58 protein-coding genes, 1 tRNA gene and 1 riboswitch (2 of these 60 cut by a window edge) are annotated in these 55,917 nt (G+C 67.8%); of the genes, 26 read left to right on the top strand and 33 right to left on the bottom strand.

Annotated features, from left to right (window positions below):
- The 8 genes from PX554_RS01565 to PX554_RS01600 all read right to left on the bottom strand — a co-directional run.
- A protein-coding gene (locus PX554_RS01565) for an SPFH domain-containing protein (protein ID WP_275498378.1) crosses the window boundary here: on the bottom strand, positions 1–445 show its 5' end (the start). 458 nt of this gene lie to the left of the window's left edge; 445 of the gene's 903 nt are visible here — the first part of the coding sequence; it begins with the start codon at positions 443–445; its stop codon lies beyond the left edge, outside the window.
- Positions 446–586: 141 nt separating this feature from the next.
- Entirely contained in the window at positions 587–1,087 is a 501-nt protein-coding gene (gene pal / locus PX554_RS01570) for a peptidoglycan-associated lipoprotein Pal (protein ID WP_093225275.1), read from the bottom strand.
- Positions 1,088–1,166: 79 nt separating this feature from the next.
- Positions 1,167–2,597, bottom strand: a complete 1,431-nt coding sequence (gene tolB / locus PX554_RS01575) for a Tol-Pal system beta propeller repeat protein TolB (RefSeq protein WP_275498381.1) — start codon at positions 2,595–2,597, stop codon at positions 1,167–1,169.
- Positions 2,597–3,592, bottom strand: a complete 996-nt coding sequence (locus PX554_RS01580; RefSeq protein ID WP_275498383.1) for a cell envelope biogenesis protein TolA — start codon at positions 3,590–3,592, stop codon at positions 2,597–2,599. The genes tolB and PX554_RS01580 overlap by 1 nt, the downstream gene beginning before the upstream one ends.
- A 31-nt stretch (positions 3,593–3,623) precedes the next feature.
- The gene (gene tolR / locus PX554_RS01585) at positions 3,624–4,061 is read right to left on the bottom strand and encodes a protein TolR (RefSeq protein ID WP_093225272.1); all 438 of its coding nucleotides are present in this window, start codon (positions 4,059–4,061) and stop codon (positions 3,624–3,626) included.
- A 3-nt stretch (positions 4,062–4,064) separates the two neighbouring features.
- Positions 4,065–4,763: a protein TolQ gene (gene tolQ / locus PX554_RS01590; RefSeq protein WP_093225271.1), complete on the bottom strand. Its 699-nt coding sequence runs from the start codon at positions 4,761–4,763 to the stop codon at positions 4,065–4,067.
- Positions 4,760–5,254: a YbgC/FadM family acyl-CoA thioesterase gene (locus tag PX554_RS01595; protein ID WP_093225269.1), complete on the bottom strand. Its 495-nt coding sequence runs from the start codon at positions 5,252–5,254 to the stop codon at positions 4,760–4,762. The genes tolQ and PX554_RS01595 overlap by 4 nt, the downstream gene beginning before the upstream one ends.
- Positions 5,255–5,411: 157 nt before the next feature.
- On the bottom strand, positions 5,412–6,428 hold the full coding sequence (locus tag PX554_RS01600) for an NAD(P)H-dependent flavin oxidoreductase (RefSeq protein ID WP_093225490.1): 1,017 nt from the start codon (positions 6,426–6,428) through the stop codon (positions 5,412–5,414).
- A 101-nt stretch (positions 6,429–6,529) separates the two neighbouring features.
- Here PX554_RS01600 and PX554_RS01605 point away from each other — a divergent pair, with 101 nt between their 5' ends.
- Positions 6,530–6,955, top strand: coding sequence for a secondary thiamine-phosphate synthase enzyme YjbQ (locus PX554_RS01605; RefSeq protein WP_093225268.1), 426 nt, complete (start codon positions 6,530–6,532; stop codon positions 6,953–6,955).
- Positions 6,952–7,353, top strand: coding sequence for a hypothetical protein (locus tag PX554_RS01610; RefSeq protein ID WP_218123138.1), 402 nt, complete (start codon positions 6,952–6,954; stop codon positions 7,351–7,353). The genes PX554_RS01605 and PX554_RS01610 overlap by 4 nt, the downstream gene beginning before the upstream one ends.
- A gap of 173 nt (positions 7,354–7,526) precedes the next feature.
- Here the strand turns inward: PX554_RS01610 and PX554_RS01615 are convergent, their stop codons facing one another.
- Positions 7,527–8,789 (bottom strand): aspartate kinase, encoded by a 1,263-nt coding sequence (locus PX554_RS01615; protein WP_093225266.1) that lies wholly within the window; start codon positions 8,787–8,789, stop codon positions 7,527–7,529.
- A 180-nt stretch (positions 8,790–8,969) separates the two neighbouring features.
- Here PX554_RS01615 and ubiG point away from each other — a divergent pair, with 180 nt between their 5' ends.
- Positions 8,970–9,689 carry a bifunctional 2-polyprenyl-6-hydroxyphenol methylase/3-demethylubiquinol 3-O-methyltransferase UbiG gene (gene ubiG / locus PX554_RS01620; RefSeq protein ID WP_275498393.1) on the top strand — a complete coding sequence of 240 codons (720 nt, stop codon included), beginning with the start codon at positions 8,970–8,972 and terminating at the stop codon, positions 9,687–9,689.
- Between the two features lie 124 nt (positions 9,690–9,813).
- Here ubiG and PX554_RS01625 read toward each other — a convergent pair whose 3' ends face one another.
- Positions 9,814–11,346 (bottom strand): ABC transporter permease/substrate-binding protein, encoded by a 1,533-nt coding sequence (locus tag PX554_RS01625; RefSeq protein ID WP_275498395.1) that lies wholly within the window; start codon positions 11,344–11,346, stop codon positions 9,814–9,816.
- Between the two features lie 121 nt (positions 11,347–11,467).
- A complete protein-coding gene (locus PX554_RS01630; protein ID WP_275498397.1) occupies positions 11,468–12,250 on the bottom strand; it encodes an ATP-binding cassette domain-containing protein in 783 nt (260 codons plus the stop codon).
- A 105-nt stretch (positions 12,251–12,355) separates the two neighbouring features.
- Between PX554_RS01630 and PX554_RS01635 the strand changes: the two genes are divergently transcribed.
- From PX554_RS01635 to thiC, 5 genes are all read left to right on the top strand, one after another.
- Positions 12,356–13,132, top strand: coding sequence for an SDR family oxidoreductase (locus tag PX554_RS01635; RefSeq protein WP_275498399.1), 777 nt, complete (start codon positions 12,356–12,358; stop codon positions 13,130–13,132).
- 161 nt (positions 13,133–13,293) lie between these two features.
- Entirely contained in the window at positions 13,294–14,178 is an 885-nt protein-coding gene (locus tag PX554_RS01640; protein WP_093225258.1) for a MipA/OmpV family protein, read from the top strand.
- Between the two features lie 138 nt (positions 14,179–14,316).
- Entirely contained in the window at positions 14,317–15,270 is a 954-nt protein-coding gene (locus PX554_RS01645) for a ferritin-like domain-containing protein (RefSeq protein WP_275498402.1), read from the top strand.
- A gap of 41 nt (positions 15,271–15,311) precedes the next feature.
- The gene (locus PX554_RS01650; protein WP_256326285.1) at positions 15,312–16,385 is read left to right on the top strand and encodes a ferritin-like domain-containing protein; all 1,074 of its coding nucleotides are present in this window, start codon (positions 15,312–15,314) and stop codon (positions 16,383–16,385) included.
- 53 nt (positions 16,386–16,438) lie between these two features.
- Positions 16,439–16,555, top strand: a riboswitch (TPP riboswitch).
- 41 nt (positions 16,556–16,596) lie between these two features.
- Positions 16,597–18,474, top strand: coding sequence for a phosphomethylpyrimidine synthase ThiC (gene thiC / locus PX554_RS01655; RefSeq protein WP_275498405.1), 1,878 nt, complete (start codon positions 16,597–16,599; stop codon positions 18,472–18,474).
- A gap of 54 nt (positions 18,475–18,528) precedes the next feature.
- Here the strand turns inward: thiC and PX554_RS01660 are convergent, their stop codons facing one another.
- The 6 genes from PX554_RS01660 to PX554_RS01685 form a co-directional block, all read right to left on the bottom strand.
- Positions 18,529–18,825 (bottom strand): type II toxin-antitoxin system RelE/ParE family toxin, encoded by a 297-nt coding sequence (locus PX554_RS01660; RefSeq protein WP_275498407.1) that lies wholly within the window; start codon positions 18,823–18,825, stop codon positions 18,529–18,531.
- A complete protein-coding gene (locus tag PX554_RS01665; protein WP_338061556.1) occupies positions 18,822–19,055 on the bottom strand; it encodes a type II toxin-antitoxin system ParD family antitoxin in 234 nt (77 codons plus the stop codon). The genes PX554_RS01660 and PX554_RS01665 overlap by 4 nt, the downstream gene beginning before the upstream one ends.
- Before the next feature lie 100 nt (positions 19,056–19,155).
- Positions 19,156–19,791, bottom strand: coding sequence for a 2-dehydro-3-deoxy-6-phosphogalactonate aldolase (locus PX554_RS01670; protein WP_275498410.1), 636 nt, complete (start codon positions 19,789–19,791; stop codon positions 19,156–19,158).
- 9 nt (positions 19,792–19,800) lie between these two features.
- Complete coding sequence (locus PX554_RS01675) at positions 19,801–20,682, bottom strand: 2-dehydro-3-deoxygalactonokinase (protein WP_275498411.1); 882 nt, start codon at positions 20,680–20,682, stop codon at positions 19,801–19,803.
- Entirely contained in the window at positions 20,679–21,554 is an 876-nt protein-coding gene (locus PX554_RS01680; RefSeq protein ID WP_275498413.1) for an SMP-30/gluconolactonase/LRE family protein, read from the bottom strand. Before PX554_RS01680 ends, PX554_RS01675 begins: the two co-directional genes overlap by 4 nt.
- Positions 21,551–22,852, bottom strand: coding sequence for a sugar MFS transporter (locus PX554_RS01685; RefSeq protein WP_420833409.1), 1,302 nt, complete (start codon positions 22,850–22,852; stop codon positions 21,551–21,553). Before PX554_RS01685 ends, PX554_RS01680 begins: the two co-directional genes overlap by 4 nt.
- Before the next feature lie 94 nt (positions 22,853–22,946).
- Between PX554_RS01685 and PX554_RS01690 the strand changes: the two genes are divergently transcribed.
- From PX554_RS01690 to PX554_RS01715, 6 genes are all read left to right on the top strand, one after another.
- Positions 22,947–24,740: an IlvD/Edd family dehydratase gene (locus PX554_RS01690; protein ID WP_275498418.1), complete on the top strand. Its 1,794-nt coding sequence runs from the start codon at positions 22,947–22,949 to the stop codon at positions 24,738–24,740.
- Between the two features lie 163 nt (positions 24,741–24,903).
- Entirely contained in the window at positions 24,904–26,481 is a 1,578-nt protein-coding gene (locus PX554_RS01695) for an aldehyde dehydrogenase (NADP(+)) (protein ID WP_275498420.1), read from the top strand.
- Positions 26,478–27,452, top strand: coding sequence for an AraD1 family protein (gene araD1, locus PX554_RS01700; protein ID WP_275498422.1), 975 nt, complete (start codon positions 26,478–26,480; stop codon positions 27,450–27,452). The genes PX554_RS01695 and araD1 overlap by 4 nt, the downstream gene beginning before the upstream one ends.
- Positions 27,449–28,375, top strand: a complete 927-nt coding sequence (locus tag PX554_RS01705) for a Gfo/Idh/MocA family protein (protein ID WP_275498424.1) — start codon at positions 27,449–27,451, stop codon at positions 28,373–28,375. The genes araD1 and PX554_RS01705 overlap by 4 nt, the downstream gene beginning before the upstream one ends.
- Positions 28,376–28,397: 22 nt before the next feature.
- Complete coding sequence (locus PX554_RS01710) at positions 28,398–29,129, top strand: FadR/GntR family transcriptional regulator (protein ID WP_275498427.1); 732 nt, start codon at positions 28,398–28,400, stop codon at positions 29,127–29,129.
- Between the two features lie 181 nt (positions 29,130–29,310).
- Positions 29,311–29,520: a hypothetical protein gene (locus PX554_RS01715; RefSeq protein WP_093225240.1), complete on the top strand. Its 210-nt coding sequence runs from the start codon at positions 29,311–29,313 to the stop codon at positions 29,518–29,520.
- Positions 29,521–29,570: 50 nt separating this feature from the next.
- Here PX554_RS01715 and PX554_RS01720 read toward each other — a convergent pair.
- Positions 29,571–29,646, bottom strand: a tRNA-Ala gene (locus tag PX554_RS01720).
- A 257-nt stretch (positions 29,647–29,903) separates the two neighbouring features.
- Here PX554_RS01720 and PX554_RS01725 point away from each other — a divergent pair.
- On the top strand, positions 29,904–30,929 hold the full coding sequence (locus tag PX554_RS01725; protein ID WP_093225239.1) for a DUF2171 domain-containing protein: 1,026 nt from the start codon (positions 29,904–29,906) through the stop codon (positions 30,927–30,929).
- Positions 30,930–31,070: 141 nt separating this feature from the next.
- Here PX554_RS01725 and PX554_RS01730 read toward each other — a convergent pair whose 3' ends face one another.
- The gene (locus PX554_RS01730; protein ID WP_275498430.1) at positions 31,071–31,853 is read right to left on the bottom strand and encodes an SDR family NAD(P)-dependent oxidoreductase; all 783 of its coding nucleotides are present in this window, start codon (positions 31,851–31,853) and stop codon (positions 31,071–31,073) included.
- Positions 31,854–31,970: 117 nt separating this feature from the next.
- Between PX554_RS01730 and PX554_RS01735 the strand changes: the two genes are divergently transcribed.
- Positions 31,971–34,061, top strand: a complete 2,091-nt coding sequence (locus tag PX554_RS01735) for a RelA/SpoT family protein (protein ID WP_093225236.1) — start codon at positions 31,971–31,973, stop codon at positions 34,059–34,061.
- 17 nt (positions 34,062–34,078) lie between these two features.
- Here PX554_RS01735 and PX554_RS01740 read toward each other — a convergent pair whose 3' ends face one another.
- The 3 genes from PX554_RS01740 to pgi all read right to left on the bottom strand — a co-directional run bounded on the left by PX554_RS01740 (position 34,079) and on the right by pgi (position 36,261).
- On the bottom strand, positions 34,079–34,447 hold the full coding sequence (locus tag PX554_RS01740; RefSeq protein ID WP_275498432.1) for a type II toxin-antitoxin system VapC family toxin: 369 nt from the start codon (positions 34,445–34,447) through the stop codon (positions 34,079–34,081).
- Complete coding sequence (locus PX554_RS01745; RefSeq protein ID WP_093225483.1) at positions 34,444–34,635, bottom strand: type II toxin-antitoxin system VapB family antitoxin; 192 nt, start codon at positions 34,633–34,635, stop codon at positions 34,444–34,446. The genes PX554_RS01740 and PX554_RS01745 overlap by 4 nt, the downstream gene beginning before the upstream one ends.
- A 135-nt stretch (positions 34,636–34,770) precedes the next feature.
- Positions 34,771–36,261: a glucose-6-phosphate isomerase gene (gene pgi / locus PX554_RS01750; protein WP_093225233.1), complete on the bottom strand. Its 1,491-nt coding sequence runs from the start codon at positions 36,259–36,261 to the stop codon at positions 34,771–34,773.
- Positions 36,262–36,368: 107 nt separating this feature from the next.
- On the opposite strand from pgi, the gene lepB reads away from it, so the two are divergent.
- Together lepB and rnc are read left to right on the top strand one after the other, a co-directional pair.
- Positions 36,369–37,229: a signal peptidase I gene (lepB, locus tag PX554_RS01755; RefSeq protein WP_275498437.1), complete on the top strand. Its 861-nt coding sequence runs from the start codon at positions 36,369–36,371 to the stop codon at positions 37,227–37,229.
- Positions 37,226–37,897, top strand: coding sequence for a ribonuclease III (gene rnc, locus PX554_RS01760; RefSeq protein ID WP_275498439.1), 672 nt, complete (start codon positions 37,226–37,228; stop codon positions 37,895–37,897). Before lepB ends, rnc begins: the two co-directional genes overlap by 4 nt.
- 94 nt (positions 37,898–37,991) lie before the next feature.
- Here rnc and PX554_RS01765 read toward each other — a convergent pair whose 3' ends face one another.
- Positions 37,992–39,002 (bottom strand): glycosyltransferase family 2 protein, encoded by a 1,011-nt coding sequence (locus tag PX554_RS01765; RefSeq protein WP_275498441.1) that lies wholly within the window; start codon positions 39,000–39,002, stop codon positions 37,992–37,994.
- Between the two features lie 149 nt (positions 39,003–39,151).
- Between PX554_RS01765 and PX554_RS01770 the strand changes: the two genes are divergently transcribed.
- On the top strand, positions 39,152–39,568 hold the full coding sequence (locus PX554_RS01770) for a Rieske (2Fe-2S) protein (protein ID WP_275498443.1): 417 nt from the start codon (positions 39,152–39,154) through the stop codon (positions 39,566–39,568).
- Between the two features lie 10 nt (positions 39,569–39,578).
- Here PX554_RS01770 and PX554_RS01775 read toward each other — a convergent pair whose 3' ends face one another.
- The gene (locus PX554_RS01775; protein ID WP_143023372.1) at positions 39,579–40,016 is read right to left on the bottom strand and encodes a hypothetical protein; all 438 of its coding nucleotides are present in this window, start codon (positions 40,014–40,016) and stop codon (positions 39,579–39,581) included.
- Between the two features lie 144 nt (positions 40,017–40,160).
- Between PX554_RS01775 and gor the strand changes: the two genes are divergently transcribed.
- The 3 genes from gor to PX554_RS01790 all read left to right on the top strand — a co-directional run bounded on the left by gor (position 40,161) and on the right by PX554_RS01790 (position 44,515).
- The gene (gor, locus tag PX554_RS01780) at positions 40,161–41,510 is read left to right on the top strand and encodes a glutathione-disulfide reductase (RefSeq protein WP_275498446.1); all 1,350 of its coding nucleotides are present in this window, start codon (positions 40,161–40,163) and stop codon (positions 41,508–41,510) included.
- Between the two features lie 77 nt (positions 41,511–41,587).
- Complete coding sequence (locus PX554_RS01785; RefSeq protein ID WP_275498448.1) at positions 41,588–43,621, top strand: M13 family metallopeptidase; 2,034 nt, start codon at positions 41,588–41,590, stop codon at positions 43,619–43,621.
- An 84-nt stretch (positions 43,622–43,705) separates the two neighbouring features.
- Positions 43,706–44,515: a hypothetical protein gene (locus PX554_RS01790; RefSeq protein WP_275498450.1), complete on the top strand. Its 810-nt coding sequence runs from the start codon at positions 43,706–43,708 to the stop codon at positions 44,513–44,515.
- A 389-nt stretch (positions 44,516–44,904) separates the two neighbouring features.
- On the opposite strand, the gene dprA is transcribed toward PX554_RS01790, so the two are convergent.
- Together dprA and plsY are read right to left on the bottom strand one after the other, a co-directional pair.
- Complete coding sequence (gene dprA / locus PX554_RS01795) at positions 44,905–45,990, bottom strand: DNA-processing protein DprA (RefSeq protein WP_275498452.1); 1,086 nt, start codon at positions 45,988–45,990, stop codon at positions 44,905–44,907.
- The gene (plsY, locus tag PX554_RS01800; RefSeq protein ID WP_093225219.1) at positions 45,983–46,591 is read right to left on the bottom strand and encodes a glycerol-3-phosphate 1-O-acyltransferase PlsY; all 609 of its coding nucleotides are present in this window, start codon (positions 46,589–46,591) and stop codon (positions 45,983–45,985) included. The genes dprA and plsY overlap by 8 nt, the downstream gene beginning before the upstream one ends.
- 118 nt (positions 46,592–46,709) lie before the next feature.
- Between plsY and murI the strand changes: the two genes are divergently transcribed.
- On the top strand, positions 46,710–47,507 hold the full coding sequence (gene murI / locus PX554_RS01805; protein ID WP_093225480.1) for a glutamate racemase: 798 nt from the start codon (positions 46,710–46,712) through the stop codon (positions 47,505–47,507).
- Here murI and PX554_RS01810 read toward each other — a convergent pair.
- Positions 47,504–47,653, bottom strand: a complete 150-nt coding sequence (locus PX554_RS01810; protein WP_176787195.1) for a hypothetical protein — start codon at positions 47,651–47,653, stop codon at positions 47,504–47,506. The two genes, murI and PX554_RS01810, sit on opposite strands and share 4 nt — an antisense overlap.
- Before the next feature lie 236 nt (positions 47,654–47,889).
- Here PX554_RS01810 and hemA point away from each other — a divergent pair, with 236 nt between their 5' ends.
- Entirely contained in the window at positions 47,890–49,131 is a 1,242-nt protein-coding gene (gene hemA, locus PX554_RS01815; RefSeq protein WP_093225218.1) for a 5-aminolevulinate synthase, read from the top strand.
- 387 nt (positions 49,132–49,518) lie between these two features.
- On the opposite strand, the gene PX554_RS01820 is transcribed toward hemA, so the two are convergent.
- The 6 genes from PX554_RS01820 to PX554_RS01845 form a co-directional block, all read right to left on the bottom strand.
- Positions 49,519–50,055, bottom strand: coding sequence for a Uma2 family endonuclease (locus PX554_RS01820; RefSeq protein ID WP_275498458.1), 537 nt, complete (start codon positions 50,053–50,055; stop codon positions 49,519–49,521).
- A gap of 31 nt (positions 50,056–50,086) precedes the next feature.
- A complete protein-coding gene (locus PX554_RS01825) occupies positions 50,087–50,746 on the bottom strand; it encodes a class I SAM-dependent methyltransferase (protein WP_275498460.1) in 660 nt (219 codons plus the stop codon).
- Positions 50,746–51,972: a BtaA family protein gene (locus PX554_RS01830; RefSeq protein WP_275498462.1), complete on the bottom strand. Its 1,227-nt coding sequence runs from the start codon at positions 51,970–51,972 to the stop codon at positions 50,746–50,748. Before PX554_RS01830 ends, PX554_RS01825 begins: the two co-directional genes overlap by 1 nt.
- A gap of 269 nt (positions 51,973–52,241) precedes the next feature.
- Entirely contained in the window at positions 52,242–52,805 is a 564-nt protein-coding gene (locus PX554_RS01835) for a fasciclin domain-containing protein (RefSeq protein WP_093225214.1), read from the bottom strand.
- 85 nt (positions 52,806–52,890) lie between these two features.
- Complete coding sequence (locus tag PX554_RS01840; protein ID WP_275498465.1) at positions 52,891–53,625, bottom strand: anti-sigma factor; 735 nt, start codon at positions 53,623–53,625, stop codon at positions 52,891–52,893.
- The gene (locus tag PX554_RS01845; protein ID WP_093225211.1) at positions 53,622–54,206 is read right to left on the bottom strand and encodes a sigma-70 family RNA polymerase sigma factor; all 585 of its coding nucleotides are present in this window, start codon (positions 54,204–54,206) and stop codon (positions 53,622–53,624) included. The genes PX554_RS01840 and PX554_RS01845 overlap by 4 nt, the downstream gene beginning before the upstream one ends.
- 109 nt (positions 54,207–54,315) lie before the next feature.
- Between PX554_RS01845 and PX554_RS01850 the strand changes: the two genes are divergently transcribed.
- Positions 54,316–54,765: an RpiB/LacA/LacB family sugar-phosphate isomerase gene (locus tag PX554_RS01850; RefSeq protein WP_093225209.1), complete on the top strand. Its 450-nt coding sequence runs from the start codon at positions 54,316–54,318 to the stop codon at positions 54,763–54,765.
- Positions 54,762–55,917: the 5' portion of a serine hydroxymethyltransferase gene (glyA, locus tag PX554_RS01855; protein WP_093225208.1), read on the top strand. It continues 170 nt past the right edge of the window; the window shows 1,156 of its 1,326 coding nt (coding positions 1–1,156); the start codon lies at positions 54,762–54,764; its stop codon lies off the right edge, out of view. Before PX554_RS01850 ends, glyA begins: the two co-directional genes overlap by 4 nt.

Genomic DNA, 55,917 nt, shown 5'->3' on the forward strand with positions numbered 1-55,917 from the left:
CGAACAGCGCCTGCGCGGTATCGGTCACGCGCCACACCACCTGCGCGGCGATCTCGATCGGGTTGCCGCGCAGATCGTTCACCTTGAGCCGCTCGGAAATCATGTTGTTGGATCGCAGCGAGATCTTGCGCTGCGCATACCACGGCCACATCCAGCGCAGACCGGTCGTCCGGTCGGTTCCCTTGTAGCTGCCGAACAGCAGCAGCGCCGCCGCCCGATTGGGCTGGAGCATGTAGAAGCCGCAGGCGACGAACAGCTCCACCACACACGCCGCCGCGATCAGCATGCCGCCCAGCCCGGGCGCGTCCTCCAGTTGCGACGCGCCGTAGATCCCGACGACGAGTGCCACGAGCATCACCAGCAGCATGGCATACCCGCTCGACGTCGCCGCCGCGCGTTCGCGCGACAGCGTCAGCGCGGTGTTCTCCGGTCCCGACTCGGACATCACTTCCTCCTGTAAAGTGATATCACATTTATATCGTTCGGGCCGATGCGGCAAACCTCCTCGTCTCCGCTCCCAGCGCACACACAAAAACGGCACGGGGATCGCTCCCCGCGCCGTTCCGCGTTCCCGGGTGGGATCGTATCAGTTCAGGACGATCGTCACCGCGCGGCGGTTCTGCGCCCAGGCCGCCTCGTCCGAGCCGAGCGCGATCGGGCGTTCCTTACCGTAGCTGATCGTCGAGATGCGCGCCGGGTTCACTCCGCGCGAGGCGAGATAGTTCTTCGCCGAATTGGCGCGCCGGTCGCCGAGCGCGAGGTTGTATTCGCGCGTGCCGCGCTCGTCGCAATGCCCTTCCAGGCTGATCGGCACGTTCGGATATTTGGTAAGCCACGCCGCCTGGCTGTCCAGGACCGCGCGTGCCTCGCTGTTGATGTCGTATTTGTCGAGATCGAAGTGGATCGTGTTGCTCGTCACCGAACGCTCGAAATCGGCGCGCGAGCCGGGAACGATCGAGGAGTCGCCCTGCGAAACCGGGCCGCTGTTGCCCGGCGGCGGCGGAATTTCCGCCGGCGGCTTCTTCGCGCAGCCAGCCATCGCGACGATTGAGGCGGCGATGAGGAACGTCGTGGTCAATCTTGCCATGTGGCTTCTCCTATTGTTCGGATATGGTCACTCGGGACATGCGCGCATCGCCTCCCGCCGGACGAGAGTCAATGTCGAGTCAGGGGCGTAACGGTCCCCAGGCTGGATCGGATCCATCGAGCGGCGTCGACAGCCGGCGTTCGTTGACACCGGTGAGATCGACCGACCACAGATCGGCGGTTCCGCCGCCGCCGCGCCCGGACCGGAAGAACATCAGCACGCGCCCGTTGGGCGACCAGGTCGGGCCTTCGTCCTGCCAGTCGTCGGTGAGCAGCTTCTCGTCGCCGCCCGCCGGGCTCATCACGCCGATGCGGAAATTGCCCGCCATCCGCGTGAATGCGATCAGGTTGCCGCGCGGGCTCCACACCGGCGTCGCGTAGCGGCCGCCGCCGAAGCTGATCCGGCGCGGGTTCGATCCGTCGGCGTTCATCACGTAGAGCTGCTGCGATCCCGAACGGTCGCTCTCGAACACGATCCGGCTGCCATCGGGCGAATAGCTGCCGCCGGTGTCGATGCCGGGCGTGTCGGTCAGCCGCTGCGGCTGCCCGCCGCTAAGCGGCACGCGGTAGATGTTGGTGCTGCCCGCCACCGCCTTCGAGAACAGCACCCATTTGCCGTCGGGCGAAATGCGCGGCGCGAAGCTGAGGTTGCTCGCCGGCACCAGCAGCCGCTGGGTCGCGCGGGCGATGTCATAGACGTAGATCGCCGGCTTGTCGCCGATATAGCTCATGTACACGATCGAGCGCTGGTCGGGCGTGAAGCGCGGCGTCAGCACGATCGACTGGCCGTTGGTGAGGAAGCGGTGGTTCGCACCGTCCTGGTCCATGATCGCCAGCCGCTTGATGCGCCGCCCCTTGGGCCCGCTCTCCGCGACATAGACGACCCGGCTGTCGAAATACGGCCCCTCGCCTGTCAGCTTGGTGTAGATCGTGTCGGCGCATTTATGGCCCGCGCGGCGCCACTCGCCCGGCGACACGACGAAGCCCGCCCGCGCCAGTTCGGTGCGTGCGAACACGTCGTAGAGATAGCAGCCGACCGTCAGCGTGCCGTCGCCGTTGGCGCGCACGAAGCCCTGGACCAGCGCCGACACGCCCGCCCCGCCCCAATAATCGAACGCGGGCGCGGTCACCTCGGGGTAGCTGACGCCTTTCAGCGCATTGGCGCCCGCCGGCTTGAACAGGCCCGAACTCTTCAGGTCGTTGGTGACGATCTGCGACAATTGCTGGCCGAGCACATCGGTGCGCCCGGCCGGCGTATCGACCGCCTGCGCGGTCGGCATCACCGGAATCGCGATGCCGAGCGGTGCCGCGATTCCGCCCGTCACCGACACTTCGAGCGGCGGCGGCGTCTGCCCGGCGGCGGCTCCCGCAGGCGGCTGGCCCGCCGGCTGTCCGGGTTGCTGGAGCGGCGCCGAAGGTGTGGCCGGCGCGATCTGCGCATCGGCCGGAACCGCGACGGCGACGCCGAGCGCCAGCACCCCGCGCAACATATCGATTGAGAGAGCACGCATCAGCGAGAGCCTCCGAGCTTCCAGATATAGTTGAGGTTGTTCCAGCCGCCGCTTGGCGTCGAATAATATTCCGGCGGCAGTTTGAGCGGCGAACAACCCTTGAACGCGGCAACGCCCAGATCGACGACACGTTGCGCGTAGCGCTCGTTCTGGTCGTCGGTGCCCGACTGGCGCACCATCTTCGGCGTCGCCGAGAGCGTGCCGTCCTTGTTGAGCCGCAGGTTGAGCACGGTCACGATATCGGTCGCGCCCGGCCCCGGGATCACCTGCTTGTCCGCGCAGGGCTGGATCTGCCGCTGGATCGCCTGCTGGATGCTGGCGAGCGACTTCGCGTCGATCTTGGCGGCAATCGGCGCGACCGACTTCGACGGCGACGGCGTCTGCACCAGCCCCTTGCGGAAATCGTCGTCGAGCAGCGATCCGCGCGGGCGCTTGAGCGTCGATTTGGCGTCGCTGCTGGTTGCCTTCGCCTTCGACGGAGGAGTCTCGGCCTTGGCCGGCGCGGCGGCGGCCTTCTTCGGTTCGGCCTTGGACGGCGTCGGCTTGGCGGCCGCCTTCTTCGGCTCGGCCTTCGATTCGGCTGCCTTGACCGGCGGCTTCTCGGGCTTGGGCTTGGCCTTGACCGGCGCGGGCTTGGGCTTCGGCGCGGGCGCTGGCTCCGGCTTGGGGGGAGCCTTGGCGGGCGGCTCGGGCTTGGGCTGCGGCTTGGGCGGCGCCGGCGCCTTCTCCGGTTCCGGCTCGGGCTCGGGCTGCGGCGCCGGCGGCGCGGCATCCTCGGGCGATCCCTGGTCGGGCGCCTTGGATTGCGCGGGCGGCTCGACCGCCTTGGGCGCCTGCGCCTCGAGCGCGACGTCCTCGGCGAGCGAGACCTCGATCGGCTTGGGCTTGTACAGCGCGGGGTCGATCGGCCGGCTGAAGCTGATCGACAGCAATGTGAACAGCAGGACGTGCCCGGCGAGCGCGACGCCGAGGCCGATCTTCTCCGCGCGCCGCATCAGCGCGCGCCTCCCGGCTGCGGCAGCGTTATCACTGGTCGTCCTTGCCGACCGTCAGCAGCGCGACGCGGTTCAGCCCGGCGCGGTTGAGCTCGCCCATCACGCGCATCACCTTGCCATAATCGAGCCCCTTGTCGGCGCGCAGGAAGATCTGCGGCGGCTTGCCGTTCTCGCCCTTCTTCGCGATCTGCGAGAGCACGTCGGGCAACATATCTTCACTGACCTCGTCCTTGCCGACGTGCAGCGTGCCATCGCGCTCGATCGAGATTTCGACCGGCTGCTGCTCCTGGTCGAGCGGCTTGGCGCGGCTGTCGGGCAGATCGACGGGCACGCCCGCCGTCATCAGCGGCGCCGTCACCATGAAGATGATGAGCAGCACCAGCATCACGTCGACCAGCGGCGTGACGTTGATCTCCGCCATCGGCGCGCGCCGGCCGCGGCCGCGCTGCGAGGGAAGGTTCATCGACACGGCTCAGCGCTTCCCCTCGGCTTCGAGCTGGCGGCTGAGCGTCGCGTGGAAACCGTCGGCGAAGCGGTTGAGCCGCGCCTCGATCCGGTTGATGCCGTGGCTGAAACGGTTGTACGCGATCACGGCGGGGATCGCCGCGAACAGGCCGATCGCGGTGGCGAACAGCGCCTCGGCGATGCCGGGGCCGACGGCGGCGAGCGACGAATTCTGCTTGGCGGCGATCTCGGTGAAGCTGTGCATGATGCCCCAGACGGTGCCGAACAGCCCGACGAACGGCGCGACCGAGCCGACCGTCGCCAGCACGTTCAGGCCATCCGAAAGCTCGTCGATCTCCCCCGCGACCGCCGCGCCCATCGCCGTCGCCAGCCGCTCGCGCGTGCCGTCGCGGTCGATCGTGCCGCCCACCGTCGATCGGCGCCATTCCTTGACGCCGGCCGCGAACACGCGCGCGGTCGGCAAGGGGTTTTCGCCCTCGATCCGGTAGAAGGCGTCGATATCCTCGGCCTTCCAGAAATCCCGTTCGAAACGCTGGACGCCTTTGCGGATCTTGCCGAGCCGCATCAGGAAACCGATGATGATCGCCCACGTCCAGATGCTCGCGAGCAGCAGCCCGAGCATCACGATCTTCACGATCCAGTCGGCCTGCAGGAAGAGCGCGATCGGCGACAGGCTGGTCGCGTCGGTGTTGAAGAACAGGTTCACGCGGGCATTTCCCCCTGGTTCGAATCTATTGCCGCTGCGCGTGCGGGCAGGAATCGCCCGAACGCCTCGATCCACGCCGCCGGTTGGCGCCGCGCCCGGCCCGAAGGCGCGACGAACGCGACGGTCACGTCCGCCTCGGCCAGTAAAACCGTGCCGCGCATGACTCGTTGCTGAATGAAAAGCGACGCCGGGCGCAGCCGTTCGAGCCCGGTCGCGACGATCAGCGCGTCGCCGAGCCGCGCCGGCGCACGGTACCGAATCGCGAGCGCCGTCACCGCATACGTGCCCTCGCCCGCCGCATGCGCGCCGTACTGGTCGATCCCGAGCACGCGCAGCATGTCCGAACGGCCCCGCTCCAGGAACTTCAGGTAATTGGCGTGATAGACCATGCCCGACAGATCGGTGTCCTCGAAATACACGCGCACCGGCAGATGATGCTCGTGCCCGAGGATGCGCCCTTCAGCCGGCAAGTCTGTTTCGCAGCGCGACATGGCCCGGCTGTACCGAAGCGGAACGGTCTCGCAAACCCGTCATGTCGGGGTTTCTAGAGCAACAGCCCGTCGCGGCGGCGCAGGCCGCGGCCGCTGCGTGTGGTGCGAACGGCTTGCCCGGTCACCTGGCGGCCCCGACCGGCGCCGGGCAACGAGGTCACCCCCGCTTCGCCAGCGCCGTTTCCGCCTCGCTCACCAACGCGGCGATGATCTCGGCGACCGGTTCTTCCTTGGTCACCATCCCGACCGACTGGCCCGCCATCACGCTGCCATGCTCGACATCGCCGTCGATCACCGCGCGGCGCAAAGCGCCCGCCCAATAATGTTCGATCTGCAACTGCGCCTCGGCCATCGCCACCTTGCCCTCGTCGAGCAGCCCGGCGACCTCGCGCTGTTTCGCCGTGAACAGCTCGCCGCCGGCGTTCTTCAAGGCACGCACCGGGATCACCGGCAGCCGCGGGTCGATCTGCACGCTCGCCACCGCGTCCCGTGCCGAGGCGCGTAGGAACGCCTTTTTGAAATTGGGATGCGCGATCGATTCAGTCGCGCAGACGAAGCGCGTGCCGAGCTGCACGCCCGCCGCGCCCATCTCCAGATACGCCGCGATCGCCTCGCCGCGGCCGATCCCGCCCGCCACGAACACCGGCACCTTGTCGGCGACCTCGGGCAGGATTTCCTGCGCGAGCACGCTGGTCGAGACCGGGCCGATATGCCCGCCCGCTTCCATTCCCTCGACGACGAGCGCATCGACGCCGCTGCGGATCAGCTTCTTGGCGAGGCTCAGCGCGGGCGCGAAGCAGATCAGCTTGGCACCGCCTGCCTTGATCGCCTCCAGGCTCCCCGCCGGCGGCAGCCCGCCCGCGAGCACGACATGCGTGACGTTGTGGCGCGTGCAGACTTCGATCAGGTCCATCAGTTGCGGGTGCATGGTGATGAGGTTGACGCCGAACGGCTTGTCCGTGAGCGCCTTGGTGCCGGCGATCTCGGCGTCGAGCAGTTCGGGCGTCATCGCGCCGCACGCGATCAGCCCGAAGCCGCCGGCGTTGGACATCGCCGCGACGAGGTTGCGCTCCGACACCCACGACATCGCGCCGCACAGGATCGCGACCTCGCTGCCGAGGAATTCGGCGCCGCGCGCCATGAGGCTGGTAAGGCGCGCCGCGCCGCTGGTCATGCTGGTCATCGCAGCGGCCCTTAGAGGATTTCGAGTGTGAAAAGAAAGCCGTGCTTCGGTATCGGGTTGGGGCCCGCGCCAATGTCCTCTATCCTCGCGCCATGCTCCGCCAGTCCGCTGCCGAACTCGTCGTTTCCACGCCCGGCCAGGGCTTGCATGAGTGCACCGCCGCCGTCGCCCGCTGGGTCGCGGGCACGGGCATCGAAACCGGGCTGCTGACGCTGCTGCTGCGCCATACCTCCGCGTCGCTGCTGATCCAGGAAAACGCCGCCCCCGCCGCCGCGCGCGACATCGAACGCTATTTCGCACGGATCGCGCCGGAGAGTGCCGCCTACGAGCATGACGACGAAGGCCCCGACGACATGCCCGCGCACCTGCGCGCCGCGCTCACCGCGACCAGCCTGTCGATCCCGGTGATGGCGGGGCGGATGGCGCTCGGGACATGGCAGGGCATCTATGTGTTCGAGCACCGCCGCGCCCCGCACCGCCGTCGCATCGCCGCGCATCTGATCGGAGACGACACATGATCCTTGCGCTGGCCCTGATGACCGTCGCGCCACTCGCCGCCCCCGCGCCTCCGCCAGCCAAGAGAGCCGCCATGAAACCCGATTTCAGCGCCGTCACCAGCCGCGCCGCCGCCGAGGCGCTCGCCCGCCAGGGCAAGCTCGTCCGCATCCTGCTCTTCCCGGCCGAATTCGGCGGCGAGGACGTCCCCGAGAACGCCGTCTACATCACCCCCGAAGCGGCGGCAGCGCGGGAGCTGATCCTCGGCACGCTGCAGCGCTTCGCGAAGGAGGGCCTGATCGACAAGCTCGACGTCACGCCCGACTATAAAGGCGACAGCTTCGTGCCGAGCCGGATCGTGATGCACGCCACCCACAGCAAGAAGAAGGGCAGCTTCGAGCCGACGATCGAGGTCTGGTAGGGGCTGCCGACGGCTACATGGTCAGCCGGCCCCTGACTCATGTCTCATGAAGACCAGACGAGAAACGCCCGGCGCCCCCGTTCGCCCTGAGCGAAGTCGAAGGGCGTGCCCCAAGCGGCAAGCACTGAAGGCACGCGCTTCGACAGGCTCAGCACGAACGGAAGCGGTCGCGATCAGGCCGCGACATCCTCCGCGTCGAGCCCGTAGGCGGTGTGCAGCACGCGCACCGCCAGTTCGGTCTCGTCCTCGTGGATCAGCACGCTGACCTTGATCTCGCTCGTCGAGATCGCCTGAATGTTGATCCCGCGCGCGCCCAGCGTGGTGAACATCGTGCTCGCCACGCCGGCATGGCTGCGCATCCCCACGCCGACCACCGAGATCTTGGCGACGCGCGTGTCATGCACCAGCTCGGCGAAACCGATCTTGGCGCGCGCCTGGTTGAGCGCCTCGATCGAGCGCGCAAGATCGGCCTGCGGCACCGTGAAGGTCACGTCGGTGGAACCGGCATTATGCGCGATGTTCTGGATAATCATGTCGACGTTGATGTTCGCGCTCGCGAGCGGCTCGAAGATCGCGGCGACCGCGCCGGGCGTGTCGGGCACCGCCGTCAGCGTGATCTTGGCTTCGTTCTTGTCATGCGCGATGCCGGTGATGAGCTGGCGTTCCACGTCGTCTATCTCCTCTTCCCCGACGATCATCGTGCCGGGCAGTGTATCGGCCATCGGTGCGTCCGCGCCGGTGAACGACGACAGCACCTGCACACGGACCTGTTCCTTCATCGCCAAACCCACCGAGCGCGTCTGCAACACCTTGGCGCCGACGCTCGCGAGTTCGAGCATTTCCTCATAGGTCACGCGCTTGAGCTTCCGCGCGCGCGGCACGATGCGCGGATCGGTCGTATAGACCCCGTCCACATCGGTGTAGATATCGCAGCGATCCGCCTTCATCGCCGCCGCCACCGCGACCGCCGAGGTGTCCGATCCGCCGCGCCCGAGCGTGGTGATGCGCTGGTCGTCGGTCACGCCCTGGAAGCCGGGGATCACCGCCACCTCGCCGCGCGCGAGGCTCGCGTCGAGCGCTTCGGTGTCGATCGTGCCGATCCGTGCCGAGGCGTGCGCGTCGGACGTGTGGATCGGCAATTGCCAGCCGAGCCAGCTCCGCGCCGGTACGCCCGCCGCCTGCAGCGCGATCGCGAGCAGCCCGCTGGTCACCTGCTCGCCCGACGAGACGACGACGTCATATTCCTTGGGATCGTACAGCGAGGAGGCTTCGCGGCAGAAACCGACCAGCCGGTCGGTCTCGCCCGCCATCGCCGACACCACCACCGCGACCTGATTGCCCGCCTCGACCTCGCGTTTCACCCGTGCCGCGACGCTCCGGATGCGTTCCATGCCGGCCATCGAGGTGCCGCCGAATTTCATCACGATGCGCGCCATTGGGGTGTCGCAAAATCCTTGGGTTGGAAGGGGCGCCCTGATAGGAACCGCGCTTGACGATGGCAAGCCGTTCGCGCAGCCGTGTCACCTACCGCCCGTTCGTGTCGAGCGCAGTCGAGACACATGGGGGAGCGCAGGTGCCTCGACTTCGCTCGGCACGAACGGCTTTAGGGTAGCGGCATGACAATCACGATCGATCCGCAGGAAGCGGCGCATTTCGGCACGCTCGCCGCCGACTGGTGGGATCCGAAGGGCAGCTCCGCGATGCTGCACCGCCTCAACCCGCCGCGGCTGCGCTACCTGCGCGAGCGGATCGACGCGCACTGGGACATCGATCCCGCCACCTTCACCCCGCTCGCGGGCAAGCGCGCGCTCGATGTCGGCTGCGGCGCCGGGCTGCTGTGCGAACCGCTCGCCCGGCTCGGCGCGGCGGTGACGGGGCTCGACGCGGCGCCGGAGAATATCGGCGTCGCCCGCACGCATGCCGCGGCGTCGGGGCTCGTCATCGATTATCGCGCCGGCAGCGTCGAAGACCTTGCCGGAGAGCGGTTCGATCTCGTCACCAGCATGGAGGTGATCGAACACGTCACCGATCCCGCCGCGTTCATCGCCGGGCTCGCGGGCGCGCTGGCCGAGGGCGGGCTGATGGTCCTCTCCACCCCCAACCGCACGCTCGCCTCGCGCCTCGCGCTCATCACGCTCGGCGAAGGCTCGGGGCGGATACCCAAGGGCACGCACGACTGGGACAAGTTCCTGAAGCCCGACACGCTCGAAGCGCTGCTCGCCGACGCCGGCATGCGCGTGATCGACACGCGCGGCCTGGGCTTCTCCCCCGCCAAGGGTTTCGTCCTCTCGGACGATCTGAGCCTCGACTATTTCATGACGGCGGTGCGCGCCTGAACCGTCGCCCCGGCGCAGGCCGGGGCCGACGCGTTTCGCGCGGTGGGCTCGCCAAATCATGCGACGGCCCCGGCCTGCGCCGGGGCGACGGAATAGCCGGTTCCCCGCTCTCGCGAGGGCACAGCTATAGCCCGACGCGCTTCTCCAGCCACCGCGCCGCCTGATCGGGCGATTTCTTGTCGGTGTCGCGGTCGACCAGATAATTCGCCTCGCGCATCGCCTCGACCGGAATCCGCCCGATCAGCGGCTTCAGCACCGCCCGAAACCGCGCGTCCCGCGCATGTCCGGGCGAGAGCAGCAGGATCGCGTCATATCCCGGTATCGCGCCCTTGGGGTCGCCGAGCACGGTCAGCCTGTCCGCCGCGATCCGGCCGTCGGAGGAAAACGCCGGGATCACGTCAGCGGCGCCGCTTTCCAGCGCGCGGTACATGAAGGTCGGCTGGTACGGGCGCGCCGATCCGAACGCCAGGCCATAAGCACGCTTCACCGCCGCCCATTCGGGCCGGTCGAGGAACTCGATGTCGGTCGCGAGCCGCAGCTTGGGCGCGATCGGCACGAGATCGGCAATCGTCTTCACCCCGCGCCGCGCGGCATCGTCGCCGCGCATCGCAAACGCATAAGCGTTCTCGAACCCCAGGCCGCCGAGCAAGGTCACCCCGCGCGTCCGCGCCGCCCAGTCCCGCACGCCCGCGAAGATCGCGCCGCGCGGCGGCACATCGGTGCGCTTCATCGTGTCGGCCCAGATCGTGCCGGTATAATCGACATATACGTCGATATCGCCGCTCGACACCGCGCCCAGCGCGATGCCCGATCCCAGCCCCTCGCGATACGCCACGCGGTAACCCGCCGCCTCCAGCCGATGCCCGATCACGCGCGCGAGGATATATTGCTCGGAAAACCCCTTGGCGCCGACCACGACGCGGGCCTCCCCGCCCGGCCACATCGGCGCGAGCGCGATCGCCGCCCCGATCGCCAGCGCCGCGAGCGCGCCCCACACCCGCCCACGACGCCGCGCGGCGATGCCGTGCTCGACCACGCCGAGCAGCGCGTCGACCGCCAGCGCCAGCGCCGCCGCGCTGAAACACCCGGCGAGCACCAGCGCCCAGTTCTGCGTCTGGAGACCCGCGAAGATCATGTCGCCGAGGCTCGCCTGCCCGACCGTGGTGGAGAGCGTCGCCGCGCCGATCGTCCAGACGGCCGCGGTGCGGATGCCCGCCATCACCACCGGCGCGACCAGCGGCGCCTCGACCAGCCGCAGCTTCTGCCACGCAGTCATCCCCACCCCGTCCGCAGCCTCGATCACCGCCGGATCGAGGCCGGTAAGCCCGGTCACCGCGTTTCGCAGGATCGGCAGCAGCCCGTACAGCGTCAGCGCGAGCAGCGATGGCAGGAAGCCGAGCGCCGGAATCCCGCCGCCGACCAGCGCGGACAGCGACAGCAGCAGCGGATAGAACAAGGCGAGCAGCGCCAGCGTCGGGATCGTCTGGATCAGGCTCGCGAGGCCGAGCGCGAACCGCGCCACCCCCGGCCGCCGCGCCGAGACGATCGCGAGCGGCAGGCTGATGACGATCCCCAGCAGCAGCGCCGACATCGCCAGCACCAGATGCTGCGCGAGGAGCGGCGGCACGCGCCCCATCGCGTCGAGGAAGGCGGTCATGCCAAAATTTCCGTTCGTCCCGAGCGAAGTCGAGGGACATGCCCGGAGCGCAGGTGTCTCGACTTCGCTCGACACGAACGGGTGGCGAATGGCCGTATCTGCAACGGTTGGGAGAAAGCGCTCACGCCGCACCCCCGATCTCGCGCAGCCGCCGCGCCTGCTCGCGCGGCACCGCGACGAGCGCGTCGGCCTCCGCCCCGCCCGCGCCGGCGAGCAGCGCAGCCGGAGGCGCGTCCGCGACGATCCGCCCGCCCGCCATCACCAGCACGCGATCGGCGAGGATCAGCGCCTCGGCCATGTCGTGCGTCACCATGATCGTGGTGAGGCCGAGCCGATCGTGCAACGCGCGGATCGCGGACCCAAGCTGATCGCGCGTGACGGGATCGAGCGCGCCGAACGGCTCGTCCATCAGCATCAGCCCCGGTTCGAGCGCGAGCGCCCGCGCCACCCCGACGCGCTGGCGCTGCCCACCCGAGAGCGCATCGGGCATCCGATCGGCGAAGGCGCGCGGCAGGTCGACCAGGTCGAGCAGCTCCGCGACCCGCCCGGCGCGGTCCTCGCGGCCGGTCAGCCGCAGCCCGATCGCAATATTCTCGGCCACGTTCAGGTGCGGGAACAGGCCGACGTTCTGGAACACATAGCCGATCCGCCGCCGCAACAGATGCGCGTCACCCGCTGTCACATCGGCATCGCCGATGCGGATCGCGCCCGCGCTCGGCTCGATCAGCCGGTTGACCATCTTGAGCAGGGTCGATTTGCCCGATCCCGACGCTCCGACCAGGGCGATGAAGCTGCCCCCGGCGATCGCGACCGAAATCGCGTCGATCGCGATCACGCCGCCGGCATAGCGCTTCGACACATGATCGAACGCCACCGATGGGCCGGGAACGCGGGACGCTGGCATCGCGCAGTGTGTGAGCGAGCCGTCCGACAACGTCAAACCCCAAGTCCCCCCGCGAAAGCGGGAGACGAGATTTCAGGAAAGTCGCGACGGCGATATGGGCGATACATGACCAAATCCATCTTCATCACCGGCGGCGCATCGGGCATCGGGCGCGCGACCGCGATCCTGTTCGCGCGGCACGGCTGGAGGGTCGGGCTGGCGGATATCGACGCCGACGGCCTCACCGCGACCCGCTCGCTGCTGCCGCCCGGCATGGCGGAAACCCATGTCATGGACGTACGTGACCGCGCCGGCTGGGTCGCCGCGCTCGACGCCTTCACCGCGCCCGCCGCGGGCAGGCTCGACGTGCTGTTCAACAACGCCGGCATCGCCACCGGCGGCCCGCTCACCGCCACCGGCTTCGACGCGATCGACCGCACCGTCGCGATCAACTTCGTCGGCGTGCTCAACGGCGCGAAGATCGGCCACGCCTATCTCGCGCGCACGCCCGGCGCCTGCCTGCTCAACACCGCATCGGCATCGGCGATCTACGGCAGCGCCGGCCTCGCCACCTATTCGGCGACCAAATTCGCGGTACGCGGGCTGACCGAGGCGCTCGATGGCGAATGGGCGCGCGACGGCATCCGCGTGCGGGCGATCGTTCCCGCCTTCGTCGAGACCCCGCTGCTCGACGGCAGGGTCGATGGCGGCGAGCGGACCATCCGCGAGACGGTGCGCGCCGCCGGCCTGGAACGCACGCCCGTCGAAACCGTCGCACGCGCGGCGTGGGACGCGGTTCACGGCGCGCGCGTCCACACCTATGTCGGCCGTACCGCGCATATCATGGCGCTCGCCGCGCGCTTCGCGCCGATGGTGCTGCGCAATCGGATGCGGCGCGCCTGATCGCGGGCGATCTTTACGGATGCGCAACGATCCCGATCGTTGTACTTTGGCAACGCACGTGCAGCAAAATGCGCCCTCGTCGAAAGTTGAGGAGCGATTCCAACAAGCACGGCGTTACGCCGCCGTAATATGCCCGCCCCCAACATGACAGGGAGTCCTCAGTGCCGAATCTCATCCGCAGTGGCCTAGCCGCCGTTCTTCCGATCGCAGCGGCGCTGTGCGCCGCGCCCGCTGTCGCGCAGAGCGCCGCGCCGGCCGCGCAGGACAATGCCGATCTCGCCTCCAAGTTCGGCGGCGACAATGTGACGGTCGGCGTCGCCGCCGCCTATGTGCCGGATTACGAAGGCTCGGACTCCTATCGCTTCGTGCCGGCGCCGGTCGTGATCGGCCAGCTCAAGGGCTTCGCCTTCACCGTGATCGGCAACCGCGCCAGCCTCGATCTCATCCCGAACCGCCCGGGCGACAAGATCGACTTCCAGCTCGGGCCGATCGCGGTGCTCAACTTCGATCGCACCAAATTGAAGGACATCGACGATCGCTCGGTCCGCCGGCTCGGCAAGATCGACACCGCGATCGAGATCGGCGGCTATGTCGGCATCGGCAAGACCGGCATCATCACCAGCCCGTACGACAAGCTCTCGGTCTCGGTCAGCTATCGCCACGATGTCAACAACGCGCACGACAGCGAGATCTGGCAGCCGGCGATCAACTATCTGACCCCGCTCAGCCGCAAGGCGGCGGTCGGCCTCACCGCCTCGGCCACCCGCGTCGGCACCGGCTATGCGCACACCTATTACAGCATCACGCCGCAGCAGAGCCTGGCGAGCGGGCTGCCGGTGTACAACGCCAAGTCCGGCTGGAAGAACTATCAGCTCGGCGGCTATGTCACCTACGCGCTGACCGGCGACCTGCTGCACGGCTTTAAGCTGATCGCGGGCGGCGCCTATTCGCGGCTGCTCGGCGATTATTCGTACAGCCCGATCGTGCGGCTGCAGGGCAAGCCGAACCAGTGGATCGGCGCGCTCGGGGTTGCGTACACCTTCTAAACCGTCTCTACGGGGGCGCATGTGTGCGTGCCTCCGCGACTCCGGCCGTTCCCGCCCGCCATGGGCGCGAGCGGCCGTGGCGTATCCGGTTCCGGGCGGGGCGCGCACCCTGGCTCAAGGTGACATGCCGGAAGGACGATGATGACTGCCCTGCCCGAGGAAACCCTCGATGCGCGTAACGAGCGCCGTGAATTTTTCCGTACCGCGATCGGCGCCGCCGCGATCACCGCCACCGGCGCCGCCGCCCTCACGATCACCTCGATCGCGCGCGCCGATACCGTCGCCGATTCGTCGCTGGTCAATTTCGCGCTCAACCTCGAATATCTGCTCGGGCAATTCTACGGCCTCGCCGCCACCGGCACCGGCCTTCCCGCCGCGCAATTGACCGGCGCGGGCACCGCCGGCGCCGTCACCGGCGGCCGCCAGGTGACCTTCACCGATCCGGTCGTCGCGCAGATCGCCAGCGAGTTCGCGAGCGAAGCCGCCGCGCGCGTCGCCTTCCTGCGCACCACCGCCGGCGCCGACGTGATCGCCCAGCCCAAGATCGACCTCGACGTCACCGCCACCAGCGCGTTCAGCACCGCGATGCGCGCCGCCGGCCTCGTCGCCTCGGGCACCGGCTTCGACGTTTACGCGAACGACAGCAATTTCCTGCTCGCCGCCTTCTTCCTCGAAGACCTCGTCGCCGCCGCCTATCGCGGCCTCGTCACCAGCGCGACCAACGCCACCAACCGCGAATCGGTCGTCGGCCTGCTCGGCGCGGCGGCATATCGCGCGGGCACGATCCGCACGCTGCTCTATGCGAAGGGCGCCGCGAGCGGCTCGACGCTGCGCGCCAACGCCGATGCGATCTCGAACGTGCGCGACGCGCTCGATGGCTCCTCGGACGACGATCAGGGCATCTCGCCGACCACCGACGCGAACGGCAACCCCGTGTCGAACATCACCCCGGCCGGCGCCGATGGCATCGCCTTCGGCCGCGCGGCGACGTCGGTGCTCAACATCGTCTATCTCAACAGCCTGTCGTCCTCGTCCGGGGGCTTCTTCCCCGCTGGCGTCAACGGCACGACCGTCGCCAGCGGCGCGAACTGATCCTCGCCGCACGCTTACGAATTCCGCCCGGAGACTCCCCCGTGACCGATACCGCGACCGACCTTCTTTCGACTTCGCCGAGCACCGCCGAAGACCGTCGCCGCCTGGCGCGCCGCCACTTCCTGCGCACCACTGGCCGGATGACCGCCGCCGCCGGCGGCCTCGCGCTGCTCAGCGCGTGCGGCGGCAGCGGTGACGGCTCGACCGACACGTCGACGCCCACGCCGACCCCGACCTCGACCGACACCAGCGCGATCATCAACGCCGACGCGCTCAATCTCGCGCTCAACTTCGCCTATCTCCAGGCGCAGTTCTTCACTTTCGCGACCACCGGCGCGGGCGTCGCCGCCGTGCCGGACTCCAACACTCCGGCCGGGCAAACCGACGGCAAGCCCAAGAAGGGCGCCTATCCCGGCGGCGGCGCGGCGCTGCTCACCGGCACGGGACAGCAAGGCACCGTGACCGGCGGCCGCGCGGTGAGCTTCGCCGACCCGCTGATCGCGCAATACGCGCGCGAGATCGCCGCCGACGATCTCGCCCATCTCGCCTTCCTGCGCTCGGCGCTGGGTTCCTCGGCGGTGGCGATGCCGTCGCTCAACATCGACGGCGGCGCGAGCGGCGCGTTCAGCACCTTCGCGCGCGCCGCCGGCTATGTCGCGAGCGGCGTGGCGTTCGATCCCTATGCGAGCGATCTCAACTTCCTGCTCGCCGCCTTCATCTTCAAGGATGTCGCCGTCACGGCCTACAAGGGCGTGGCGACGCTGCTGACGAGCACGCTCACGCTCGATGCCGCCGCCGGCCTGCTCACCACCCAGGCGTATCACGCGGCGCTGATCCGCACGACGCTCTACACTTTGGGCCAGGGCACGGCCGCCGGCCAGTTCAGCAACGCGCGCGACGCATTCGATGGCTCGGTCGATATCGACCAGGGCATCACCGGCACCGCGACCACGGCCAACATCGTGCCCGCCGATGCGCAGGGCCGGGTCTACACCCGCACCGCCGGCCAGGTGCTCAACGTCGCCTATCAGAACAGCGCGGCGGTGACCTCGGGAGGCTTCTTCCCCGCTGGCGCCAACGGCAACATCAAGACCAGCGCGGCGAGCAACGCCTGAACCTGCGTTAGCGCGGCGGGACTTCCCATCCCGCCGCAAAGCCGCTACGCGTACCACATTCCCCGGGGAGCCATGAGGCTGAGAGGGGCGGTGCGAATCCGTCCGACCCGTAGAACCTGATCCGGCCCCTTGATGGGCTTACCGGCGTAGGGAGGGAGCGGCCTTTTCCCCATCGGAAAGTCCGTTTTCTCTCATTTGAGGAGACGACGAGATGGCCGACCTTCCCACCCGCACCGAAATCGGCGTGACCACCGGCCCGATCCGCGGATCGCGCAAGATTTACGTCCCTTCGCCCAACATTCCCGGCGCGGGCGTGGCGATGCGCGAGATTCATCTCGAACCCGGCTCGGGCGAGCCGCCGCTGCGCGTCTATGATACGTCAGGCCCCTATACCGATCCCAACGCGCTGATCGACATCAACACCGGCTTGCCCGAACTGCGCCGGAGCTGGATCGAGGCGCGCGGCGATGTCGAGAGCTATGACGCGCGCGAAATCCGCCCCGAGGACAACGGCCTGTCCGGCCCCGATCGCTCCGCCGGGGTGCCGCAATATCCCAACGTGGTGAAGCGCCCGCTGCGCGCCAAGCCGGGGATGAACGTCAGCCAGATGCATTATGCGCGGCGCGGCATCATCACCCCCGAGATGGAATATGTCGCGATCCGCGAGAATCTCGGCCGCGCGCAGGCGAGGGAAAAGCTCGTCCGCGACGGGCAGGATTGGGGCGCATCGATCCCCGATTACGTGACTCCGGAGTTCGTCCGCGACGAGGTCGCGCGCGGCCGCGCGATCATCCCGTCAAACATCAACCACCCCGAGAGCGAACCGATGGCGATCGGGCGCAACTTCCTCGTCAAGATCAACGCCAACATCGGCAATTCCGCCGTCGCCTCCAACGTGGCGAGCGAAGTCGACAAGATGGTCTGGTCGATCCGCTGGGGTGCGGACACGGTGATGGACCTCTCGACCGGTCGCAACATCCACGACACGCGCGAATGGATCCTCCGCAATTCGCCGGTGCCGATCGGCACCGTGCCGATCTACCAGGCGCTCGAAAAGGTCGGCGGCATCGCCGAGGATCTGACCTGGGAGATCTTCCGCGACACGCTGATCGAGCAGGCCGAACAGGGCGTCGATTACTTCACGATCCACGCCGGCGTGCGCCTGCCCTATATCCCGATGACCGCCAAGCGCGTCACCGGCATCGTCTCGCGCGGCGGCTCGATCATGGCGAAATGGTGCCTCGCGCACCACAAGGAGAGCTTCCTCTACGAGCGCTTCGACGAGATCACCGAGATCATGAAGGCGTATGACATCGCCTATTCGCTCGGCGACGGCCTGCGCCCCGGCTCGAACGCCGATGCCAATGACGAGGCGCAGTTCGCCGAACTCTACACGCTCGGCGAACTCACCAAGCGCGCCTGGGAACAGGACGTGCAGGTGATGATCGAGGGCCCCGGCCACGTGCCGATGCACAAGATCAAGGAGAATATGGACAAGCAGCTCGCCGCCTGCGGCGAGGCGCCGTTCTACACGCTCGGGCCGCTCGTCACCGATATTGCGCCGGGCTACGATCACATCACCAGCGGCATCGGCGCGGCGATGATCGGCTGGTTCGGCACCGCGATGCTCTGCTACGTCACCCCTAAGGAGCATCTCGGGCTCCCGGATCGCGACGACGTCAAGGTCGGCGTGGTGACGTACAAGCTCGCCGCCCACGCCGCCGATCTCGCCAAGGGCCACCCCGCCGCGAAGCTGCGCGACGACGCCCTCAGCCGCGCCCGCTTCGATTTCCGCTGGCGCGACCAATTCAACCTCTCGCTCGATCCCGATACCGCCGAGCAGTTCCACGACCAGACGCTCCCGGCGGAAGGCGCCAAGAGCGCGCATTTCTGCTCGATGTGCGGCCCCAAATTCTGCTCGATGAAGATCACGCAAGAGGTTCGGGACTTCGCCGCCAAGCAGAACGCGCCCGTCGAGAGCTTCGTCGCGGCCGAGGACGCCGAAGCGGGCATGGCCGAGATGAGCAAGGTGTTCAAGGAAACCGGCAGCGAGCTCTACATGGGCTCGGGTGGGCGGGAGCATGATTGAACCGAAGAGCTAGAATCGTTCCGCGCTCGGTTGGACCTTCGGGATAAATGTCGCCTAAGTGTCCAACCAGCGCTCTATGTCCATCGCCTTGTGCAGCACACGCTGCACGACAACCCGATCCGGTAGCACGTCGTAATAGACCCGATGGCTACCACACGGCACGCTATGAATCGGGGGACGGATGGGGTCATGGCGGCGACTGGCTAACGGATATTCCCGAATGCGGGCAAAGGTCATATCGAAGCGACGTAAGTACGATTCGGCGCGCTCTATGCCGAACGCCTCGGTGCCGTAGGCGAGTATCGCAACCAGATCGGCCTTCGCAGCGTCCGCCAGTGTAAGCGCGATCACGCCTCGACGCGCTGCTCTCGCGCCTCGGCGATGATGCTTTCGATCGTCGCATCGCTTTCCGGCGACGCGCGACCGACATCGATCGCCGCCCGCAGCCGCTCAAGCTGCTCGGTCGCCGCCTGGTCGCGCCGCACCAGATCGCGCACATAGTCGCTGGTGCTGCTGTAATCGCCGTCGGCGACACGCCGCTCCGCCCAGCTCTTGAGCTTGTCGGGGAGCGAGATGTTCATCTGTGCCATATCGCGCTTATACAATTTCGCGCTAATTTTGCCAACGGGCGATTGATCCGAACCGGATATGATGCATCCCCGGTACGACGCCGCCGCGCGACTACTTCGCGACCGCCGCCTTCCAAGCCGCCGTCAGCGCCGCCGCGCGTTCGCCGACCAGCGCGGCGCTGTCGCCGGGCTTGAACAGCGCGCCGCCCACGCCGATGCCTTCCGCGCCGCCCGCGAGCCAATCCTTGAACGTCTCGGCATTGGTGCCACCGACCGCCCACACCGCCACGTCGCGCGGCAGCACCTCGCGCACCGCCTTGAGATAGGCCGGGCCGAGGCTCGCGCCGGGGAACAGCTTGAGCCGGCGCGCGCCGGCGGCGATCGCCTGGAAGGCCTCGCTCGGCGTCATGAAACCCGGCAGCACCTCCAGCCCGAGCGCCACCGCGCGCGAAATTACCGCCGGGTTGGTGTTGGGCGTCACCATCAGCCGACCGCCGGCTTCGACCAAGGTCTCGACCGCCTCGACACTCAGCACCGTGCCGCCGCCGATCAGCGCACGGTCGCCGAACGCCGCGGTGATCGCCGCGATGCTCTTGAGCGGCTCTGGCGAGTTGAACGGGACTTCCAGGATGCGGACACCGTTGTCGATCAGCGCCGCAGCGACGTCGAGCGCCTCATCAGGGCGCAGCCCGCGCAAAATCGCGGCGACCGGGGGCACGCCCTCGCCGAGCAGGTGATCGAGCGTCATTGCAATCTCCTAGGATAAACCGGCGAGCACGCAGGCATCGCCGTCGAGCCGCCGCACGACGGCACCGATCCGTTCAAACGCGGTTTGGTAGCGATCGACGAGGCGCGGATCGCCGATGATGGTCATACGCGCGGCTTCGCCAAGCGCCGCCCGCATCTCGACGATCTCGCCGCCGATCAGCAGCCCGGAGAGATAGCCGAGCGCCCAATCTGGGGTCTTGCCGCCGCGCAATTGCATCGCGCGCGCGCCGAACAGGCCGCTCAGCACTCCGGTCTCGGCGCGAGCCAGTCCAGCCGCGAACCCCTCCGCCTCGGCACCGGCCTCCCCCGCCGCCAGCCCGCGCGCCAGCGTCGAATGCTGGCGCAGCAGTGCGAACAACTCACCGGTGAGGATGGTGCGGAAGCCCGTGATCGCGCCATCCTCGATCACCGCCCATTTGCTGTGCGTGCCCGGCAGGATGATGATGTGCCGCCCCGTCGCCAGAGCGGGCGACAGCGCGAGCGCGCCGTAAAGCTGGGTTTCCTCGCCGCGCATCACGTCGGGCACGCCGCCCGCGTCGGCGCACGCCAGCCCGGCCATGATCGAGACCGGCACGCCGTCGAGCGTCAGGCCGGTTGCCGCCTTCAGCCACGCGTCGCGCGTCGCCGGGCAGTCGGCGTAGGGAACCTCGCGCCAGCCGTCGCGCGCGCCGACCATCCCGCACAGCCGGATCGCTTCGGGCGCGCCCGCCGCCAGCCAAGGCGCGAGCGCACCGCGCAGCACCGCCTCGGGCACGATGCCGGGCGTCCCGATCCCATCGCCGAAGACGCGATCGGTGACGACGCCGGCTTCGACCCGAAACAGCCGCAGCCGCGTCGTGCCCCAGTCACCAAGGACGGTATAACCGCTCACGCGCTCAGCTTCACCTCGCTCAGCGGCACGCCCGGCGCCGGCGCGTCGAACGCGAACAGCCCGCCGGCGAGCGGCTGGCCGTTGAGTTCGGCCTCCGACAGACCTTTGCGCGCGGTGGTGACATAGCCGGTGCTGAGATCCGGGCCACCGAACGTCACCTTGGTCACGTTGGCGCAGGGCATCGGCACCGTCGCGATCAGCGTGCCGTCGGGCGCGTAGCGCCGCGCCTGCCAGCCGCCCCACAGCCCGACCCAAACGCAGCCTTCCGAATCGACCGTCACGCCGTCCGGGTGGCCGTCGGCCTCGGCGATCTTCACGAACACTTCGCCATGCGCGAGGCTGGTGCCGCCCGAGATGTCGCAGCGGTAGATCGTCCGCCCGAGCGTATCGACGTGATAGATCGTGTTGCCGTCGCCGCTCACCGCCGGGCCGTTGGTGATGACGCACTCGCCGCCGACCGCGCGCAGGTCGGTCACGTCGAACACATGGATCGCCCCGGTATTGGCCTCTTCCTCATTGTCCATCGTGCCGAGCCACAGCCGGCCCGAGGCATCGACGGTCGCATCGTTGGTGCGGTTGTGCGCGGGCATGTCGATCTTCGCGACCGGGCCGGTCAGCGTGCCGTCCTCGAGCAGATACAGGCCATCGACCGAGCCGACGAGCAGCTTGCCGCCCTCGGCCGGTACGATGAAGCTCGGCATCCCGCCGACCTCGAACGACTGGCGATCATCGCTCGCCGGATCGTAGCGGTGGACCTTCCCGCCCTTGATGTCGACGAACCACAAGGCGTTCTCGCGGCCGATCCATGCCGGCCCCTCGCCCAATGTCGCCTCGACCGGCCACACGAGCCGGGGTTCGATCATGTCGGTCATTTCGCTTCCTCCGCCGATACCCGGCAGCCCCACAGAGCGTAGAGCAGGACGATCACTTCGCACGCCGCGGTCAGCGCGAACGACGCCTGCAACCCGAAGCGGTCCGCCAGCAACCCCTGCACGAACACGAGCGCGCCGCCCGCGATCGCCATGATCATCAGCCCCGAACCCTCTTCGGTCAGCGGGCCGAGACCGCGGATCGCGAGCGTGAAGATCGTCGGGAACATGATCGAGTGGAACAACCCGACCAGGATCAGCGCCCACATCGCAGCATGGCCGGTGGTGGTCAGCACCGCGAGCATCACCAGCAGCGCGCCGCCCGCGAACACCGCGAGCACGTCCTCGGCGCGGAATTTCTGCATGATCGCCGAGCCGGCGAAGCGGCCGACCATCATCCCGCCCCACAGCAAGGTCAGATATTGCCCGGCCTGCTCATGTGTCAGATCGGCGATATTGGGCTGGCTGACGAAATTGACGAACAGATTGGCCACGCCGATCTCGGCGAGCAGATAGGCGACCATCGTCGGAATGCCGAGCACCAGCGCGCGGTGCTTCCACAGCGACAGGTGCTGGCGCTCTTCCTTGGCGACGCGGCTGGTCGCGTTCTGCCCGATCGCAGGCAGCGGGAAGCGCGCGATCACCACCGCGAGCACCACGAGCACGACCGCGACGAGCAGATACGGCAGCACCACCGAATACGCGTCGGCGAGCCGCTCGGCGGGCGTCAGCACGCGGCCCGCCTTGGCGGTGCCGCTCACGGAGCGACCGAGGATCAGATACGCGCCGAACGCCGGCGCGAGCATCGTGCCGGCCGAGTTCATCGCCTGCACCAGATTGAGCCGCGACGACGCGGTCTCGGGCGACCCGATCACCGCCACATAGGGATTGGCCGCGACCTGGAGCAACGTGATGCCGCTGGCGATGACGAACAGCATGACGAGCGTGACGCCGTACGACGGGATCGAGGCCGCAAGGATCATGCCGAGCGCGCCAGCCGCCATGATGCCAAGCCCGGTGACGAGCGACTTCTGATAGCCGATCCGCTCGATCAGCTTGGCCGATGGAATCGAGGCGAAAAAATAGGCGATGAACCACACCGACTCGATCAGCGTCGTCTGCGTGTAGCTCAGATCGAACACGCTGCGCAGATGCGGCAGCAGCGTGTTGTTGATGACGGTGATGAACCCCCACATGAAGAACAAGGTGGCGAGCAACGTCAGCGCGGGTCCGTAAGACCGACCACCACCCGAGGCGGGGGCCACGGCGCCGCCTCCCGAATTCAAGACTGGACCTGCCACACACCCTCACGTGCTGATTGATTCTGTAATTGTATGAGTATATCTCGCGGTCGGAGCCGTCAATGCGATCGGCACCTTCGCTACGGGAACCGCTATGAGCCACACGCCCCCCAAACTCCGCAGCCGCGCCTGGTTCGACAACCCGGACAATATCGACATGACCGCGCTCTATCTCGAGCGCTATCTCAATTTCGGGCTGAGCCTGGAGGAACTGCAGTCGGGCAAGCCGATCATCGGCATCGCCCAGACCGGCTCCGACCTCTCGCCGTGCAACCGCCATCACCTCGTCCTCGCCGAGCGCGTGCGCGAGGGCATCCGCGAGATGGGCGGCATCGCCATCGAATTCCCGGTCCACCCGATCCAGGAAACCGGCAAGCGCCCGACCGCCGGGCTCGATCGCAACCTTTCGTACCTCGGCCTCGTCGAACTGCTTTACGGCTATCCGCTCGACGGCGTGGTGCTGACGATCGGCTGCGACAAGACCACGCCTGCCTGCCTGATGGCGGCGGCGACGGTGAACATCCCCGCGATCGCGCTGTCGGTCGGGCCGATGCTCAATGGCTGGCACAAGGGCGAGCGCACCGGCTCGGGCACGATCGTGTGGAAGGCGCGGCAGATGCTCGCTGCCGGCGAGATCGACAATGCCGAATTCATCCGCCTCGTCGCCTCCTCGGCGCCGTCGACCGGCTATTGCAACACGATGGGCACTGCGACGACGATGAACTCGCTCACCGAAGCGCTCGGCATGTCGCTGCCCGGCTCGGCGGCGATCCCCGCGCCCTACCGTGACCGCCAGGAAGTCGCCTATCGCACCGGCCGCCGCATCGTCGAGATGGTCGCCGAGGATCTCAAGCCCTCCGACATCCTCACCCGCGAGGCGTTCGAGAATGCGATCGTCGTCAATTCGGCGATCGGCGGATCGACCAACGCGCCGATCCATCTCTCGGCGATCGCGCGCCACGTCGGCGTCGATCTGCCGATCGAGACCTGGCAGGAAAAGGGCCATCAGGTTCCGCTGCTGGTCAACCTCCAGCCGGCCGGCGAATATCTCGGCGAGGATTTCTACCGCGCCGGCGGCGTTCCCGCCGTCACCGCGCAGCTCATCGCGCAGGGGCTGATCCACGAGGGCGCGCTCACCGCCAACGGCAAGACCATGGGCGACAATTGCCGCGACGCGGTCATCGAGGACGAGAAGGTGATCCGCCCGTTCGAGCAGCCGCTCGTCGAGGAAGCCGGCTTCATCGTGCTGCGCGGCAATCTGTTCAACTCGGCGATCATGAAGACCAGCGTGATCTCGCCCGAGTTCCGCGACCGCTATCTGTCGAACCCCGAAGATCCCGACGCGTTCGAAGGCCCGGCGGTGGTGTTCGACGGCCCCGAGGATTATCACCACCGCATCGACGATCCCGCCACGGGCATCACCCCCGAAACGTTGCTGTTCATGCGCGGCGCCGGCCCGATCGGCTATCCGGGCGCGGCCGAGGTCGTCAACATGCGGCCACCGTCGTACCTCATCACCGAGGGCGTGCATGCGCTGCCGTGCATCGGCGACGGCCGCCAGTCGGGCACCTCGGGTAGCCCGTCGATCCTCAACGCCTCGCCCGAAGCGGCGGCGATGGGCGGCCTCGCGCTGATCCGCACCGGCGACCGTGTCCGCATCGATCTCGGCAAGCGTTCGGCCAACGTGCTGATCTCGGACGAGGAACTGGCGGAGCGCCGCGCCGCGCTGACGGCGGAAGGCGGCTTCAAATTCCCCGCCTCGCAGACGCCGTGGCAGGAGATCCAGCGCTCGGTGGTCGGCCAGATGGAAACCGGCGCGATCCTCGAAGGCGCCGAAAAATACCAGCGCATCGCCCAGACCAAGGGCCTGCCGCGCGACAACCATTGATGTGAGCGGTCGCCCTCACCCTTCCCACCGGCTTCGCCGGCGGGCCCCTTCCCTCTCCCATCGGGAGAGGGAGGGAGGCGCCGAAGGCGCCGGAAGGGTGAGGGCGACGAAGCTCTCACGCACGCCTACGACTTCCCCCTGCCCCTGATCCGGAGACATCACCATGTATAACGGAGCCATTCTGATCGGCGCGAGCGAGAGCCGCACCGCCGATACCTTCACCGCGATCAACCCGGCGACCGGCGAAAGCGGCGACGTCGCGTTCAGCAACGCCGGCCCCGCAGAAGTCGCCAAGGCGACCACGCTTGCCGCCGAAGCCTTCCAGACCTTCTCGACGCTGAGCCTCGACGCGCGCGCGACCTTCATCGAGACCGTCGCCGCCAACATCCTCGCGATCAAGGACGATCTCGTCGCGACCGCAATGGCCGAGACGGCGCTGCCCAAGCCGCGCCTCGAAGGCGAGACCGGCCGCACCGTCGGCCAGCTCCGCATGTTCGCGACCGAAGTCCGCGCCGGCCTGTGGCTCGACGCGACGATCGATCCCGCCATGCCCGAGCGTACTCCGCTGCCGCGCGCCGACCTGCGCCGCGTCAACGTCGCGCTCGGACCCGTCGCGGTGTTCGGCGCGTCGAACTTCCCGCTCGCCTTCTCGGTCGCGGGCGGTGACACCGCCGCCGCGTTCGCGGCCGGCTGCCCGGTCGTGGTCAAGGGCCATCCCGCGCATCCCGGCACCGGCGAGCTGGTCGCGCGCGCGATCCAGCAGGCGGTCGCGTCGTGCGGTCTGCCGGAAGGCGTGTTCTCGTACCTGCCCGGCACCACCAACGAACTCGGCGGCGCGCTCGTCGCCGATCCGCGCATCAAGGCGGTCGGCTTCACCGGCTCGCGCGGCGGTGGTCTGGCGCTCGTCAAGATCGCCAGCCAGCGTGACGAGCCGATCCCGGTCTATGCCGAAATGTCGAGCATCAACCCCGTCGTGCTCCTACCCGGCGCGCTCGCCGCGCGCGCCGAGGCGCTCGGCCCCGCCTTCGTCGGCTCGCTGACGCTCGGCGCCGGCCAGTTCTGCACCAATCCCGGCCTGGTCATCGCGATCGACGACCCCGATCTCGAAACCTTCGTCGCCTCCGCCGCCAAGGCGCTGACGGCGGCGCAGCCCGCAGTGATGCTCACCCCTGGCATCCACGCCAGCTTCGAACGCGGCGTCGAGGAACTGGCGAGCCACGAGGCCGTCAAGACGGTCGCGCGCGGCTGTGTCGGCGAGGGCGTCAACCAGGCGGTCGGCGCGCTGTTCACCACCGAGGCGGAGAAGTTCGAGGCCGACGTGGCGCTGTCGCATGAGGTGTTCGGCTCGTCGTCGATCCTCGTGCGCTGCAAGGACATCGGCGAGATCAAGACGGTCATCGCCAATCTCGAAGGCCAGCTCACCGCGACGATCCAGAGCGAGGCGAGCGACAATGACGCCGCCGCCGAACTGCTGCCCGCGCTGCAAGCCAAGGTCGGCCGCATCCTGTTCAACGGCTGGCCGACCGGCGTCGAAGTGACGCATGCGATGGTGCATGGCGGCCCCTTCCCCTCCACCTCGGATGGCCGCAGCACCTCGGTCGGCACGCTCGCGATGGCGCGCTTCCTGCGCCCCGTCTGCTATCAGGACACGCCAGACGCGCTGTTGCCGCCGGCGCTTCAGGCGGCCAACCCGTGGGGTATCACGCGCCGCGTGAACGGCGCGTTGGAGCAGGCCAAGTGATCCGTTCGCTCGTCCAGTTCGCCGAAGGCGATACGCGCGGCGTCGCCGCGCTCGACGCGAGCGGCGCGGCGCGGCGGGTGGTCGGCGCGACCACCACGCTCGCGCTGGCGCAGCAGGCGATCGCGGCAGGCTCCAGCCTCTCCGCGACCGCCGAGGCGGCGCTGGGCGACGCGATCGATCTCGCCAGCGTTCGGTTGCTGTCGCCGATCGATCACGAAGATCCGGCACACACGCTGGTCAGCGGCACGGGTCTCACGCACCTCGGCTCGGCCGAGGGCCGCGACAAGATGCACAAGGCCGCCGCGAACTCGCAGACCGATTCGATGAAGATGTTCCTGATGGGCGTCGAAGGCGGCAAGCCCGCCGATGGCGGCATCGGCGCGCAGCCCGAATGGTTCTACAAGGGCGACGGCGGCATCCTCGTCGATCCCGGCACCCCGCTGACCATGCCGGCGTTCGCCGAGGATGGCGGCGAGGAACCCGAGATCGCCGGCATCTACCTGATCGACGCGGACGGCGCGCCCGTCCGGCTCGGCTTCGCGCTCGGCAACGAATTCTCGGATCACGTCACCGAACGCGGCAATTACCTGTGGCTCGCGCATTCGAAGCTCCGCCAGGCCGCGCTCGCCCCCGAACTGCGGCTCGGCGATCTGCCCGAGGACGTGCGCGGCACCAGCCGCATCGTCCGGGGTGGCGAGGTGCTGTGGGAGAAGCCGTTCGTATCGGGCGAGGCGAACATGTCGCACAGCCTCGCCAATCTCGAGCATCATCACTTCAAATATGCCGGCTTCCTCCGCCCCGGTTCGCTCCACGTCCACTTCTTCGGCACCGCCACCCTGTCCTTCTCGGACGGTGCGCGCACGCAGGTCGGCGACGTGTTCGAGGTCGAGGCGGACGCCTTCCTGCTGCCGGTGCGCAACCCGCTCGCGCGCGCTGAGGACGCGGGCATGGCGAAGGTCCGCGCACTGTGAGCGGACTGAAGCTCGGGCTGGTCGGGCTCGGCAAGATCGCGCGGGACCAGCATCTGCCCGCGATCGCCAGGACCGACGGGATCGACCTTGTCGCGGTCGCCAGCCGCAACGCCAAGGGTGACGGCGTCGCGAACTACACCGATCTCGCCGCGATGCTGGCTGGGTCGCCCGAGTTGAACGCGATCGTGCTGTGCCAGCCGCCGCAGGCGCGCTTCGAGGCGGCGGTGGCGGCGCTCACCGCCGGCAAGCACGTCTTCCTCGAAAAGCCACCCGGCGCGACCGTCTCCGAAGTCGAGGCGCTGATCGCGCTCGCCCGCACGCAGGGCGTCAGCCTGTTCGCGAGCTGGCACTCGCGCTACGCCGCCGCCGTCGCCGCCGCGCGCGACTGGATCGCGCAGACGAGCATCCGCAGCATCGATATCGCGTGGAAGGAAGATGTCCGTCACTGGCATCCCGGCCAGCCGTGGATCTGGGAAGCGGGCGGCTTCGGCGTGTTCGATCCCGGCATCAACGCGCTGTCGATCCTCACCGAGATCGTGCCCGACCGCGTGTCGCTGCTCGGCGCGACGCTTGAAGTGCCGTCGAACTGCCAGGCCCCGATCGGTGCGACGCTGACGATGCGCACCGGCGCGGGCGCGGCGATCGACACCGTGTTCGACTGGCGGCAGACTGGCCCGCAGAGCTGGGACATCACCGTCGAGACCGACGCGGGCACGCTGCGGCTCGCCGAGGGCGGCAACCGCTGGTTCATCGGCGATGCCGAGCAGCCCGCCGGCGCCGAGGAGGAATACCCCGCGATGTACCGCCGCTTCGTCGATATCGCCAATCGCAACGAGATCGACGTCGATCTCGCCCCGCTGCAACTGGTCGCCGATGCGTTCCTGTGCGGCCGCCACGTCGCCACGGAGGCGTTTCACGACTGAGCCGGAGGTTGGGGAGGCGCGCTTGGATCACGACACGGGGAACGAACCGGGCGCGCCCAAATCGCCGCTCCGCATCCACCAGACGATCGCCCGGGATCTCGGCATCGCCATCCTCAACGGGCGGCACCCGCCCGGCACGCTGTTCGAGGGCGAGATCGAAAGCGCCGGGCGGCTCCACGTCTCGCGCACCGCCTACCGCGAGGCGGTGCGTATCCTCGCCGCCAAGGGGCTGATCGAGAGCCGCCCCAAGGCGGGCACCCGCGTCACGCCGCGCGCGCGCTGGAACCTGCTCGATCCCGATCTGCTCGCCTGGATGTTCAGCGACGAGCCCGATCCCCAATTCGTCCGCGATCTGTTCGAACTGCGCGGCATCATCGAACCCGCCGCCGCCGAACTCGCCGCCACACGCCGCACCGACGCGCACCTCGCCGAGCTGGCCGCCGCGCTCGATCAGATGCGCACGCACCGCCTCTCCACCCCCGCCGGCCGCGCCGCCGACCAGCGCTTCCACCACGCGATCCTCGCCGCCGCGCACAATGCCGCGCTCGCTAGCCTGGCGGGATCGGTCGGCGCGGCGGTGAGTTGGACCACCACCTTCAAGCACCGCAAGCAGCGCCTGCCGCGCGATCCGATCGTCGATCACGAAGCCGTGATGCGGGCGATCGCGGCGGGCGACGCACCGGGCGCGCGCGCGGCGATGCGCGCGCTGCTCGGGCACGCGCTCGCCGATATGGACCTCGCGCTGACGGGTTGATTACACCTGCATAATACCTGGATGATGCGGCCGTAATCGCCCAATCAAAAACGTTTCCACACCCGCCCGCGCCATTGGCAACCCCCCGCCCGCCCCGTATAGGTCCATTCCGGATGGGTTGAGTCGTGCGGGGGGCGCGACAAACCGTTCGGTTGCGCGTTTCGCGATATAGGAGCTAGGGGTGGCGGTCTTTCTGGTGTGTGCGGTCGCGGCCTTCGTGATCGCCTTCGTGGCCTATGCCATATATCTGCGCCGTCGCGACGCAGCCGCGCGTCGCGCGTGGGAGCAGCATTGTAACGAACAGGCGCTCGCCAACAACGCCGCGCTTGCCGCGCGACGCTCGGCCGCCCGGCCCGAAAAGACCGATCAAAACGTGACGGTGGACCGCTGACCTTCCCGTTCGGCCGCGCCCCGCGGCCTTGCCATCAGCCGCCCGGCGGCTGGTGGAGCTGAGGGGAATCGAACCCCTGACCTCTGCAGTGCGATTGCAGCGCTCTCCCATCTGAGCTACAGCCCCGTGCCACGCCGTGGATGCGGGACCACGCCTGTAGCCGCGCTTTTTCGGCGATGCAACGCCCGCCAGCGCAAATTTTCATCGACGTGAGACCACCTGTGGCGCTGCGATGAGCCGCGCCTGCGCTGCGGCGGCACGCGACACCCGGCGGCCGGCGCGTCGGAACAATCGCCGCGCTCATCCCTTCTTTGCAGGCAACCGACAGGCAGGCGCGAATGCCGCCGCCGGTCGCAGCACGACCGTCTCAGGAGGACGCCATCATGCCTTACGACCGTTATCCCCAGAACGACCCCGGCACCTATAGCCATAGCCCGGACCCGGACATCCAGGGCCGCGACTATGGCTCGGGCCGCGACTATACCTATTCCAGCGCGCGCGACTATCAGGCCGCCGGCGCGTTCGACCGTGATCGCGATCGCGGCGATTATGACCGCAACCGCGACTATGGCTACGGCGGCCGCGATTACGGTTATGCGGGCCGCGAGCGAGGGCGCTATTTCGGCGGCCGGGACGGCAACCGCGATTTCGACGGGCGCGGCTACGCGCGTGACCGCAGCAATTTCGGCGGCGGTGAATATCGCGGCAGCTACGGCAGCCACGGGCGCCGCTACACCGAAACCGGCGGACGCGACCAGGCGCGCGATTATGGCCGCCAGCCGCAAGGCTATGATTATGAGGATCGCGGCTTCTTCGATCGCGCCGGCGACGAGGTCCGCTCGTGGTTCGGTGACGAGGAGGCCGAGCGCCGCCGCGAGCTCGATTCGCGGTACGACGATCGCCGCGATCACTCGCACCAGGGCGCGTCCTATGGCCGCGACCATGATTATCATCAGTGGCGCCGCAGCCAGATCGACGCGCTCGATCGCGACTATCACGAATATCGCACCGAAAACCGTTCAAAGTTCGAAAACGAGTTCGGCGCGTGGCGGAACGAGCGCCAGACCCAGCGCGGCGCGCTCGCCAAGGTCGAGGAGCATTTCGAGGTGATCGGGTCGGACGGCCAGCATATCGGCACGGTCGACAAGGTGCGCGGCGACCGCATCATCCTCACCAAGAGCGATGCGGATGCCGGCGGCCATCACCATTCGATCCCCTCGCGCTGGATCGATTCGGTCGATGCCAAGCAGGTCCGGGTCCGCAAGACCGCTGAGGAGGCCAAGGCGCATTGGCGCGACGAGGATCGCAACACCGCTTTCTTCAACGAGAACGGCGACGATCGCGACGCGAACCGCACCACCTCGGCCAACGACCGGTCGCTCAACCGCAGCTTCTCGGGCACGTACTGAGGACTCGCCCGGCGCGCAAAACGCGCCGGGTCCGACCGAAAAAGGCGGGCGGGCGCCACTCCGGCGCCCGCCTTTTTTGATCTTCGGGCGCGCGCCGCCCGCCGGCTCGTCCCGAGCGAACGATGATTCCGCTCTAAGGCGTCACCCCGCGAGCATCTTCTGCACCCGCGCCGAGACGCGCCGCGTCAGCGCGCGCGGCAGCAACCCGACCGAGCCCGCCACCGCCGCGTTCATCGCGCCGGACACCTTGATCGCGCGCGCCCGCGCCAGCGCGCTCATGCCGTCGCGCACCACCGTCTCGGGATCGGCGGCGTTCTTCTCGAAGAACGGGCTCGCACCCATGCCGGCGATATCGGCGAACTCGGTCCGCGTCGGCCCTGGGCACAACGCCGTCACGCGCACGCCGCTCGCGCGCACCTCCTCGTGCAGCGCTTCGGAGAAACTCAGCACGAACGCCTTGGTCGCATAATAGACCGCCATCCCCGGCCCCGGCTGAAACGCCGCGGTCGAGGCGATATTGAGGATGCCGCCACGCCGCATCCGCACCATGCGCGGCAGCACCGCATGGGCAAGCTCGACCAGCGCGCGGCAGTTGAGGTCGATCATCGCCGTCTGCGCCGCGCCGTCGCTCTGCGCGAAGGCGCCCCGCACCCCGAAGCCGGCGTTGTTGATGAGCGTATCCACCACCAGCCCGCGCGCGGCGATCCCGCGCATCAGCTCAGCGACCGCCCCCGCCGCGCCGAGATCGCACGCGATCACGCTCGCCGTCGCCCCGGTCGCGGCGATCCGCGCCGCCAGCGCCTCGAGCCGGTCCGCCCGCCGCGCGACGAGGATCACGTCATGCCCCGCCGCCGCCGTGCGCTCGGCGAACAGCGCGCCCAATCCGGCGGATGCGCCGGTGATCAACCAGGTCTCGCGTGCCATCGCCTTCGCCTCTCCTCGTGCCGGAAACGTGGCAACAATCACACCGTCCCGGAAAAGCCCATCGCCGCGATCAAGATTGTGTTGCCAATCCGCCCGTCACGCCCCCATCTTACCGCCGTGCTACGACAATATGAACTGGTCGATCGGGTACTTAGCTACGATCCGGACGCCGACGAGGCGTTGCTCAACCGCGCCTATGTCTTTTCGGTACAGGCGCATGGCACGCAGAAGCGCGCATCGGGCGACCCGTATTTCAGCCACCCGATCGAGGTGGCGGGCATCCTGACCGACCTTCGCCTCGACGACGAGACGATCGCCACCGCGATTCTCCACGACACCGTCGAGGATACCGTCGCCACGCCCGAGCAGATCGAGAAGATCTTCGGCCCCTCGGTCGCGCGGCTGGTCGATGGCGTCACCAAACTCTCCAAGATCGAGGCGCAGACCGAGAACGAGCGCGCGGCGGAAAACCTCCGCAAGTTCCTGCTCGCCATGTCGGACGATATCCGCGTGCTGCTGGTCAAGCTTGCCGACCGGCTGCACAACATGCGCACGCTGCACTTCATCGCCAAGCCCGAGAAGCGCCGCCGCATCGCGCGCGAGACGCTCGACATCTACGCGCCGCTCGCCGAGCGGATCGGCATGTACGAATTCATGAAGGAGATGCAGACGCTCGCCTTCCAGCAGCTCGAACCCGAAGCCTATGAATCGATCACCCGCCGGCTCGCGCAATTGCAGGAAGGCGGCGGGGACCGCATCGCCAAGATCGGCTCGGGCCTTAAGCTGCTGCTCTCGCGCCACGGCATCGAGGCCGAGATCACGGGCCGCGAGAAACACCCCTATTCGATCTGGAAGAAGACCAACGAGCGCGACATCAGCTTCGAACAGCTCTCCGACATCATGGCGTTCCGCGCGATCGTGCCGAGCGAGGAGGAATGCTACGCGGCGCTCGGCGCGATCCACCGGCGCTGGCCGATGGTGCCGGGGCGGTTCAAGGATTACATCTCGACCCCCAAGCGCAACGGCTATCGCTCGCTCCACACCTCGGTGATCCACGCCGAGAACCGCCGCATCGAAATCCAGATCCGCACGCCGGAGATGCACAAGGAGGCCGAACTCGGGCTCGCCGCGCACTGGGCGTACAAGCAGGACAAGGTCCGCCCCGAAACGCAGGTGAGCTGGATCCGCGACCTCATCGAAATCCTCGACACCGCCGACAGCCCCGAGGAGCTGCTCGAACATACCCGCATGGCGATGTATCAGGATCGCATCTTCGCCTTCACCCCCAAGGGCGAGCTGCACCAATTGCCCAAGGGCGCGACGCCGATCGACTTCGCCTATGCGGTCCACACCGATCTCGGCGATCAGGCGGTCGGCGCGAAGATCAACGGCCGCGTCGTGCCGCTGCGCACGCTGATCGAGAATGGCGATCAGGTGCAGATCCTGCGTTCCAAGGCGCAGCACCCCCAGCCCAATTGGATGAACTTCGCGATCACCGGCAAGGCGCGCGCGGCGATCCGCCGGTACCTGCGCCAGTCCGAACGCGACGAGACGCAGGCGCTAGGGCGCAAGCTCTACGAGGAGGTCGTCTCGCGCCTGCCCGCGCCGATCGGCGCCGACGCGATCAAGCTCGCGCTGACCCGGCTCAAGCTCCCCGACGAGGCGACGCTGATGGAGGCGATCGCGCGCCGCCGCATTCCCGATGCCGACGTGATGGAAGCGCTGATGCCCGGCTCGGTCGAGGCGAGCGGCCAACGGCAGGTGCCGCCGCAGACCAAGGCGATCTCGATCCGCGGTCTCACCCCCGGCGTCGCCTATGATCTCGCCGAATGCTGCCACCCGATTCCCGGCGACCGCATCGTCGGCCTGCGCCGGCCCGATCAGGGCATCGAGGTCCATGTCATCGACTGCCCGGTGCTGGCGCGCGCCGACGATGCCGACTGGATCGATCTCGCCTGGGGCGACAAGACCGAAGGCGGCACCGCGCGAATCTCGGTGGGGGTGAAGAACGAACCCGGCGCGCTCGGCACGATCGCGACGATCATCGGCGCGCAAAAGGCCAATATCGTCAACATGCGGCTCGACAACCGCGACACGGGTTTGCACACCAACACCTTCGATATCGAAGTCCACGATACCCAGCATCTGATGCGCCTGATCGCCGCGCTGCGCGCCGCCGACGCGGTCAACGGCGTCGAACGGGTCTAGCTCTGACCCCGCTCTGCTCAGGGCAGGTCGGCGGCAATACCGAGTTCAGCGGCAATCGCGCGCAAGCGTTTATCGCGTGTCCAAAGCGTCGAGCCTGCCGTCAAGCGCACGCTCGCCAGCAAATGGGCGTCGATATAGCCGATGCCACGCCCATGCAGGCTATGGCGCGTGATGAAGCCGATCGTTTCCGCGGTGTCGGCCACCACCGCCAAGGGTAGATCCTGCAAGGCGGCAAGGATCACGTCTCGTTGGCGCAGGCTCCCAAGGGCCAGTTCGCCAATGACGAACGGATGCCCCAGTACCCCGTTGCGCTCCAGCAGCGCCGTCAGCGCCCCATCGCCGCCGCGTAGATGATCGATCCAGACCGAACTATCGACCAGAATCATTCGGCACGGCGGCGCGGGGCTGCAACGGCTTCAGGTTCACTCCCGCCAAGGCGCGCGAGGCGGCGGGCGCTCTCGCGTTCGATCAGCGCCGTCAGCGCTTCGCGCACCAGCGCCGACTTCTCCTTGAGGCCGGTGAATGCCTGCGCCTTGGCGACCAAATCATCGTCGAGAGCGAGTGTGGTACGCATCGAAACCTCCATCACAGGCACGACAATAGCATCGAATGACGCCCGATTCCATGCAATACCCGTCAGTTCAACGGCAGCAGGCGTGGCCCATTGGCGAAAGGGATGAGGGCGAGTGGTAACCACCCGGCCCCGAGATCACCCGAACGCGCGCTTGATGAGGTCTGCGGTCGAGACGTCGAACTCCTGCCCGCCCGCATCCGCCGCCTTGGCCATTTCCTTGCCGAGCTCGACTCCGAACTGGTCGAACGAGTTGATGCCGAGCAGCACGCCGCTGACGAACGTGCGATGCTCGTAGAAGGCGATCAGCGCGCCCAGCGTGCGCGCATCGAGCGTGTCGAGCAGGATCGTCGAGGACGGCCGATCGCCCGAATAGGCGCGCGCCTTGTCGGCATTGTCGCGGCCCGCCATCAGCGCGGCGCCTTGCGCGAACGCGTTGAGCAGCAACTGGCGGTGGTGGTCTTCGCTCAGCGTATCGCCCGGCTCGATCACCGCGACGAACTCGACCGGCACGAGATGCGTGCCCTGGTGGAGCAACTGGAACACCGCATGCTGCGCATCGGTGCCGACCCCGCCCCAGGTGATCGGCGCGCTCGGCCGGGTGAGCGGCGTGCCGTCGATCGTCACGCCCTTGCCGTTCGATTCCATCTCGAGCTGCTGGAGGTACGACGGCAGCAGCCGCAGCCGCTCGTCATAGGCGAAGGTCGCACGCGTCTCGCAGTGGCGGACCTGCGCGTAATAGAGATCGGCGAAGGCGGCGAGGGCGGGCGCGTTCTCGCCGAGCGCGGTCAGCTTGAAATGCCGGTCCATCTCGGCCGCGCCTTCGAGCAGCTCGGCGAACTCGTCCCAGCCGAGCGCGAGCGCGGCCGGAAAGCCGATCGACGACCACAAGGAATAGCGCCCGCCGACCGATTCCGCGAACGGCAGCACGCGGGTCTCGTCCACGCCCCACTCGACCGCCTTGTCGGGGTCGGCGGTCAGCGCGACGACGCGGCCGTACACGTCCTCGACACCGCCTTCGGCCATCCATTGCAGCACGCTCTCGGCGTTGAGCATGGTCTCCTTGGTGGTGAAGGTCTTGGAGGCGACCACCAGCAGCGTCGCGGTGGGGTCGAACTTGGCGAACGCCTCCTCCAGCGCCGCACCATCGACGTTGGAGACGATCGCGACGTCGTAGCGCCCGGATTCGCGCCCCAGCGCATCGACGAGCAGATCGGGGCCGAGCGCCGACCCGCCGATGCCGACATGCAGGATATGCTCGATCGGCCCGAGCGCCTCGCCTTCGATCGCGTCGATCAGTGCGCGCATGCGGGCGTGAAGCGCCTGCGCCTTGGCGACGTCCTCCTCGGCGCCCTCGCCGCGCTCGGCGACGTGCGTGACCGAACGGCCCTCGGTGGTGTTGATGACCTTGCCCGCGAACAAAGCCTCGCGCTTGCCGGCGAGATCCTGCGCCTTGGCGAGCGCCTCGAACGCCGCGACCGCATCCTTGGTGAGATGCGTCTTCGACCAGTCGAAATGCAGCCCGGCGACATCGAGGCTGAAGCTGTCGAGCCGCCCCGCGTCCGCGGCGAAGAGATCGGTGAGCTTGGTGGCGGGGAGCTGTTCGATCGCGGTCCAGTCGGCAGGCATGGGCACCTCGGTATTGGGGGTAGGAACGGTTGGTGAGATCGTCCTAGTCGCACCACTTTGCAACCGCCAGCTTGACGCGCCGGCCCGCCCTGCCCAAAGCCCCGAAAATGTCCGATACCGACTCCACTCCGGCGCAGACCAGGGCCAGGGCGAAGAAACCCCGGTCCGAAACGCGCGAGACGCTCAGCTTCCTGCTCAAGCTGGCGATCGTCGTGCTGGTGTTCCGCAGCTTCGTCTTCGCGCCGTTCAGCATCCCGAGCGAGTCGATGATGCCGCGCCTGCTGATCGGCGACTATCTGTTCATCTCCAAGTGGAACTACGGCTATTCGCGCTGGTCGCTGCCGTGGGGCTGGCCGCTGATTCCGGGGCGAATCTTCGGGCGCGATCCGGCGCGGGGCGACGTGGTGGTGTTTCGCGGGCCGCCGGGTGACGATGTCGACGTCATCAAGCGCGTGATCGGCCTGCCCGGTGACACGATCCAGGTCCGCCACGGGCAGGTGATCCTCAACGGCGTGCCCGTTCCCAAGCAGCGCATCGGCGATTTCCTGCTGCCGCTCAGCCCCAATTACGGCACCGATGCGTGCGACACCCAGTTCCAGGACGTCGATGCCAAGGGCAAGCCGGTGTGCCGCTACATGCAGTTCCGCGAGACGCTGCCGAACGGCAAGAGCTACGACGTGCTCGACAAGGGCGAGATGCCCGACCGCGACGACACCAAGGTCTATAATGTCCCCGCCGGCCACATCTTCGTGATGGGCGACAACCGGGACAACAGTTCGGACAGCCGCTTCCCCGCACCCGCCGACGCGCTGCCGGGCGAAAGCAGCGGCATGGGTTATGTCCCGCTCGAACGGATCGAGGGCAAGGCGGTGGTCGGCTTCTGGTCGACCGACGGCTCGGCCAACTGGCTGCTGCCCTGGACCTGGTTCACCGCCGCGCGGTGGAGCCGCATCGGGGCAGGCTTTTGAGCGGCGACGCGCTCGCGGCATGGCTCACCGAGATTCTCGGCCACGCGCCGGTCGATCTCGCCACCTTTGAGCGCGCGCTGACCCACGGCAGCCAGGCGGCGGCGAATTACGAGCGGCTGGAATTCCTCGGCGACCGCGTGCTCGGCCTCGTCATGGCCGAATGGCTCTACGCGCTCTACCCCAAGGAGCCCGAAGGCGCGCTGTCGCGGCGACTCAACACGCTGGTGACGGGCGCCGCCTGCGCGGATGTCGCGCGCGCGCTCGGCGTGCCCGCGCACCTACGCCTCGGCAAGCAGGCCCGCGACGACGGCGCCTCGGACAGCGACAATGTGCTCGGCGACGTGATGGAGGCGCTGATCGGCGCGCTGTATCTCGAAGCGGGTCTCGAAGCCGCGCGCACCGCGATCCGCAGGGCTTGGGGCGACCGCCCCACACGCGCGACGGCGGCGCCGCAGCACCCCAAGTCCGCGCTCCAGGAATGGGCCGCCGCGCACAACCGCAAGGCACCGAGCTACGAGGTGATCGACCGCTCCGGCCCGCACCACGCGCCCCGCTTCATCGTCAAGGCCGCGCTCGGCACGTTCGCGGACGTCGAGGCCGAAGGCGGATCGAAGCAGGAAGCCGAGACGGCGGCAGCGGCGGCGCTGCTGGCGAAGGTCACGGCTTAGCCATTTTCCCCCAACACCGTTCGTCCCGAGCGAAGTCGAGGGGCGTGCCCCAAGCGCAGGTGCCTCGACGTCGCTCGGCACGAACGCGTTGGGATCAGGCGTCCGCTGCAGCCTCGCCCGAAACCTCAGCCGCCGGAACCGCGCTGAACCCCAAGGTCGCGTGGCCCCGCACCGGGCCGGCGACATCGGCGACCAGATACAGCGGCCGCCGCTTCGATTCGACATACAGCCGCCCGAGATATTCGCCGATCATGCCGAGCACGAACATCTGCACCGCGCCGAGCAGCACCACCACCAGCATCGTCGAGGTCCATCCCGCCACCGCCGAGCCGGTGAAGAAGCCGACCGCGATATAGACGAACAGCAGCAGCGACAGCCCGGTCAGCACCAGCCCGGCATGGCTGGCGAGCCGCAGCGGCGCGGTCGAGAAGCCCGTTACCGCGTCGAGCGCGAGACGGATCATCTTGCCGAGCGGATAATTGGTCTCGCCCGCGAACCGCTCATGCCGGTCATAGGCGAACGGCACCTGCCGGAAGCCGACCCACGCGACCATCCCGCGAATGAAGCGCGCCTGTTCGGGCAGCGCCAGGAACGCGTCGAGCGCGCGTCGGCTCATCAGCCGGAAATCGCCGGTATCGAGCGGGATCGCGGTGTCGGTCACGCGGTCGAGCAGCCGGTAGAACGCCGCCGCCGTCGCCTTCTTGAACAGCGATTCGCCCGCGCGCTTGCGCCGCACCGCATAGACAACGTCGGCTTGCTGCTCGGTCATCACCCTGCGCATGTCGGTGAGCAGTTCGGGCGGGTCTTGCAGATCGGCGTCGATGATGAGGATCTGCTCGCCCGCGCACAGATCGAGCCCGGCGGTGAGCGCGAGCTGGTGGCCGTGGTTGCGCGACAGGTTGATCGCGACGAGATGCGGGTCGGCGGCGGCGAGCCGCTGCATCACCGGCCAGCTATCGTCCTTCGAACCGTCGTTGATGAACAGGATTTCGAAATCCTCGCCCACCGCCGAGCGTGCGGCGGCGGAGACGCGGGCATGGAGCTGGTCGAGACAGGCGGCCTCGTTGTAGCAGGGGATCACGATCGACAGGGCGGGGCGTTTCATCGCAGTGCGCATAGCGCCTTGCCCGCCGGATTCCGATGCCGAAAATTGCCTCACCGCGCGCGACTCCCCCGCATTTCCCCAGTGTCGCCGCGCCGATAGCATCGCACCCGTTTATAAAGGATAAGGCCCCGCTTTCGCGAGGATATCCCATGCCAGCCGACACCCGCCTCTACGCCACGCCGCCGGGACTGAGGCTGAGCGCGCTCGCCGACATCGCCGATGGCGCCGCGCGCGGGTTCCGGCTGGACTTGAAGTGCGGCCGGTTCGACGGCTTCGTGGTGCGCAGCGGCGACCGCGTGACCGGCTATGTCGATCTGTGCCCGCACGCCGGCGTGCCGCTCGCCGCGCGGCCGGACGGATACACGGTCCACGCCGTCTCGACCGGCCTGCTGGTCGCTTGCACATGGCATGGCGCGCTGTTCCGCGCGGAGGACGGCGTCTGCGTGGCGGGGCCGTGCGTCAAGCAACGCCTGCGAAGCTGGCCGGTGGGCGTGCGCAAGGGTATGGTCGTCACCGCTTGCGCCGGCCCCGCACCCTGGTGGCGGCGGCTGTTCGGCCGGGTCTAGGGCGCCGGCGTCAATTCGCCGGCGGGGCCGCCACCGCGCTCACCTTGTGGAACCGGCAGGCCTCGGTGCCGTCGCCGATGTGCGAGGGATCGAAAATCACATAGGAGACCGGATTGTCCTCGCCGACCACATTGACCTGAACCTTGCCGCCCGCGACCTTGTAGGAATCGACCGGCGTCGGAATGTCCTGCGCGGCCGAGCCGGTGCGGTGCATCACGCGCATGTCCTCGGTGAAGGTCAGCCGGTTGTAGATACAGGCGAGCCCGTCATCCAGCTTCCAGTCACCGATCAGCGGATTGTTGGGATCGGGGTCGATCGGCGATTCGGTCGGGTTGGGCGTATCGGTCTGCTCGGCGACCTCCTGCTGCGGCGCGGCATCCGTCTGTGGCGTGCTCTGCTGACACGCGGCGAGGGCCAGCAGGCCCAACAGGCACGGAATATGGCGCATCGACTGTCTCCTTGAAACGACCACGCGGCACTATCGACCGCTTCCCCAGGGCGCCCCGGCACCCTACCTATGCGCTTCGATACAGGAAAGCGGGCACGCGACAATGCGCTTTCGAAGCGATGTCGCGCGGTCTAGGAGCCATGCATGACCGACAGCTATGATTATGATCTCTTCGTCATCGGGGCGGGCTCGGGCGGAACGCGCGCCTCGCGCGTCGCCGCCGCCTACGGCGCCAAAGTGGCGGTGGCCGAGGAGTATCGCGTCGGCGGAACCTGCGTGATCCGCGGCTGCGTGCCCAAGAAGCTGCTCGTCTATGGCGCGCATTTCGCCGAGGATCTCGCCGATGCGCGCCGCTTCGGCTGGAACGTGCCCGATTGCGATTTCGACTGGAAGGTACTGACCGCCAACGTCTTCGAGGAGGTCGACCGGATCAATCAGGCGTACACCTCGACGCTGACCAACAACAAGGTCGAGATCATCAACGATCGCGCCGTCATCACCGGCCCGCACGGCATCCGGCTCGGCGACGGCCGCGAGCTGACTGCGCGCCGCATCCTCGTCGCGACCGGCGCGACGCCGTCGGTGCCGAACTGCCCCGGCCACGAACTCGGCATCACCTCGAACGAGGCGTTCCATCTCGATGCGGTGCCCAAACGCATCGTCATCGCCGGCGCGGGCTATATCGCCAACGAATTCGCCGGCGTGTTCCACCAGTTCGGCGCGCACGTGACGCTCATCAACCGCACCGACGTGATCCTGCGCGGCTATGACGAGCAGATCCGCGACCGGCTGCTCCAGATCTCGATGATGAAGGGGATCGACTTCCGCTTCCACGCCGATTTCCGTGGCATCGAGAAACAGGCCGACGGCAGCCTGCTCGTGTCGATGACCGGGCACGATCCGATCGAGACCGATTGCGTGATGTTCGCGACCGGGCGCGATCCCAACACCAAGGGACTCGGGCTGGAGACCGCCGGCATCGAAGTGGACGCCAAGGGCGCGATTCCCGTCAACGACGCGAGCCAGACGTCGTGCGAAAGCATCTACGCGATCGGCGACGTCACCAACCGCGTCCAGCTCACCCCCGTCGCGATCCGCGAGGGGCAGGCGTTCGCCGACACGCTATACGGCAACGCCCCGCGCACGGTCGATTACGACAACATCCCGTCCGCCGTGTTCAGCCATCCGCCGATCGCCGGCGTCGGGCTGACCGAGGGGCAGGCCAAGAACAAGTTCGGCTCGGTCAAGGTCTACACCTCGGATTTCCGGCCGATGAAGAACGTCCTCGCCGGCCGCAACGAACGCGCATTGTACAAAATGGTGTGCGACAGCACGACCGACCGCATCCTCGGCCTCCACATGATCGGCCCCGACGCGCCCGAGATCCTGCAGGCGGCGGCGGTGGCGGTGAAGGCCGGCCTCACCAAACAGGCGTTCGACGATACCGTGGCGCTGCACCCGACGATGGCCGAGGAACTCGTGCTGCTGCGCTAGGCGCGCGCGCCGGCTGGGGATTGCCGCCGGGCCGGCGCACCGCTATCCTCCACTAATACAGTAAGGTGGGGAATTTCATGCGCTTATCCGTTCTGCTCCGCACATCGGCGATGCTCGCCCTCGCGGTCGCCGTCCCGACGGTCGCGGCACCCGCCGCCAAAACCGCTTATGGCGATTTCGGCGTCGATCTCACCGCGCGCGATCCCGCGGTGAAGCCCGGCGACGATTTCTGGGCCTATGCCAATGGCGGCTGGGACAAGAAGACCGAAATCCCCGCCGACAAGGCCTCGACCGGCGCGTTCGTGCTGCTGCGCGACGCGTCCGAGGCGAACGTCCGCACCATCCTCGACGACATGGCCGCCAACCCCGCCAAATACGGCGCGACCGGGCAGCAGGTCGGCGATTTCTATGCGACGTGGATGGACACCGCCGGGATCGAGGCGAAGGGCACCGCGCCGCTCAAGCCGTATCTGGCCAAGATCGCCGCGGTGCAGGACCGCGCCGGGCTGCAGACGGTGTTCGCGAGCGTCGGCTATGCCACGCCGGTCGAGATCGGCGTGATGCCGGGCCTCGACGATCCGACCCGCTACACCGCCATCACCGAACAGGGCGGCCTCGGCATGCCGCGCGACAATTATCTGCTCACCGGCGAGAAGTATGATGCGTTCCGCAAGGCGTATCGCGCCTATATCGAACAGATGCTCACGCTCGCCGGCATCGACGGCGCCAGCGCCAAGGCCGATGCGATCTTCGCGCTCGAGACCGCGATGGCGAAAGATCAATGGTCGCCCGCGCAGAGCCGTGACATCGCCGCGCTCAACGATCCCGAGGATATCGCCGGGCTGACGCGCAAGGCGCCCGAGTTCGACTGGGCGCTGATGCTCCGCACCGCTGGGCTGGAGAACTCGCCCAAGGTGCTGATGATGCAGAACACCGCGCTTACAGCGATGGGCAAGATCTTCGCCGCGACGCCGGTCGCGACCTGGAAGGACTATCTCGCCTTCCACTTCGTCAGCGATCACGCCAATTATCTGCCCAAGGCGTTCGACGATGCGCGCTTCGCCTTCTACAACCACACGCTGTCGGGCGTGCCCACGCAACGCGAGCGCTGGCGGCGCGGCGTCGCGCTGACCAACGACGCGCTCGGCGAGGCGGTCGGCCAGCTCTACGTCGCGCGCTTCTACCCGCCCGCCGCCGAGGCGCAGATGAACGAGCTGATCGAAAATCTGCGCGGCGCCTATCAGACGCGGATCGAAAAGGCGGCGTGGATGGACGCGCCGACGCGCCAGGCCGCGCTCGCCAAGCTCGCCGCGTTCGAGCCGCGCATCGGCCACCCCGGCAAATATATCGACTATTCGAGCTTCAAGGTCGTGCGCGGCGATCTGCTCGGCAATGCGATGCGCTCGGGCGAGTTCGAGCATCAGCTCGAACTGTCGCGCTTCCCCAAGCCGGTCGATCGCACCTTGTGGGAGATGACCCCGCAGACGGTGAACGCCTATTACAACCCGCTGATGAACCAGATCACCTTCCCGGCGGCGATCCTGCAGCCGCCGTTCTTCGATCCCAACGCGGATGCGGCGGTGAACTATGGCGCGATCGGCGCGGTGATCGGCCATGAGATGGGCCACGGCTTCGACGATCAGGGCGCCGGCTTCGGCCCGACCGGCAAGTTCGAGAATTGGTGGACGCCGACCGCCAAGACGCAGTTCGAAACACGCACCGCCGCGCTCGCCGGCCAGTATGACGCCTATGAGCCCGTCCCCGGCACGCACATCCAGGGCAAGCTCACGCTCGGCGAGAATATCGGCGATCTCGGCGGGATCGAGGCCGCCTATGCCGCCTACCAGCGCTATCAGGCCAAGCACGGCAAGGCCAAGGTGATCGACGGCCTCACCGGCGACCAGCGCTTCTTCCTCGCCTTCGCGCAAGCCTGGCGCGGCAAGACCCGCCCCGATGCGCAGCGCCAGGCGTTGCTCACCGATCCGCACAGCCCGGTCTATTTCCGCGCCAACGGCGTCGTCCGCAATGTCGACGCCTGGTATGCGGCGTTCGATGTGAAGCCCGGCAACAAACTGTACCTGCCGCCGGCGGAGCGCGTGCACATCTGGTAACGATTGCAGTTCCCGTTCGTTTATGACGTGAAACGAAGCGATTGAACTGGCGGCACCATACCTGTCGCAGCTATGAGTATGGTGATGACAGCCGAACAGACACTTTCCGAAATACTGACTGATCAGATGAACATGGTATCGAACGGTATCGATGCTTCCCTCAACGAGCATTTGGCGACAATGCCGAGCGCCCCTGTCATTTCGGAAAGAACGAAAAGTCATATCGCGAAGCGGGTCGGACCTAAATCGCGCGCCAAATATCTCAATTCCAAAGGCGCGATATCCCTACTGTCGATAGAGGTCATCGATCTCGGAACGCGCATTTCACGGTATCAGTACATCGAAAGGTACAGGGAGCACTTCAAGTCGCCTGATCCTGAAATGGGCACGGCCTTCATAATGCACACGCATATACTTCGCGGCAGTGAAATATATGTGATTATGGAAAGATGCGGAAGCTTCCTTGATTTTTTCTACGATCTAGCTGTCGACCTTGACCTGAACCCGAAAAGTAAGCTCGGCAAGGATCTAGAAAAGCAATTCAAGAAATGCTTCGCGCGTCACCTTCGTGAGCGTCATAGGATTGTTCACGCTCATGAGAGGCCATCCGTTATATCGCGGATTACCGCGATCGCGCCGGAACCAGAAGGGGAACACCGCGACCTGATGGAGAAAGTATTCCTCGATGCCTTCAGTCAGATATTTGAGGCGCTTACCAAGCTGGCACCGCATCTTGTCGATACGAAAACCGGAGAGGAAGCGATCAAGAACATCAACGACCATCGGCTGAAAGCCGTTGATAGAGAGTGCTTCGAGATGTGGTCGATCCTGCTGGGATCGATTAACAAGACAATCGACAGCTCAAAATTGCTCAAAAAGGCACAGCCATCGTAAGATGATAATGTGGCCCCGCCACACTCTTGATCCGGGTTGTGTAGCAGGCGAGTGATAACCGCGCCGCATCAACCATTCTGCTTTCTCGTCGAGCGGCCCGACAGAACGCACGGCGCCCCGGCAGCGGGCATTCAGAGCACTGCGCATGATCAGGAAAGCGCTTTATCGTATCGGGTCTTTCCCAATTGGGAAGGTAGGGCGGGACAGTAGTCCGGGCATTCGCGCCGAGATCAGTCTGGCGCACCCCGTTTCCCAAAATCTGTTCCGCTTCCTCATTCTCGAAACGGCCTGTTGGAGATGGAGAAACAGACAGATCGCGCTTAACGAATGGCCGTTGTCGGGGGCCAGGATCGCCGGCCTGCACGTCCGGGTGTGGGCGCAAGCGGCCATCACCCCACCAAGCTCACGCGCCCGCCCGCGTGGCGCTCCAGCCGCCCAGCCAGCTCAAGTTCCAGCAGCACCACCTGAACCACCGCTGGCACCGCACCCGACTGGCGGATCAGCTCGTCCACCGCGACCGACACCGGCCCCAGCAAGCCGGTCACCACGCGCCGCTCATTCTCGCTCGCATCCGCCGCGACCGGCGCGTCGAACCGTACCGCGCGCGAGCGTACGCTGCGCGCGTCGATCGGCCGGATCGCCTCGATCACGTCCGCAGCCGACTGCACCAGGATCGCGCCCTCGCGGATCAGCCCGTTGCACCCTTGCGCGCGCGGATCGAGCGGGCTGCCGGGCACCGCCATCACCTCGCGCCCCGCCTCCCCCGCCAGCCGCGCGGTGATGAGCGATCCCGAACGCGGCGCGGCCTCCACCACCACCGTCCCCAGCGACGCGCCAGCGATGATGCGGTTGCGGTACGGGAAATGCCGTGCGCGCGGCTCGGTGCCGGGCGGCTGTTCGGCGATCAGCAACCCCTCGCGCGCGATCCGCTCCTGCAATTCGGCGTTTTCCGGCGGATAGACCACGTCGATCCCACCCGCGATCACCCCGACGGTGCCACCCTCGATCGCGCCGACATGCGCCGCCGTGTCGACCCCGCGCGCGAGGCCCGACACCACCGTCACGCCCTCGCGGCCGAGTTCGGCGGCGAGCTGGCGCGCGAAACGGCACGCCGCCGCCGAGGCGTTGCGCGCGCCGACCATCGCCACCGTGTCGCGCGCCAGCAGCGCCGCGTCGCCACGCACCATCAGCGCGGGCGGGGCGTCGTCGAGCTGCGCGAGCAGTTCGGGATAGTCGGCATCCTCGATGAACAGGTGCCGCGCGCCGAGCTTGCGCGCGGCGGCGATCTCGCGCTCGGCCGTCGCCGCCGACGCCACCACCGGCGCCCGCCCGCCCCCGCGCGCGGCGAGCGCCGGCAGCGCCTCGATCGCCGCCGCCGCATCGCCGAACCGCGCGATCAACTGCCGATAGGTGACCGGGCCGATCGACGCGGTGCGGATCAGCCGCAGCCGCGCGATCGACGCGGCATCAGCCACGCGCTTTGCCGCCGACCCTCGGCTCGGTGCCGTCGAGCAACCGCTCGATATTGGCGCGGTGCTTCCACAACACGAGCAGCGCGCAGGCGATCAGCAGCGGCACATGGTCGAACTTGTCGAAGAACGCGGCGGCGACCGGCGCACTCACCGCCGCCGCCATTCCCGCCACCGAGGAAATCCGCAAGGCCCCGAGCAGCCCGAGCCACACCGCCGCATAGACCAGCCCGACCGGCCAGTGCAGCGCGAGTGCCACGCCGAGCAGCGTCGCCACGCCCTTGCCGCCGCGAAAGCGCAGCCACACCGGATAGAGATGCCCGACGAACGCCGCCGCCGCCGCGATCACGCCCGTGCCCGGCGAAATCGCCTCGGCGATCGCCACCGCCGCATAGCCCTTCAGCGCGTCGAGGATCAGCGTCGCCGCCGCCAGCCCCTTGCGGCCGGTGCGCAGCACGTTGGTCGCGCCGATATTGCCCGATCCGATCTGGCGCAGATCCCCGGCACCGAAGGCGCGCGTCAGGATCAGCCCGAACGGAATCGAGCCAAGCAGATAGCCAAGCAGCAACACGCCCGCCGGCGCACCCCAGAGATATTCGGTCGGCATGATCGGATCGTTTCGCCCCCAGACGCCACCGCTTCTAGCGAACCCGGCGCGCCCGCGCCATTGCTCTTCATCAAGCGCGGCGATTGTCAAATCCGTGGCCGGCGGTATGGCGCGGGCGATGGTGGATACGCGCCCGATCCTGTTCTTCGATTCCGGTGTCGGCGGCCTCTCGGTGCTGGCGCCGACGCGCGCGCTGCTGCCGCGCGCGCCCTTCGTCTATGTCGCCGATTCGGCGGGCTTTCCGTATGGCACCAAGACCGAGGCGGAGATCGCCGCGCGCGTGCCCGCGCTGCTCGGGCGGCTTGCCGAGCGCTACCGCCCGCGCCTCATCGTCATCGCCTGCAACACCGCCTCGACGATCGCGCTCGGTGCGGTGCGCGGCGCGCTCGATCTGCCGGTGGTCGGTACCGTCCCGGCGATCAAGCCCGCGGCGGAGGCGAGCGCCACCCGCGCGATCGGCGTGCTCGGCACCGACGCGACCGTGCGCCAGCCCTATGTCGATGATCTCGCCGCGCGCTTCGCCGCCGATTGCCTGGTGCTGCGTCACGGCTCCGCCGAGCTGGTCGCGCTCGCCGAGGATGCGTTGCGCGGGCGGGCGGCGCCCCCGGGGCGCTACCGCGCGATTCTCGCCGGTCTGCTCGATCAGCCCGGCGGCGACCGCATCGACACGATCGTCAACGCCTGCACGCACTTCCCGCTGGTCGCGGACCAGCTCGCCGCCGCCGCGCCGCGCCCGCTCACCTTCGTCGATGGCTCGGCCGGGATCGCGCGGCGGATCGCCTTTCTCACGCAGGATCAGAGCTGGCCGGAAACGCCCGGATCGGGCCGCGCGGTGTTCACCGGCGCGGGTGCCGAAGATTTGGCGCTCCGCCCCGCCCTCGCCCGCTTCGGGCTCGCCGAAGCCGAGTCGCTTTAGCCGCGCGAGTCGCGAAGCGCCGCGTAGCGTTCGGCGAGCTCGGCATGCACGCGCCGCGCCAGCGGGTCATCGGATCGCGCCACCACGGCCCGTTCCTGCGCCGCGCGTCGCGCGTAATAGCGGGAGTTCTCCTGTACGTCGTCCATGACCGCGCCTCCGCATCGCGAGCCTAGCCGCATTCGGAGAAGCGCCGGGCGGCGCTTCGGATCGCAGGCTTGCTCACGACTCGATGCCCTGCGATATTCTTCTTCATAGCAGGATCTGACCGAAACGGATTTGATCCAGAACAAGATGATTCCGGCGTGCGTCGCATAATGCCTTCGTATGGTGGCTGTGCAAATCGCTGGAATTCGGGAGGGGGTGGGTCTAGATGCCGACAATCATGGAATCGCATGCACCGGCGCGCGGGGTCGATTACTCGCGGATCTTCACCCAGGCGATCGACCGGCTGCACGCCGAAGGCCGCTACCGTGTCTTCATCGACATCCTGCGCAACAAGGGCGCCTATCCCAACGCGCGCTGCTTCGCCGGGCATAACGGCCCCAAGCCGATCACGGTGTGGTGCTCGAACGACTATCTCGCGATGGGCCAGCACCCCAAGGTGATCGCGGCGATGGAGGAGGCGCTCCACGACGTCGGCGCCGGCTCGGGCGGCACGCGCAACATCGGCGGCAACACGCATTACCATGTCGATCTCGAAGCCGAACTCGCCGATCTGCACGGCAAGCAGGGCGCCTTGCTCTTTACCTCGGGCTATGTCTCGAACGAGGCGACGCTGGCGACGCTCGCCAAGATCCTGCCCGGCTGCATCATCTTCTCGGACGAACTCAACCACGCCTCGATGATCGCGGGCATCCGCAACGCCGGCTGCGAGAAGTTCGTGTTCCGCCACAACGATCTCGACCATCTCGAGGAATTGCTGGCCGCCGCCGACCCGGCCGCGCCGAAACTGATCGCGTTCGAGAGCGTCTATTCGATGGAAGGCGATATCGCGCCGATCGCGGCGATCTGCGACCTCGCCGACAAGTATAACGCGCTGACCTATCTCGACGAGGTTCACGCGGTCGGCATGTACGGCGCGCGCGGCGGCGGCATTTCGGAACGCGACGGCGTCGCCGACCGGCTGACCATCATCGAGGGCACGCTCGGCAAGGCGTTCGGGGTGATGGGCGGCTATATCGCGGCCGATCAGATGATCGTCGACGTGATCCGCAGCTATGCGCCCGGCTTCATCTTCACCACCTCGCTCTCGCCGGTGCTGGTCGCGGGCGTGCTGGCGAGCGTGCGCCACCTCAAGGCGTCGAGCGCCGAGCGCGACGCGCAGCAGGCCGCCGCCGCGAAGCTCAAGGCGATGCTCTCCGAAGCCGGCCTGCCCGTGATGCCGGGCGACACGCATATCGTGCCGCTGATGGTCGGCGATCCCGCGCGCGCCAAGAAGATCAGTGACATCCTGCTCGCCGAATACGGCGTGTACGTCCAGCCGATCAACTACCCCACCGTCCCGCGCGGCACCGAGCGGCTGCGCTTCACCCCCGGTCCCGCGCACGACGAAGCGATGATGCGCGAGCTCACCGAGGCGCTGTCCGAGATCTGGAGCCGGCTGGAACTGCGCAAGGCCGCCTGATCCGGGCGGAACTGGCGGCGATGTCCGCGGTTATGTCACGACGACCGCAACGAAGGGCATCACGATGGGAAAAGGCTGCATTCTCTGGCTGTTGGGCGTACCGCTGCCCGTCATCCTGGTGCTGTACCTGATCTTCCATCACTGATCGCACGGCGACTAACCACCCGTTCGCCTTGCGGCTGTCGAAGGCGGCACACACCCCTGGCCGTTCGCCCTGAGCGAAGTCGAAGGGCAACCCACACCCCCACCGTTCGTCCTGAGCGAAGACGAAGGGCGACCCACACCCCCGCCGTTCGCCCTGAGCGAAGTCGAAGGGCCTGCCCCCTGCACGACGCTCGGGCACACGCTCGATAAGACCCGCACGAACGGTGCGCTGGCCCCGGGACTTCAGTCGATCACGATCGTTCCGGCGCCCGGCACCGCCAAGGGTTGCCCGAACCGCACCGTATTGATCGCCGCATAATCGCCATCCAACGGTTCGGTGAACACATGAATGGCCGAGCGAACGCTATCGACGACCCAATAGATCCGCTTGATGTCCTTATCTCGCGACACCGTCGTCTCCGCGATTTCAATGACGAGCATCACGTCCGACGGTTCAAGGATTCGTGTCTGTTCCACTGGCGCGTACAGCGCGGCGACGTCACAGATCAGAACCGTGTCCGCATCCACGCTTATGCCCGTTTCGACCGTCAACCGCTCTTTGGGCAGAACCGAAGCCAGCGCCAGACCGACCCAGAATTGTCGCTGACCGTGGCCGCTCATCGGTGGGGTCATACGTTCGAGGACTCCGTCGATGAGCTCAACCCTCATGGCGCTGAATGCGCCGGTCTCGACCATTTTCAGGAATTCAGCCGCAGTGAAGCGCGCCCGCGTATCGACTGCCGTGGCGCCGAGTGTATCGATTCGGCCGAGCGAGTTCATGGCGCGATCCTACCACACCCGCCGCCCGTCGTTAACCTGCCCGGCTCAACCGTGCCGACCAGGCATAGCCATTGCGGAGCGAGGCGAAGCTCGCGGTCAGCCCGGCGTCGCGCGCGACCGAGCAGGCCGCCCCCTTCAGGTCCGAACGCGGCGTCACGTCGAACTGCGCGAGCCACGCAAACAGCACCGTCTTGAACGCGCCCGGCAACCGCTCCTGCTGGCCGAAATCGACGATGTCGAGCCGCCCGCCGGGCGCGAGCTTGCCCGCGCCCTCGCGTAGCGCGCCCTTCCAGTCGGGGATCATCGACAGCGTATAGCTCTGGAAGATGCGGTCGAACGCCGCCACCCCGAACAGCGCCACCGTGTGGAACGCGGTCGCATCGCCCTGCGCGAGCGTGATGCGATCGCCGAGCCCGGCCTTGGCGACATTGGCGCGCGCCGTCTCCAGCATCGCCTCCGAGATATCGATCCCGTAATAGCGCGCGTCCGGCCACGTCTTCGCCGCCGCGATCAGGTTGCGCCCGGTACCGCAGCCGATCTCCAGCACGCTCCCGCCCGGCGGCGGCGCGAGATCGCGGATCAGCGCGTCGCGGCCGAGCAGATAATATTTGCGGGTGAGATCGTAGAAATGGCGCTGCGTCTTGTAGATCGCATCCATGTGCCCGGCATGGCCGGAGTCGATCGCAGCCATTATTTCAGGACGTACAGGTGGACGCCGCCATAGATCGAGGAGCGGTCGCGCTTGGTGTAATCGAGCGACTCCTCGGCCCGGTAATCCCATTTCGCGAGGATCTCGTCGGGCACGCGGCCCGGCAGGATCGTCTCGATCCCGGCGGTGCGGAACAGCACGCGCGCGCCCGGCTTGGCGGTGCGGGTGATCTCGCTCCACAGATCGGTGAGCTGCTGGTCGGTCATCCAGTCCTGCGCGTCGAGCAGGATGTAGCGATCGAGCGACGCATCCTCGCGCGAGCGCAGGTAATCGGTGAAGTTGGTGTGGCGCACCTCGATCCGGCTGACGCGCTCGACGATCTCGGCGTAATGCGCCTTCTGGAGATACGGCGGCAGCGGCGCATTGGGGTCTTCGCTATAGCCGCGGTTGAACGCCTGCCACGCGAAATAATTGTCCTTGAGGTCGAAGTCGCAGGCGAGCTTCTCGAGCCGCTCGCGCAGCACCACCGCCATCTTCTCGTCGCCGGCCAGCGCCTCATATTGCGCGGGCGGGATGCCGAGCCCGAACAGCGATGCCGGCTGGTCGGTCAGCCACTTGACGAAACCCTTGTCGAACACCGGCGCGAACTCGCGGTCGAAGATCTCGCGCTGTTCCTCGATCGTCTTGGCCTTGAGCAGCGCCTTGGGGTTGGCGCCGTTCAGCCGCGCGATCAAATGCGCCGCGCCGATGAAATTGCCGAGCAGCCCGCGCTTGTACACGCCCTTGGCGAACCCGCCGATCCGCCGCCGGCCGACCATGTCGCGGCCTTCCCAATAGCGCTTGCTGGTCTCGTCGAGGAACGGGCGCACATAGGTGCGATAGGCGAGGATGTTGGCGCGGCTGTTGGCGCGCGCGAAGAAGCGGTGGAAGGTCTGGTAATCGGGCAGGTGCCGCGCCGCGACCAGCTTGAGCTTGTTGAGCGCGATGTGCGCGGTGTTGAGATCGACCGCGGTGATCGTCTTCGGATTCGCGGTCAGATACGAAAGCACGTTGCAGCCGCCCGACGCGATCGTCACGACATGGCTGTCGGGCGTGATCGCCAGCGCCTCCATGTCGACCGCCGGGTCTTCCCATATCTGCGCGTACACCAGGCCGCGGAAGGCGAAGGTGAAGGCGCGTTCGAGAATGCCCTGCTTCGAGAGGTGTTCGTGGCGGTGAACCGCCGCACGCACGGCGCGGTTCTTGGGGGGGCGGGCAGCGGTGGCCATTACAATCTCCTGCGGGCCGGGCGGATGACGCGCGGCGCTCGCCTACGACAATGCGATGACGCTTCCATGACGCGTCCGCGACCAAATGAAAAGAACCTGTCGACGGAGAGTTCCGCCGACAGGTTCCGGTACGCCTCCCAGGCGGCTTCGGAGAAATCGCCGTCCGGGGGACACGCCTTTCGCCCGGGGGAGGGGAAAGGCCGATCAGATACGCAGCGCATCGCCGCCTGGATGCGCGCGGATCGACCGGTTCGCCGCGCTACGCTGCCTCAGGGCATCAACACCGTGTCGATCACGTGGATCACGCCGTTCGACTGGTACACATCGGCGACGGTGATCTTGGCGGTATCGCCCTTGCCATCCATCACCACCCAGCCGGCGCCCATCTTCTTGAAGCTGAGCGTGCCGCCCTCCACGGTCGCATAAGTGGCGGTGCCCATGTTCGCCTTGGCCTTGGCGGCGATGTCGGCGGCGGAAATGCGCCCCGGCACGACATGATAGGTGAGGATGCTGGTCAACGTCGCCTTGTTCTCGGGCTTCACCAGCGTATCGACCGTGCCGGCAGGCAGTTTGGCGAACGCGGCGTTGGTCGGCGCGAACACGGTGAAGGGTCCGGGGCCGCTCAGCGTCTCGACGAGACCGGCGGCCTTCACCGCCGCGACCAGAGTCGTATGATCCTTCGAGTTGACGGCATTCTCGACGATCGTCTTGGTCGGATACATCGCCGCACCGCCAACCATCGGGTTGGGTTTTGCGATCGCGGGCGCGGCAACGACGGTCGCGCTGCCGAGGACGAGAGCGACGGCCAGGCCGGCGCGGAAGATAGATGTCATGGGAGAACTCTCCTGTCTCGCGCCGGGTTTTGGCGCGAGGCAGGTACGGGCGAGCCGGCGAATGGACGCACGGGCGGGCCGAAGCTCAGACTCGCGAGAGATCACCCTTCAACACGATCGCCCCGGTGGGAAGGCCGGTCGGCGAGCCACCCGCGGGCTCGATCGTGACCGCGAGCGTCGCGCCCACCGCCAACTGGCGGCGAATCGCGGACGCGGGCGTTACGCGCGTCGTCGCGCCCGCGCTGAGCAGCCCGAGCGAATGCGGCGTCTTGTCGGCGCCGATCACCCACAGTTCGGCGCTGCGCCCGGCGGCGGGCGTTTCGGCGGCGGTCAGCCGCAACACGCCACGGCCGGAATCGTACACGGCGGCGATCGCGGTGCCCTTGGCGGTCGGCGCGAGCGAGGCGACGAGCAGCGGCTGGGTGGGCGCGACGACCGGCGCGTGCGACGGCGGCGGCTCTTGTGGCGGACGCGCGACGACGAACACCAGCAGCCCCGCCGCAGCGACGCTGGTCAGACCCGCCACCATCGGCCAGAACCGTCCGCGCGCCGGTGCTGCCGCCGCGAACGGCGCATCGATCGACCGCTCGACCCGCTCGAATACGCCGTCCGGCGCGGCGACCTCCGTCCAGACGTTGAAGAGTTGCGCGAGATAGACGCGCCACGTCTCGACACGCTGAGCGAACCCGGGTTCGGCGAGGACACGGCGCAGCGCGGTTGCGCGCTCCTCACCCTCCAGCACGCCGAGCGCCAGTTCGGCGGCGGCGACATCGGGCAGATCTTCCGGTGGCAGATCGTCAGGTGTGCGAATGTCGTTCATGCCTCGAGACACTCCCGCAAGCGCGCGAGGCCACGCCGCACCCAGCTCTTCATCGTGCCGAGCGGCACGTTCATCCGTTCCGCCAGTTCGGCATAGGTCACGCCCTGGAAGAAGGCGGTGCGGATCGACTCGCGCTGGTTGCCGTCGAGTTCGTCGAGGCAGCGCAGCAGGCTGTGCGCCTCCTCGTCCGCGATCAGCGTCTCGCTCGCCAGCGGCGCGGCGTCGGCGACCTCGGGTGCTTCCTCGATCGGCGCTGAGCGGCGCGAACCCTGCACGCGCCGCCAGTCGATCGCGCGGTTGCGCGCGATCGTTGCCAGCCAGGTGATCGGGCTCGCGCGCGACGGTTCATAGGCCCCCGCCCGCTTCCACACCGTCAGATAGACATCATGTAACACATCCGCCGCCGCTTCCCGTTCACCGCAGATACGCAGGCAGATGCCAAAAAGCTTCGCATTGGTGCGAACATAGAGGTCGCGGAACGCCGCGCGATCCTCCTCGCCGGTGCGCACCAGAATCTCGGTGAGTTCCGCCCGCGCCGCCGCGTCGCGTCCTCGGGTCGGTGCGGCGGGCGGAACCGGCATGCGGCCCGCTCTATGATCTAACGTGAGCCGGGGCAACAGCGGTGTGGCATTTGCATGACGGTTTGCGTAAGAGCCGCGCGTCTGCATCGCCTCGGGGACTCGCGCCGTCTTGCACATCGCTTTCGCTTCCGATCACGCCGCCGTCGATCTCAAGGCGGCGCTCGTCGCCTGGGCGCGCGCCGCCGGGCACGAGGTCGCCGATCTCGGCCCAGAGACGGCGGACCGAGTCGATTATCCCGATTACGGCTACAAGCTCGCCGCGCACCTCGCCTCGGGCGCGGCCGATTTCGGCGTGGCGCTGTGCGGGTCTGGCATCGGCATCTCGATCGCGGTCAACCGCAATCCGGCGTGCCGCTGCGCTTTGGTGTCCGATCCCTATGCCGCCGCGCTCGCGCGCCAGCATAACGACGCCAATGTCATCGCGATGGGCGCGCGGCTGATCGGCCCCGACATGGCGCAGGCGTGCCTCGAATCCTTCCTCGCCGCCGCATTCGCCGGCGGCCGCCATCAACCCCGCGTCGACAAGCTCGGCGCCCTTGCCGAAAGGGAAAGCGCATGAGCACCCAGATCCTCGACCCCAAGCCCTTGAATCAGGTCCAGCCCGACGGCTTCTTCACGCGCGGCCTCGCCGACGCCGATCCCGCCGTGTTCGCCGGTGTGCGCCACGAACTCAAGCGCGAGCAGGACCAGATCGAGCTGATCGCGTCCGAAAACATCGTCTCGCGCGCGGTGCTCGAAGCGCAAGGCTCGGTGTTCACCAACAAATATGCGGAAGGATATCCCGGCAAGCGCTATTATCAGGGCTGCCACCCGTCGGACGAGGTCGAGCAGCTCGCGATCGACCGCGCCAAGCAGCTCTTCGGCTGCGGCTTCGCCAACGTCCAGCCGCATTCGGGTGCGCAGGCCAATGGCGCGGTGATGCTCGCGCTGGTCAAGCCGGGCGAGACCGTGATGGGGCTCAGCCTCGACGCCGGTGGCCACCTGACGCACGGCGCGCGCGCCGCGATGTCGGGCAAGTGGTTCAACGCGGTGCAGTACGGCGTCGATCCGGTCAGCCACCTGATCGATTACGACCAGGTCGCCGAGATCGCCCGCGCCAACAGCCCCAAGCTCATCATCGCCGGCGGCTCGGCCTATCCGCGCGAGATCGACTTCGCGAAGTTCCGCGCGATCGCCGATGAAGTCGGCGCCTATTTCATGGTCGATATGGCGCATTTCGCGGGCCTCGTCGCCGCCGGGCTCCACCCCTCGCCGCTCCCGCACGCGCATGTCGTCACCACCACCACGCACAAGACGCTGCGCGGACCGCGTGGCGGCATGGTGCTGACCAATGACGAGGCGATCGCCAAGAAGATCAACTCGGCGGTGTTCCCGGGGCTCCAGGGCGGCCCGCTGATGCACGTCATCGCCGCCAAGGCGGTGGCGTTCGGCGAAGCGCTGCGGCCTGAGTTCAAGACGTACGCCGCCGCGGTGATCGAGAACGCCAAGGTGCTCGCCGCGACGCTCAAGGAGCGCGGCGCAGAAGTCGTCTCGGGCGGCACCGACACGCACCTCGCGCTGATCGATCTCACCCCGCTCGGCGTCACCGGCAAGGATGCGGACGAAGCGCTCGAACGCGCCGGCATCACCTGCAACAAGAACGGCATCCCCAACGATCCGTTGCCGCCGACCAAGACCAGCGGCATCCGCGTCGGCTCGCCCGCCGGCACGA

The sequence above is a fragment of the Sphingomonas pollutisoli genome (assembly GCF_029167165.1).
GTDB lineage: Bacteria > Pseudomonadota > Alphaproteobacteria > Sphingomonadales > Sphingomonadaceae > Sphingomonas > Sphingomonas pollutisoli.

Excerpts from the sequence above, each read along its gene's own strand:
- ubiG (WP_275498393.1), top strand. The coding sequence starts at position 8,970 with ATGACAATCACGATCGATCCGCAGGAAGCGGCGCATTTCGGCACGCTC.
- PX554_RS01725 (WP_093225239.1), top strand. The coding sequence starts at position 29,904 with ATGCCTTACGACCGTTATCCCCAGAACGACCCCGGCACCTATAGCCAT.
- lepB (WP_275498437.1), top strand. The coding sequence starts at position 36,369 with ATGTCCGATACCGACTCCACTCCGGCGCAGACCAGGGCCAGGGCGAAG.
- PX554_RS01775 (WP_143023372.1), bottom strand. The coding sequence starts at position 40,016 with ATGCGCCATATTCCGTGCCTGTTGGGCCTGCTGGCCCTCGCCGCGTGT.
- PX554_RS01770 (WP_275498443.1), top strand. The coding sequence starts at position 39,152 with ATGCCAGCCGACACCCGCCTCTACGCCACGCCGCCGGGACTGAGGCTG.
- thiC (WP_275498405.1), top strand. The coding sequence starts at position 16,597 with ATGGCCGACCTTCCCACCCGCACCGAAATCGGCGTGACCACCGGCCCG.
- PX554_RS01835 (WP_093225214.1), bottom strand. The coding sequence starts at position 52,805 with ATGACATCTATCTTCCGCGCCGGCCTGGCCGTCGCTCTCGTCCTCGGC.
- PX554_RS01580 (WP_275498383.1), bottom strand. The coding sequence starts at position 3,592 with ATGCGGCGCGCGGAGAAGATCGGCCTCGGCGTCGCGCTCGCCGGGCAC.
- tolB (WP_275498381.1), bottom strand. The coding sequence starts at position 2,597 with ATGCGTGCTCTCTCAATCGATATGTTGCGCGGGGTGCTGGCGCTCGGC.
- pgi (WP_093225233.1), bottom strand. The coding sequence starts at position 36,261 with ATGCCTGCCGACTGGACCGCGATCGAACAGCTCCCCGCCACCAAGCTC.
- PX554_RS01600 (WP_093225490.1), bottom strand. The coding sequence starts at position 6,428 with ATGACCAGCGGCGCGGCGCGCCTTACCAGCCTCATGGCGCGCGGCGCC.
- PX554_RS01630 (WP_275498397.1), bottom strand. The coding sequence starts at position 12,250 with ATGCCAGCGTCCCGCGTTCCCGGCCCATCGGTGGCGTTCGATCATGTG.
- plsY (WP_093225219.1), bottom strand. The coding sequence starts at position 46,591 with ATGCCGACCGAATATCTCTGGGGTGCGCCGGCGGGCGTGTTGCTGCTT.
- PX554_RS01740 (WP_275498432.1), bottom strand. The coding sequence starts at position 34,447 with ATGATTCTGGTCGATAGTTCGGTCTGGATCGATCATCTACGCGGCGGC.
- PX554_RS01825 (WP_275498460.1), bottom strand. The coding sequence starts at position 50,746 with ATGGCTGCGATCGACTCCGGCCATGCCGGGCACATGGATGCGATCTAC.
- gor (WP_275498446.1), top strand. The coding sequence starts at position 40,161 with ATGACCGACAGCTATGATTATGATCTCTTCGTCATCGGGGCGGGCTCG.
- PX554_RS01745 (WP_093225483.1), bottom strand. The coding sequence starts at position 34,635 with ATGCGTACCACACTCGCTCTCGACGATGATTTGGTCGCCAAGGCGCAG.
- PX554_RS01690 (WP_275498418.1), top strand. The coding sequence starts at position 22,947 with ATGAGCCACACGCCCCCCAAACTCCGCAGCCGCGCCTGGTTCGACAAC.
- PX554_RS01845 (WP_093225211.1), bottom strand. The coding sequence starts at position 54,206 with ATGCCGGTTCCGCCCGCCGCACCGACCCGAGGACGCGACGCGGCGGCG.
- PX554_RS01830 (WP_275498462.1), bottom strand. The coding sequence starts at position 51,972 with ATGGCCACCGCTGCCCGCCCCCCCAAGAACCGCGCCGTGCGTGCGGCG.
- PX554_RS01790 (WP_275498450.1), top strand. The coding sequence starts at position 43,706 with ATGACAGCCGAACAGACACTTTCCGAAATACTGACTGATCAGATGAAC.
- murI (WP_093225480.1), top strand. The coding sequence starts at position 46,710 with ATGGTGGATACGCGCCCGATCCTGTTCTTCGATTCCGGTGTCGGCGGC.
- PX554_RS01610 (WP_218123138.1), top strand. The coding sequence starts at position 6,952 with ATGATCCTTGCGCTGGCCCTGATGACCGTCGCGCCACTCGCCGCCCCC.
- PX554_RS01785 (WP_275498448.1), top strand. The coding sequence starts at position 41,588 with ATGCGCTTATCCGTTCTGCTCCGCACATCGGCGATGCTCGCCCTCGCG.
- PX554_RS01680 (WP_275498413.1), bottom strand. The coding sequence starts at position 21,554 with ATGACCGACATGATCGAACCCCGGCTCGTGTGGCCGGTCGAGGCGACA.
- PX554_RS01840 (WP_275498465.1), bottom strand. The coding sequence starts at position 53,625 with ATGAACGACATTCGCACACCTGACGATCTGCCACCGGAAGATCTGCCC.
- PX554_RS01670 (WP_275498410.1), bottom strand. The coding sequence starts at position 19,791 with ATGACGCTCGATCACCTGCTCGGCGAGGGCGTGCCCCCGGTCGCCGCG.
- PX554_RS01625 (WP_275498395.1), bottom strand. The coding sequence starts at position 11,346 with ATGACCGCCTTCCTCGACGCGATGGGGCGCGTGCCGCCGCTCCTCGCG.
- PX554_RS01665 (WP_338061556.1), bottom strand. The coding sequence starts at position 19,055 with ATGAACATCTCGCTCCCCGACAAGCTCAAGAGCTGGGCGGAGCGGCGT.
- PX554_RS01615 (WP_093225266.1), bottom strand. The coding sequence starts at position 8,789 with ATGGCGCGCATCGTGATGAAATTCGGCGGCACCTCGATGGCCGGCATG.
- PX554_RS01635 (WP_275498399.1), top strand. The coding sequence starts at position 12,356 with ATGACCAAATCCATCTTCATCACCGGCGGCGCATCGGGCATCGGGCGC.
- PX554_RS01765 (WP_275498441.1), bottom strand. The coding sequence starts at position 39,002 with ATGAAACGCCCCGCCCTGTCGATCGTGATCCCCTGCTACAACGAGGCC.
- pal (WP_093225275.1), bottom strand. The coding sequence starts at position 1,087 with ATGGCAAGATTGACCACGACGTTCCTCATCGCCGCCTCAATCGTCGCG.
- PX554_RS01595 (WP_093225269.1), bottom strand. The coding sequence starts at position 5,254 with ATGTCGCGCTGCGAAACAGACTTGCCGGCTGAAGGGCGCATCCTCGGG.
- PX554_RS01810 (WP_176787195.1), bottom strand. The coding sequence starts at position 47,653 with ATGGACGACGTACAGGAGAACTCCCGCTATTACGCGCGACGCGCGGCG.
- PX554_RS01645 (WP_275498402.1), top strand. The coding sequence starts at position 14,317 with ATGATGACTGCCCTGCCCGAGGAAACCCTCGATGCGCGTAACGAGCGC.
- hemA (WP_093225218.1), top strand. The coding sequence starts at position 47,890 with ATGGAATCGCATGCACCGGCGCGCGGGGTCGATTACTCGCGGATCTTC.
- PX554_RS01605 (WP_093225268.1), top strand. The coding sequence starts at position 6,530 with ATGCTCCGCCAGTCCGCTGCCGAACTCGTCGTTTCCACGCCCGGCCAG.
- PX554_RS01695 (WP_275498420.1), top strand. The coding sequence starts at position 24,904 with ATGTATAACGGAGCCATTCTGATCGGCGCGAGCGAGAGCCGCACCGCC.
- PX554_RS01730 (WP_275498430.1), bottom strand. The coding sequence starts at position 31,853 with ATGGCACGCGAGACCTGGTTGATCACCGGCGCATCCGCCGGATTGGGC.
- PX554_RS01820 (WP_275498458.1), bottom strand. The coding sequence starts at position 50,055 with ATGAACTCGCTCGGCCGAATCGATACACTCGGCGCCACGGCAGTCGAT.